This window comes from Chryseobacterium sp. Bi04 (assembly GCF_918698085.1).
Taxonomy (GTDB): Bacteria; Bacteroidota; Bacteroidia; order Flavobacteriales; family Weeksellaceae; genus Chryseobacterium.
Map to the genome: position 1 here is coordinate 173014 of NZ_CAKKLP010000007.1, position 52584 is coordinate 225597.

A 52584-nucleotide genomic window follows, 5' to 3' on the forward strand; every position below is an offset into this window, starting at 1 on the left:
GCTTCTGTTTCCTGGAGCCCTGTTGCAGGAGCTGCTTCTTATGCTGTAAGATATAGATTGGCATCTGCTACTCCATGGACTCAGCTTCCGGACAGTAATACGAACTCCGCAACATTATCAGGATTAACAGACTGTACGGCATATCAGGTTCAGGTAGCTGCTATCTGTGGAGGGGTAACGGGCCCTTATTCTGCAACAACTGCTTTCTCATCTGCATGTACAACGTATTGTCCATCAGCAAGCAGCAGTGGACAGTATAACTATATCTCCAATGTAACGCTGGGAACAGTAAACAATACAACCGGAGGAACAACATACTCTAATTTCACAAACAATACAGCATTACAGCCTGTTTTGTTAGTAAACAGCTCGAATACCATTAATGTTTCTCTTACTACAAATAATGCAGGTGCATTAGTGAATGGAATGGCTGCATGGATTGATTATAATAAAAATGGACTATTTGAAGACACTGAAAGGGTTCTTGATATGCCAATAACTTCTTTGATACTTGGAACTACTCCTAATACAGCAACATTTACAGTGCCATCTACTGCGGTAACTAATACCCCGGTAAGGATGAGAATTGTTACAGTGTTAATAAATCCGGATTATATTGGCGAGAGTCTTCCTGATGATTTTGCATGTGGAGATTTCCCTAATGGAGAAGTTGAAGACTATAATGTAATTATTGCAACCAATCTTGGAACTTCTGAGACCGGTATTAAAAACGATGGTATTCAAATCTATCCAAATCCTGTAAATGATGTTTTAAATGTAACTAAAGTTTCAGATAAAGCAGCTTACAAAATTTACAGTGCAGCGGGTCAACTGATAGACAGCGGAAATATCAACAGTGGAAAAATTAATGTTTCAGCATTAATTAAAGGTGGATATGTAATTACAATTGAAGATAAAGGTCAGGATCAGTTTAGATCTAAGTTTATCAAAAAGTAATATAAATCTTTATAACATTAAATCCCCAAGTTTCTTGGGGATTTTTTTATTCTAAACCATATTGGGGATTATTGTGAAATTTTTTCAAAAAAATATTTTAATAGATGTGTAATAGTGAAAAAATTATTAGATTTGTGTAATTATTTAAATATTAACATATGGAATGAAAATTACTTTTTTAATACAGTTTATCTGTAAAATGAGATGTTTCGAAAAATATGTTTGAACATCTTACCTAGGAAAACCTTATAATTCTTGACTATTCTTATCACTATTAAATTTAAAAAAATATGAGTGTACTTTTACTCTGTAAAATGAGCAGTCCCAGAAGGACTCTCATAACATTACTTTGTATGGTCTTCGGTCTATTCCTGCAAGCACAAACAATTACGATTGGTACAGGAACATCAACCCAAAGATATCCTTTGAGTTGTTATTATGGATTTGAAAGATCATCTTCACTTTATACAGCAGCGGAAATAAATACAGCTGCGGGGGGAACTGTCCTTTCCGTAGGCTGGAATGTTACAGCTGCTTCCACTGCCACAATGCCGGTAAAGATTTATTTAAAATCTGTACCCAGTACAACAACAACTCTTACTGCACAAAACTGGGTGAATGCAACCGCAGGAGCTACTTTAGTGTATGATGCGAGTTTAACTAATTTACCCACAGGATGGAATACCATTACATTACAAACCCCTTTTTACTATAATGGGACAGATAACCTGGTAGTTTTAGTTGAGACAAACTATGGTGGAAGCGGAACAGGGTCTTCATCAGGAAGTGCAGTTACTTACAGTACTGCTACCTCTAAGCATATGTATATTCAGGGAGATACCAATGCTCCTACAGGTACAGGAACCGTAACGTCCAGCAGACCAAATATTCAGATTACTTTTGGTCCGCCACCTGCATGTATCCCTCCTGGTGCTCTAAGCTTAGGAACAATCACAGCTACAAGTGCCGTGGTAAACTGGTCTGCATCTACACCCGCACCTGCTGGTGGATATGAAGTATATTACAGTACTACTAATACCGCACCAACAGCAGGAACTCCTCCTTCACAAACCGTGACAGGACCAACAGCCACGCTTTCTCCATTGGTGCCGGATACCAATTATTATGTTTGGGTACGGGCAAAATGTAGTGGAACCAATCAAAGCTGGTGGGTAGGGCCAATCGCTTTAACTACGCCGCCTACCTGTCCTCCGATGCCTTCTACGGGATCACTGTCTATGGGAATGATTACCCCTACTAGTGCAGTACTGAACTGGACAACTTTTGGGTATACACCTGCAGGTGGATATGATGTATATTACAGTACTACGAATAATGCACCAACAGCCGCAACGGTTCCTTCACAAAACGTGTCAGGATTAACTGCAACACTTTCTCCACTGGTAGCTAATACAACTTATTATGCCTGGGTAAGAGCAAGATGTAGTGCAACAGATCAAAGTTCATGGAGTGGACCTATTTCCTTTTATACAGGATACTGTGTACCAACGGGAGGTACGGGCTCAACTTCATATTACCTGAATAATATTACCAGTACAGGAGGTATTTCTAATTTAAATTATACTGCTGCTGCCTATCAGGCATATGTTAATAGTACAGCGACTACTTTTTCAGCAATACCTACAAATACGATTACATTGAACCTGGCTTCTGCCGGAAATAATACATATCATTATTATGTCTGGATTGACTGGAATAATGATATGAGCTTTACCGGTACAGGTGAGCTTATTTTTGCATCCACATCTTATAATGCTACTGAATCTGTAACCATTCCTATACCGGCGACTCAGGCTCCCGGAAACTATAGATTAAGAGTGGGTACAACATATTCCGGTACAATGGTTCCTTGTGGACCGGTATCCAGTGGTAACTATGTAGACTTCAATTTAAACGTGATTGCTTTACAGCCATGTGATACCTTGCCTCCAAGCAATATTGCCGTTTCAAATATCACAGCAAGTACCGCTCTTGTAAGTTGGGTTCCTGCTACAGGAGCAACATACAAATTGCAGTATAGAAGAACAGGAACTTTGCCTTGGACTGTAGTGGATTTGACAGCTGCATTATCAAATAGCTATACTATTCCTAACCTGATTGATGCCACTCAGTATGAATTTCAGATAGCTACTATATGTGGTGGAACTCAGGGAGCGTTCTCTCCTGTAGCAAATTTCACAACTTTAGCTCTTACGTATTGTGACCCGAGTCCTGTAAATACAACATCGGATGGTTATATTAATAAAGTAACTGTTACCCCTACGAATGCGCCACTTATGGTGAATGATTCAGGATATGATGTATACAAAGATTATACAACAGATGTTACCAAAACAATTATATTGGTAAGAGGATCAACCGGAAACAAAATTAGTGTTAATAAATATTGGCCGGGATCTACATCTTCTTACGGTGTAGTGGCATGGATTGATTATAATAGAAACGGATTATTTGAAACCTGGGAAAAAGTACTGGATACTTCAAGCAGTACAACTACTCCGGTAAACAATACTTTTTCATTAGCTGCTTTACCGGCTGGAGCTGTTTATAGTGGAGCTCAGCCTACACGTATGCGTGTTGCTATGAAGCAGTATGATGTTCCTATTCCATGTGGTGCATTTGATTCATTTGATTATGGAGAAGTAGAAGACTATCCGGTAAGATTTATTGATCAGCCTGTATGTTCAACTACACCTCCAACGAATGTTACAGTTTCAAACCTTACAGCTACCAGTGCAACTTTCTCATGGGTGGCTGCTACAGGAGCAACGTATAATTTGAGATACAGAAGAACAAACCCGATGGGTGCCTATACAACAGTAACCGGTATTACAGGAAATACCTATACCATTCCTGGTACGGCACCTCTAACTGAGCAGACGGACTATGAAGTTCAGGTGGCTACGGTATGTAACGGTAGTACAGGTTCTTACTCAACGGCTGTACCATTTAAAACACCACCTTTATCTTATTGTCAGATGGTAGGTAGTGGAAGTAATGACCATATTTCAAATGTAACGGTTACTTCTTCAAACCTTGGTGTACCGGCTATGAGTAATACTTCTGTACAGACTAACTATATCAGCTATACAACTGCACCAACATTGATTACTCTTGATATTGAATCTACAGGTAATAAAATATCAGTAGCAAAAGGTTGGACAGGTGCTACAAACAATGATGCTGTTGCAGTATGGATTGATTTCAACAGAGACGGACAGTTTACTGATGCAGAAAGAATCCTTAATTCTGCAGCCAGTACAACAACTCCTATTACTGCTACATTTAGTGTTCCTGCCGGATCTTATCCCGGACCACTGACTACTACAATGAGAGTGGTATTAAAACGTTCAAGTGCTCCGGTGATGTGCCAGAATGCGGTGAACGGAGAAGTGGAAGACTACAGAGTAATGTTGAGACCATGTAGCAGTGCTACTCCGGGAACTCCTACTATTGTACCTACCCATAATAGTGCTACAATTACCTGGACACCAACAACAGCCAATGTAAGTTATCTTGTACGATATAGAGTACAGGGAACTACAACATGGACTGAAGTATATGCTTCTGCAGCTTTAGGTAACATGCCGCTTGTTATCAATGGTTTAACTCCGGCTACAATTTATGAAGTTGATGTTGCTGCGGTTTGTGGAGGTACTATTGGTACTCCAACCCCTATAAAAACATTTACAACGAGATGTGATCCTACACCTCCGAATGTTACAATCAGCAGTATTACGGCTACCACAGCTTTAATTACATGGGCACCGCTTGCTGCAAGCTCTACTTATGTGATGAGATACAGAGTAGTAGGATCCGGTGCTACAGGATGGGTTGAAGTAAACTTACCAGCTGCTCCTGCAAATACATATGTACTAGGTAGCACCACTCCGCTGGTACCTTATACTACCTATGAAGTTCAAATTGCCAATAAGTGTGTAGGAGAAAATACCCTGAATCCTTATTCAAATCCTAAAGTATTTACTACAGAAAGAATTTGTGAGATTCCTCCTCCGGGATTAACTATTACGCAATTGTTGCCAACAATGGCTGAAGTTAAATGGGATCCTTTCCCAGGAGCAACATACGTGTTGAGATATAGAAAGGTAGGTATTCCTAGCTGGACAGAAGTTCCAACACCTGTTAATAACGTAGTACTGTCAGGACTGACGGAACTTACAAAATATGAAATGCAGGTAGTGAATATCTGTAACGGTACACCAGGTAATTATACCCCTCTGTACTACTTTACAACACCTACTGTAATTTATTGTAATATGGGCTCAGAGAATTCTACTGGTGAGCATATTGCTAAAGTTACTGTTACTCCAAACGGAAAACCTGTCATGGAAAATGCATCCGGTGCATCTTCTTATACAGATTATACAGGAGTTACTGCTAAGTTTATAGAGTTGATTCAAGGATCAACAGACAATGAAATTATCATTGAGAAAAAATGGACAGGAACTAATCATAACGAAGGAATTGCGGTATGGATCGATTTCAACAGAAATGGAGAATTTGATATCAATGAGAGAGTGTTTACTTCACCTCCGAATACCACAACTCCGGTATCAGGAAAATTCAGTGTACCAGCAGATGCATTTGTAAGTATGACGGACTACAAATATGTAGTGATGAGAGTAGCAATGCAAAGGGATGGTGTTCCTGTAAGCTGTGTTAACTTTGCTAACGGTGAAGTGGAAGACTATACAGTAAGAATTTCCAAGAAAGCAGTTTTAAATCCTATAGATCAAACTGAGATCATGATCTATCCGAACCCTGTAAGTTCAGTATTATATGTGAAGAATATTAGCAAAAGAGCTAAGTATAAAATTTATAACGCTGCGGGACAAGTGATCACTGATGGGATTCTGTTGAATAACCAGATCAACGTAAGCAAATTAATCAACGGTGTTTATGTAATAGATATCGAAGATAATGGCAATACCGTTCAAAAGAAATTTATCAAAGAATAATGAGTTGAAATTTCTATAGTATAAGCCTCCAGCAATGGAGGCTTATTTTTTTTATACAACATAAATTTTAGATTTTGAATATTATATATCTATTTTTGGTGATTTATTGATTTTTTTCTTTTAAAGATGTGTTTTTGTTTATTTTATTAATTAATATGAAGTTTTGTTGTTGTATTCGTAATTTATATGCATTATATTATTGTTAATTCACAAAAAAAGGCTTAGGTTTGTGAGATTAATATAAAGTTTTATAAATTATGAAGAAAACTTTTACTTCCTTCTTTTTCTTTTGTTTATTTGTAATGATTCAGGCCCAATGGTCTCCATCAGTTTATAACGGAAAAGAAACCGGCGAGGTCTCCAAAACCAATAGCTACTATTCTTTAGATCTTCCCCTGCTAAAATCTCAGCTTTCAAAAGCACAGGAAACAGGAAAAAATGCCAGCCCTGTAGTAATTTTTTTACCAACTTTACATGGAAAGATTGAACAGTTTGCTGTATATAGTTTCCCTGTTGTGGTAAAAGAATTGGCTGATCAGTATCAACTAGGTTCTTATGTAGGTGTAGGAATAGATGATCCTACAAAATATGTAAGATTCAGCCTGGCTCCTAATGATTTTCAATCAATGATTATTACCAGTGAAGGTTCCCAATTTATAGAACCGGCTAATGCTGCTAAAACAGTTTATAGTGTTCATCCGAAAACTCAGGGAGGTAAAAACGGTTTTATGTGCTCAACTAGGGAAGGAGAAGTTGATCACCAAGAAATAGAAAATCTTTATCAACAGGGAAAATCTTTTACTAATCAACCTACAGATTTTAGAAGGTCTTCTGACCGAAAATATAGGACGTTGAGATTGGCTCTTTCCGTATGTGGAGAATATACTCAGTTTCATGGAGGTACTGTTGCAGGAGCATTGGCTGCAATAAATGCAACCCTAACCCGTATAAATGGAGTTTACGAAAAGGATTTTGGATTACATTTGAATTTACAGAATTATCCTGGACTTATTTACACCAATGCAAATACTGACCCTTATTCTTCTACGGAAGGAGGAACAGTTAATGGTATATCAGGATGGAACGCGCAGGTACAGACAGTAATCACAGCTGGTGTAGGAAACGGTAATTATGATGTTGGGCATCTATTTTCTCCACCTGGTGCAGGGGGAAATGCCGGTTGTGTTGGATGTATTTGTAGAGATAATACTGTACCTGGAGCATTGGATAAAGGTTCCGGATGGACTTCTCCGGGAGGTGGTCCTCCGGTAGGAGATAATTTTGATATAGATTTTGTAGCCCATGAGATTGGGCATCAATTGGGTGGAGTTCATAGTTTCTCTTACTCACCTGGCCAATTGGGTTCCCCTACAAGTGTTGAACCTGCGTCAGGATCTTCTATTATGGGATATGCAGGGGTTGTAAATTCAGGGAACCCTATTAACAATGTTCAGCCTCACTCTGATCCATATTTTAACACCATAAATATCAAAGATATTCAGGCCAATCTGATAAGCAAAACATGTGATGTAGAAACAACAGTTAGTAATACACCACCCGTAATTGCTGCTCTGTCTACCTATAATATTCCAAAAGGAACAGCTTTTGTTTTAACAGCTTCCGCTACTGATGCTGAAAATGATCCGATGACCTATAATTGGGAAGAAATAGATATAGCAAATGAAGTGATTGATGCCAATAATTTAGGAAACACTTTATCTGGACCATCTTTTAGATCTGTAATGCATACAGCAAATCCTACCCGTTATTTTCCTAGACTGTCTTCTGTATTGGGTGGAGTTTTAAATAATTCTAATAATCTTTGGGAAGCTGTATCCACAGTTGCGAGAACAACAAAATTTACTGTTACAGTAAGGGATAATCATCCACTTGCCAACCAGCAACAGACTCAGTCTGCTGTTCAGACCATTATCGTAGGAAATAACGGGCCATTTAAGGTCAATGCAACAACTGTTTATAATAATGGACCAACAACTGTAACCTGGGATGTGGTGAATACCAACGCAGCTCCTTATAATGCAGCTAATGTTAAAATAGATTTTACAACAGATAACGGGCTAACCTGGAATGTAGTGGCTGCTTCCACGCCTAATGACGGAACTGAATCTCTTGATTTCAGTTCTTTCCCACTTACCGTAGGAGGAATAGCAAAGATCAGAATAAGTGCAATTAATAATGTATTTTATGCTGTCGGTAACGCTCCTATTGAAACCCTGCCTATTTGCAGTACAACCATTCCTCCGGGTGGAGTTTTGGTGCCGACCACTACACAAACATCTGCAACCATTACCTGGAATGCATCATTTAATGCTACTTATGTAGTGCGGTACAGGGTAGTAGGAGTGGCAACCTGGATAACATATACCCCAACCCCTATTACAAATACGGTAACCCTTACCGGCTTAACTGCAGGAACGCATTATGAGGTTCAGATAGCCAATATATGTTCAGGAGTAACAGGTCCTTTTTCGGCAGTTACTGTTTTTATGACACCATACTGTACTGCTACTTCCAGCAACACTGATAATGGATATATTTCAAATGTAACCGTTACAGGAACCAACTCTTATACCATGAGTAATGATTCCGGAGCCAATAATTATACGGATTACTCGACAATTGCCGCAAAATTAATAACACTGGTGAGGGGAACAGCTAACAATACTATTTCTGTTTCTAAATCATGGCCGGCTGCTATGAGTAATAAGGCGGTAAGTGTTTGGATAGATTTTGATAAAAATGGAACATTTGATACTGCTGAAAGAATTTTAAATAATTTTAATAACCAGACTACTCCGGTAACAGCAACATTTCAGGTACCTGCCACAGCTTATGCCGGAACACTTACTACCCGTATGCGCGTAGTGTTGAGAGATCAGAGCAGCCCTGCTGCCTGCGCTTCATTTGCGAACGGGGAAGTGGAGGATTATGCTGTAAAGATTATTGATATGCCAGGATGTACCACTGCTGCACCCTCTAATATCTCCATTACTAACCTTACGCCTACTTCTGCGAATGTATCATGGGTTGCAGCTACCGGAGCAACTTATGTGCTGAGATACAGAAAAGTGGGTACTTTTACGTGGACAACAGTAAATCCTGTGCCGGCTCCTGTAAATAATTATACCATCCAAGGTTTAACAGAGCAAACTCAATATGAGGTGCAGGTAGCAACCAAATGTAATAACAGCCAGGGGAATTATTCCGGCTCACAACAGTTTACGACTCCTGCAGTATCGTACTGCCCAATGACAGGGACAGGGACCAATAACCATATTTCTAATGTAACGGTTACCTCGATTAATCCCGGCCTACCGGTGATGAGTAATAATTCCGTACAAACAAACTATATTAGCTATACAACCCCAGCCACATCGATTACATTGGAGATAGGATCTACAAATAATAAAATTTCTGTGGCAAAAGGATGGACGGGATCCACAGGAAGTGCAGCGGTTACAGCATGGATTGACTTTAACAGAAACGGACAGTTTGAAAATACTGAAAGAATTCTAATTTCTTCAGCAAGTACCACTACACCGGTTTCTGCAACGTTTGATGTGCCTTCAGGTGCCTATTCGGGTCCACTGAAAACTACCATGAGAGTTGTTTTAAGTGGAAATACTCCTGTAATGTGTCAAAATGCAATAAACGGAGAGGTAGAGGACTACGCTGTACAGCTGAAACCATGCAGCACCAGTACGCCAACCGGACTTACATTCAATACCATAGCTCATAACTCTGCGATCATTAACTGGACTGCAGCGACCAATAACTTTACCTATCTTTTACAATATAGAGTACAGGGAACAACAGCCTGGACGGATGTATATGTTACAAGTATTCCACATACATTAAATAACCTTGTGCCTTCTACTACTTATGAGGTACAGGTTGCTGCCAATTGCGGTATTACAAATGGTACATTTACACCCATAGGTACATTCTCTACCCGATGCGATCCTACGCCTCCTAATATTACAATCAGCAATATCACTGCAAGTTCGGCGCTGATTACATGGAATCCTGTAGTAGCGGGAGTATCCTATATGATGAGATGGAGAAAAGTAGGAACCACAGGCTGGCCAAATCCGGATATTCCGTTGCCAGCAGCTCCCGCCAGTACCTATACCCTTGGTAATTTGGAGCCATATACCCATTATGAAGTAGAGATTGCCAACAGATGTGCAGGGGAAACCACATGGAATCCGTATTCAAATCCGGCTGTATTTACGACAGAAAGAATTTGTGAACTGCCACCTCCCGGGCTTACCATAACACAGTTATTCCCAACATCAGCATACATCAGATGGGATTCTTTTCCCGGAGCAACCTATGTGCTGAGATATAGAAAAGTAGGCATCCCAAGTTGGAGTACTGTTCAGGTACCAACGAATACCTACACACTAACAGGCCTTCTGGAGCTTACAAAATATGAAATGCAGGTCGCTAATGTTTGTAACGGAACTCCTGCTGCATTTACTCCATTGTATTATTTTACGACTCCTACGGTGATCTATTGTAAGATGGCTTCAGGAAGTTCAGCAGGCGAGCATATTGCTAAAGTTACTGTTAAACCTAATGGGAAGCCTGTCATGGAAAATGCTTCAGGAGCTTCAAGTTATACAGATTATTCCGGAGTTTCAGGCACATTTATAGAACTTATCCAGGGATCTGCAGACAATGAAATTACCATTGAAAAAAAATGGACCGGCCAAAACTATAATGAAGGAATTGCAGTGTGGATTGATTTCAACAGAAACGGTGAATTTGATACCAATGAACGCGTGTTTAGTTCACCGCCCAATACCACCACGCCAGTTTCCGGAACATTCAGTGTACCCGCAGATGCATTTGTAAGCATGACAGATTATAAATATGTATTGATGAGAGTGGCAATGCAAAGAGGCGGAGTTCCGGTGAATTGTATCAATTTTGATAACGGGGAAGTGGAGGATTATTCGGTAAGGATCTCCAGAAAAGTAATTCCCAACCCTTTAAACCAAACTGATATTTTGATTTATCCTAATCCTGTAAGCTCAGTATTATATGTGAAAAACGTGAGCAAGAGAGCTAAATATAAATTTTACAATGCTGTTGGGCAGGTAGTAGGAGAGGGTATTTTGCTAAACAATCAGGTCAATGTAAGTAAGCTGATCAATGGAGTGTATGTAATTGATATTGATGATAACGGAACAACCATACAGAAGAAGTTTATCAAAAAATAGATTTTAAATTTTTAAATAAAAAACTCGTTAGAAAATCCTAACGAGTTTTTAGTTTTATTCAATACTAAAGACGATTTTTTCCGTCTGTTCTTTTAAATCTTCAAGATTGGTATTGTTATAGATCACACAATCTGCTATCTTAATCTTATCTTTTTCAGGCATCTGTTTTTCCATGATAGTCTCTACCTCACGGTAGGTTTTCTGATCCCTGTCCATCACCCTTTTGGTTCTGATATTGTCTTCTGCAGTTACCAGAAGAGATTTATAGCATTGTCTGTTTAATTTCAATTCAAACAACAACGCTGTTTCTTTAAAAACTAAATATTTGGTTTGTTTTCGTACCCAATTTTCAAAATCAATACGTACAGCAGGATGAATAATTTCATTTAATTTTTGAAGCAGTTCTTTATTGTTGAAAACCTTGTCTGCTACAAATTTCCTGTCATATAAACCATTTTTATCGTATGACTGTTCCCCAAGAAGTTCTTTGATCCGGATCTGTAAATCCTTATCGTCATTGACAATTGTTTTAGCACGGTCATCAGAATAGTAAACAGGAAAGCCCAATTCTTCAATAAAACGGGCAACTGTTGTTTTTCCTGAGCCTATTCCTCCCGTTAATCCGATGATCTTGGGTGATGGTTCCGGTTCTGTCTGTTGTGTCTCTGAATGTAATTCTTCCATAATTAAAATTAATATCCAAAAACATCATTAAAGGTGAAAGTTTCATCAAGTCTTACTCCTTTCTCTGTCATTTTAAGACTTGCCAGTTCATTATGGGCATCGTGTTCAAAAAACAATAGATATTCATTATCTACACATTGTTTCAGGAATTTTCCTTTTTCTTCCATGGTTAAAAGAGGTCTTGTATCATATCCCATCACATACACCGGATTGATGTGTCCGGCGGTAGGAATAAGGTCAGCTGCAAAAACAATTGTTTTATCCTGATATTGAAGTACAGGAAGCATCTGCTTTTCTGTATGCCCATCTACGAAGATGACATCCATCTTCAGATCCGGAGCAAAACCGTAATTTCCTGTCGTAGGAAGAGGAAGGAAATTTAATTGTCCACTTTCCTGGATCGGAATAATATTTTCCTTCAGGAAGCTTGCTTTTTCTCTTGCATTAGGTTCAGTTGCCCATTGCCAATGATTTTCATTAGTCCAGAACTGAGCATTTTTAAAAGCAGGTCTGTATCCCGTTCTGTCATCGTTCCATTCTATGGCACCACCACAGTGGTCAAAATGAAGGTGAGTAAAGAATACATCTGTAATATCCTCTTTTATAAAACCGTATTTCTTTAAATTTTTATCCAGGTTATCATCCCCCCAAAGAGAATAATGTCCAAAGAATTTATCATCCTGCTTATTGCCCAGACCACAGTCTACGAGAATAAGTTTTTTTCCGTCTTCAATAAGAAGAGAACGGGTTCCTAGTTCAATTAGATTTTTTTCGTCTGCCGGGTTTGTTTTTTCCCACAGACTCTTTGGGACGACTCCGAACATGGCACCGCCATCCAGTTTAAATTTTCCACATTGTATTGGATATAACTTCATATATATTTTGATTATTTTTTTATTAATTTCATTTTCTCAGCAATTTTTCTGGCATTATCATCCGATGCTTCAAGCTGGGAGATAATATTGTTAAAATCATCTTCTTTCCTGTTTTGAGAAAGCTTTTGTTTAATGAAAATCTCTGTCGGCATGATCTTAATACCAAAAGCTCCTTTCATCTCTTTTTCCACAAAGTCCTTTCCCATATCTTTCACCATCATCGGGCACTGCTGAAATTTTTCGTATTTGGATGTTAACCGATCTAAATGGGCATACAGTTCATCATGATCCATCAGTTCTACTTTTCCGTGGATCTGCACCGCTTCATAGTTCCATGTGGAAACATTAACGTGATCATACCAGCTGCTTGATATATAAGCATGCGCACCCAAAAAATCACACAACACTTCATCCCCGTTTTTCAAGGTTTTTGTCTGTGGATTAGCTCGGGAAATATGAGTTTCAATATAAGGATTTTCCGGATTATCCTCATTAAACATCATCATAGAATGAGTAGCACGAAGTTTATCAACAGAAGAAATTAATAAAGCAAAAGAATTTTCACTGATAATTGCTTTCATTACATTAAGATCTTCACTTCTGTATAATTTAGGTATAAACATAAATCCGTAATACTTTACTTTATTTAAATTAAAAAAGCTCTCCCGGTCCTTTGGGTCTTGAAATATTCAAATGGAGATATGCCTTTTCTGTAACTTCCCTTCCTCTGGGTGTTCTGATAATAAAACCTTCCTGAATTAAAAACGGTTCGTATACTTCTTCCAACGTTTCCGGGTTTTCACCAATGGATGTTGCCAATGCAGAAATCCCAACAGGCTTGCCTCTGAAGTTTTCAATCATTACACGCATGATTTTATTATCCATTTCATCCAGGCCAAACTCGTCCACATTCAGAGAGTTGAGTGCATATTTCGTAATATTGATTTCAACTTCACCATTACCCTTGATCTCTGCAAAATCACGAACCCTTCTTAAGAGTGCATTTGCAATTCTGGGAGTTCCACGGCTTCTTCTTGCGACCTCTATAGCGGCATCTTCATAGATTTTTACCCCTAAAACTCTGGCACTTCTCTGAATAATCATAGATAAAAGCTCAATAGAATAATATTCCAGTCTGCTTTGAATTCCAAATCTTGCCAGCATCGGCTTGGTCAGCATTCCACTTCTGGTGGTTGCTCCCACTAACGTAAAAGGGTTCAGTCCAATTTGAACACTTCTGGCATTAGGCCCTGTCTCCAGCATGATGTCAATTTTGTAATCTTCCATGGCTGAGTACAGATACTCTTCCACAACAGGAGAAAGACGATGGATCTCATCAATGAAAAGAACATCATTTTCTTCCAGATTAGTCAGTAAACCTGCTAAACTGCCGGGTTTATCCAAAACAGGCCCAGAAGTAATCTTACAGTTTACCCCAAGTTCATTAGCAATAATATTGGCCAATGTTGTTTTTCCAAGACCCGGAGGACCATGTAAAAGGACATGATCAAGTGCTCCACCCCGCCTTTTGGCTGCGGAAACAAAAACTTCAAGATTTTCCAGCGTTTTCCTCTGTCCTGCAAAATCCTTAAAGCTCTGGGGACGCATCTGTTCTTCCTGCATCAGCTCCTCGCGTGAGTAGTTTTCCTTATCTGGATGTAAAAAATCTGGCATTAATTCATTTCATTTACTTCAAAGATAGGAATTTTAGACTAAGGTTGAAGATTAGATTAATAAAAGGTTGAATTGAGAATGAGTTTAGACTAAGATTAAGTGCAGGATGCAGAATGAGCAGAACCAAGGCCGGTAAATTGAGATTTTTTAAGTATTTTTGAGAGGAAAAAATATTGATAATTGATAGAATATTTTTCAGAAATTGATTGTTTAAAGATATAAAGTAGATTGACAAAGTACTGTATGAATTAGATAAAACACAAGTTCAATTTGAATACAGGAAATCGACCTTAGTTAAATCTTAGCCCTAATCTTAAAAAAATGAAATTAATAGGACCATTTAAGCAGGTAGTTACACTTGCTAACTTACCATTAAGAGGAAAACTTTCCGATGAGCAGCTGGAAATTATTGCTGATGGAGGAATTCTGGTAGATAACGATACGATTCAGAAAGTTGGAAATTTTGAAGATCTTAAGACCGGATATCCTGATGTAGAAATTGAGAAAGTAGAAGGAGAACAGGTTGTTCTTCCTGCATTGGTAGATTCGCATACTCATATTTGTTTCGGAGGAAACCGTGCCAATGATTTTGCCATGCGTAACGCCGGAAAAACATACCTTGAAATTGCTGAAAGCGGTGGTGGGATCTGGAGCTCTGTACAGCATACAAGAAATGCCTCGGAAGAAGAATTGCTCACAACATTACTGGAAAGAATTAATTTTCTGATTGACCTTGGAATTACCACCATTGAGGTCAAAAGCGGCTATGGATTAGATGTAGAAAATGAGCTGAAAATGCTTCGTATAATAGAAATGGCACAGGAAGTTACTCAGGCTACCCTAGTACCTACCTGTCTTTCTGCCCATTTGAAACCAAGAGATTTTGAAGGCAGTAATTCTGAATATCTGGAATATATCCTTACTGAAATCTTACCTAAAGTAAAAGAGGAAGGTTTGGCGAACCGTGTTGATATCTTTATTGAGAAATCAGCATTCCAACCGGAGGAAAGTAAAGAGTTTTTACTTAAAACTAAAGCTTTAGGTTTTGAAATTACGGTTCATGCAGATCAGTTTACCCCTGGAAGTTCGAGAATTGCTGTAGAAGTAGGTGCAAAATCTGCAGACCATTTAGAAGCCACTGTTGATGAAGATATAGACTTTTTAGCACAATCTAATACCGTAGCGACAGCGCTGCCGGGAGCTAGCTTAGGCTTGGGGGAGAAGTTTACTCCGGCCAGAAAGTTATTAGATGCAGGCGCTATAGTTGCCATTGCGAGCGACTGGAATCCGGGTTCAGCCCCAATGGGAAATTTAATTACTCAGGCTTCCATATTGGCTACATTTCAAAAACTGACAACAGCTGAGGTATGGGCAGGAATGACTTTCCGCGCCGCATTTGCACTTAATCTTGAAGACAGAGGAATCCTGGAATCCAGTAAAAAAGCCGATTTTATCACTTTTAAAACCAATAATTTCCAGAATGTGCTTTATAACCAGGGAAGTTTGAAAGCTGAACATGTATATATCAATGGAAATCTGAATACATAAAAGCTATTCAGGATATGGAGGAAAAGAAATATAAAGAAAAGTTGGAGTACAAAGATTTTTGGGACTGGTTTTTAACGATGGAAAAGACTTTCTTTAAAGTGGTGAAAGAAGGTGGGCAGGAAGCTATTGAAAAAGACTTTTTTGATATTATTTCTCCTAAGCTTAATCAAATAAATAAAGGTTACTATTTCCTTACAGGAATGTCTGATGATAGCACAGCAGAATTGATCATTACCGTAGATGGGGAAATAAAGAATATTGTTTTTGCCGAAGAACTTATTGAGGCAGCTCCCAAGCTGAAACACTGGAAGATTACAGCTTTAAAGGCAGCAATGGATATACAAAATGTACATGTAGATATAGGGGATTATAAATTCTCAAAGAATACTATTTTTTTCTATTCTAATGAGCATGAAGAATATCCGGATGAGATTGATCTCGTTTTTGTTTATCAGGGTACAGCTGAAAATAAAGAGGTAATCACAACAGGAGTTTGTATTTTTTTAGATAATTTTTTAGGAGAATTAAACTTTGCAACACAAATCGATACCTTTACTGTCATAGGCATAGAGCAGGCCAGAAAAGAACTTGTTCCTGTTGAAAAGCTAAAGGACTTTCTGGAGTGGAGAGAAAGAGAATTTATAGAAAAGTATAAAAGTACAGAATGGGATGATAAAGAAGATGAGTTTTCTATTCTCAGAGCAGATCTGGAAAACAGCAGACCTCTTATTGCCTGTATAAACCTGTCGTTATTAAAATATGGATCAAGAGCTTCTTACCCATGGGTTTCGGTGCTTAAAATCCACTATAATGGAGATGATAATGATGGGCTTCCTGAAAAAGATGATTTTGAAAAATTAAACGATATTGAAAATAAAGCTATTGAAGAACTGAAAAAAAATGGCTATTTATATGTAGGGAGGGAAAGTGCAGACAATATAAAAGAGAGCTTTTTTGTAGGGAAAGATTTTAGACAGATTGCTAAAGTTTTAAAAAAAATAGTACAGGATAATCCCGATTATAAAATGTCATTTGGAATCTTCAAAGATAAATACTGGCAATATTTTAAAGATTATGATAAAGCCGATTAAAAACAGATGATACAATAAAAAAGTAGTTTTGTATATAAACAATATTGGTTAGCTTTACTGAATATAACTATGTAAATACAATTGAATTTTTAAAGAATTATGGTTCAAAATATTTGGCAGGGTAGATGGGATGGAGAAGAGCTTCTTTTCCACAGAATATTTCAAAGAGTAAAAGGAGAACAGGATTATGATACCATTTCACCTAATGATTTCGTGCTGCATGGTTTTGCAGTAGACGAAGGAGTAAAGAGAAATAAAGGCAGGCAGGGTGCTAAAGATGCTCCGGATGTAATCAGAAAAAATATGTCTAATTTTCCGGTGGTACTTCCTGACTTTTCCATGCTGGATTTCGGGAATATTACCTGTGAAGACGGCCATTTGGAAAATGCGCAGAACAGTCTTGCCAAGAATGTTTCAAAAGTCCTTTTAAAAGGTGGAAAGTCTTTAGTGTTAAGTGGAGGCCATGAAGTGACCTATGCTCATTATTTGGGGCTAAAAACAGCTTTTCCGGAACAGAAAATAGGAATCATCAATATAGATACCCATTTTGATAACAGACAACCTGAAAAAGGAGTGGGTCCCAGCTCCGGAACAGGATTCTGGCAGATTGCACAGGAAGGACCAATCAATTCCCTTCATATTGGAATCCAGAGAAATTCAAATACTTTAAAACTTTTTGATACCGCCCATCAGTATGGGATGAAATATATTCTTGCTGACGAGCTTTTTTTTGAGAACCTTCCTTCTGTTTATCAGCGTATTGATGAGCTGTTAGACAATGTAGATTTCGCTTATCTTACCATTTGTATGGATGTTTTTAATGCTTCTATAGCTCCCGGAGTTTCAGCTTCAGCTTATAATGGTATCTTTGCAGATGCAACCTTTATGCATTTTTACAGGCATATTTTAAAAAATAACAAACTAGTTGCGCTGGACGTGGCTGAGGTGAACCCTTCTTTCGATATTCAGGACCGAACGGCGAGACTGGCAGCATGCCTGGTAAATGAATGGCTGATGATGTAAAGATAAAGTTATATTCTTCCGATAGAGAAAATCACTATTTTATTTATCCTTAAGGAACGAAATTTGCTGATCTTTTCCGTGCTTTTAGATAAAAGCGCGAATAAATTCATTAGCTGAATTTAATACAGAAATTATATTATGGAACAATTAATTGAAAGTAAGCTTATTAAAGCAGATAAAGCTTTTTCAGTGTGGAGAAAAATGCCGTTTGAGGAAAGGCAGAAGTTAATTGCAAAAGCAGCAGAAATTTTAAAGAATAATTCAGAAAAATTTGGAAGGATCATTACTACTGAAATGAATAAACCCATTTCGGAATCCATTGCTGAGGTAGAAAAGTGTGCCTTAATGATGAATTATTACGCCGATGCTGTGGATATTTTGAAACCCGAGAAAGTGGAGTCTGAATTTACTTATTCTGAAGTTCATTATGTTCCGAAAGGAGTCATTTTGGGCGTTATGCCCTGGAACTTTCCTTTTTGGCAGGTATTGAGATTTGCTGTTCCTGCAATTTTAGCAGGAAATACAGTGGTTTTGAAACATGCTTCAATTTGTTTCGGAAGTGGTAATGCAATCGAAGAAGTTCTTTTGGAAGCTGGTTTCCCGGAAGGTATTTTCCAGAATTTAGAAGTAGGGCATAAAGCTGTAAAAGAAATTCTTGAGCACGATGTTGTAAAAGGAGTGAGTCTTACAGGTAGTGGAAAAGCGGGAGGAGAAGTGGCTTCAATAGCAGGTTTAAATATCAAAAAATCATTACTTGAATTAGGGGGAAGCGATGCTTTTATCATTTTTGAAGATGCAAACCTGGAAGAAGCAGCAAAAGCTGGAGTGAAATCAAGGCTTCAAAATTGTGGACAAACCTGTACTGCGGCGAAAAGATTTATCATTGATGAAAAAGTTGAAGATCAATTTTTACCCATATTCATCGAAGAATATAAAAAATATGAAATTGGTGACCCTTTAGATAAAGAAACTAAATTAGCCGGAATGGCAAGACCTGACCTGGCTGATGAGTTGGAAGCTCAGTTCAACAGAGCACTGGAAAATGGGGCTGAAATTATTATTCCTTTGGAAAGAATTTCAGAGAATCAATTTAAACCTGGTTTAATCAGGGTTCAGGAAGGAAATCCAATTTTAAAAGAAGAACTTTTCGGACCTCTGGGTATGGTGATGATTGCAAAAAGTGATGAAGAAGCATTACAGATTGCCAATGATATTCCTTTCGGACTCTCCAATTCTGTCTGGACTCAAGATAAAGCCCGTCAGCTGTTTTTTATTGAAAACCTTGAATCGGGAACTGTAAATATCAACAGAATGACAAGTTCTGATCCACGTTTCCCATTTGGTGGAAGCAAGGCTTCAGGATATGGAACAGAGCTATCACTGCTGGCTTTAAAAGAGTTTGTGACGGCAAAGACGATTGTGGGAAATTAATTATTTGTACAATGTATGATGTACAAAGTATAAAGTATAAAGTATTGCTGTACTGATAAAATAAAACCTCCCGAAATCATTTTCGGGAGGTTTTTATATTGTTAAAAGAATTTTTTCTCTTTATTATACCGTTGTCAGTCTCAATGTATTGGTTTTTCCGCCTTCATAAGATGGAGTTGCATTGATATTGATGACAAAGTCTCCGGTTTCAATATAACCGTAGTTGTGTGTCAGCATATTCACCTGAATGATTGTTTCATCAGTAGATTTTTTCATGTCATAGTAATAGGCGTGTACTCCCCAAAGAAGGTTCAGCATCGTAATTACTCTTTTATTTCCACTGTATACAATAATCTGAGAATTAGGTCTGTGAGCAGCAAGCTGGAATGCCGTATACCCCGAATGAGTAAGCGTAACAATAGCAGAAACGTTTGTTGTTTTTGCGATTCTTACTGCAGCAAGACATACCCTGTTGGTAATGAATCTTTCATCAATACAGTTGTAGTCTTTTTCAATCGGTTCATTTTTATGTTGATAGAAATGAGTAGTTTCAATATTCTTTACGATTTTCGCCATATTTTCCACCACCTGTACCGGATATCTTCCTACAGAAGTTTCTCCTGAAAGCATTACGGCATCAGCACCATCCAATACGGAGTTGGCAACGTCATTTACTTCAGCTCTCGTTGGTGTTAAGCTATTGATCATGGTCTCCATCATCTGGGTAGCAATAATAACCGGTTTGGAATAGAATCTTGCTTTTTCTACCAGGTTTTTCTGGATAGCAGGAACCTCTTCCATTGGAACTTCTACACCCAGGTCACCACGGGCAACCATAAGACCATCACATTCCAATAAAATTTCTTCAATATTTTTAACGCCTTCCGGCTTCTCGATCTTTGCAATGATCGGTGTTTTGAATTTACCGTTAGGATGCTTAGCGATCAGTTCTTTTAAATCAATAATATCCTGTGCATGACGTACGAAAGAAAGTGCAATCCAGTCAACTTCCATGTCCAGCATGAAGTTGGCATCCTGGATATCCTTCTCAGTCAGGGCAGGAAGAGATACTTTTGTATTAGGCAGGTTAACTCCTTTTTTGGAACTTAGAGGGCCCCCCTGTATTGTTTTAGCTTTTACGGTATCTTTTTCGTTGGTTTCAGTAACTTCCAGTACCAGTTTTCCGTCATCAATAAGGATTCTTTCCCCTACTTTTACGTCTTGTGGAAACTGTTGGTACGTCATAAATACTTTCGTAGAATCACCTTCCATCTTTTCATTGGTGAAAGTAAGAATGTCTCCGGGATTCAGGTAAGAACCTTCCTTTACAACACCCACTCTCAGTTTGGGTCCCTGAAGGTCACCCAAAATACCCACTGAATATCCGTACTCACTGTTTAGTTCTCTAATTATATCAATATTGTTTCGAACTAAGTCGTAATCTGCATGTGAAAAATTTATTCTGAAAATATCAACACCCGCTTTCATTAAATCTAACATCACCTCCTTCGATGAAGAAGCAGGTCCTAGTGTTGCGATAATTTTTGTCTTCTTTAAATACTTATTCATAATACTGGATAATTTGATAAAGTTCTTCGTCAGAACTCAATGTGTAATCTTGAATTGGAAACACAAGATTTTCAGGGAGCAAAATTACGGAAAAATCAGGAAACTGTTCCGAACTATGTAGAATATATTCCACATCTGCCTGATTATTTAATAAAAATTTAATGTTTTCTTCTCCTGTAAAGAGCTCGGTCTGAACTTTTTTTTGTTTACTCTCCGAAGATTTGTTTGAAATAAAAGTAAAACAGGTCTTCGTAGACTTGTGATAGGCCTCGAATCTCGGAAATAAGTAGTCGAAATAATCCCCATGAAAGACCAGGTCTTTTTTTCTGGAAAAATTAAGATCGTTTGTTTGATTTATTGTATAGAAAAACTCATGATCAGGTATATCTTTTGCTAATCTTACCAATCCTATGGCAATATCTTCAAATTCTATATCATCAAGATCATAAAGTTTTTGAATTTCCAAGTATGTTTTCTTTTTTATTTAAAATATAAAATGCCCGCTGTGCTGCTTTTTCTTCTGATTTTTTCTTGGATGTTTCTGTTGCATTAGCAATTTTTTCATCTCCCAACCAGACATGACATCTGAATACAATAGCCTTATTGGCCTGTATTTCTTCGCAGGTTTCGTACTTTATATTGACCTTCTTTTTCTGGCTCCATTCAAGCAGGAGGCCTTTATAGCTTACAATTTTATTTTCAAGTTTGTTAATCTCGGAAGGGGTAAGAAGTTTATCCAAAATAATCTTTCTGCAAATATCATAATGGAAGTCCAAATAAACAGCCCCAATTAAAGCTTCAAATAAATTTCCGGAGATATTCTCTCCCAAAGCTGAAGAAGTATTCTGTTTTTGCAGAAGGCTTGTAAGCTTTAGGTTTTCTCCTAATTTATTAAGATTTTTCCGGTTAACAATCTTAGATTTCATCTGTGTCAGATATCCTTCATTAGCATGAGGGTAGGTCTGGAACAAATGACAGGAAATAATTGTACCCAAAACAGAATCTCCCAAAAATTCAAGCCTTTCATAATTGCTGTCTTGATTTTTAGAAGAATTTTTCAAAGAGAAAGCCTCACGGTAAAAAGCAATATTTTGTATCTCTGTACCCAATACTTTTTTAAGCTCGGTACTGAGAAAATACTCTCTTTCCGTTAACTGTCTTTTTCTTTTTTTAAGAAGGAATTTAGAAAAGTATTTCTGTAACTCCATTCATTGAATTTAGATTTTCTTAAATAGAACGCAAGCGTTATGCCCACCAAAACCAAAAGTATTGCTCATGGCTACTTTTACATCTTTCTTCACAGCTGTATTAAACGTAAAGTTTAGTCGGCTGTCAATATTTTCATCATCAGTAAAATGGTTAATGGTAGGAGGAACAATACCATGAATAATAGTTCCTAATGCAGCGATAGCTTCAATAACACCTGCAGCACCCAGAAGGTGGCCTGTCATTGATTTTGTAGAATTAATCTGAATGTCATAAGCATGCTCGCCTAATAGTTTTGAAATTGCGTTGGATTCAGCAATATCTCCTAATGGAGTAGAGGTACCATGCATATTGATGTGGTCTACTTCATCAGCAGTTAAGCCTGCGTCTTCCAAACAACTTTTCATTACCAGATAAGCACCAAGGCCTTCAGGATGTGGAGCGGTCATATGATGTGCATCAGCACTTAAACCTCCCCCTTGTAATTCTGCATAAATTGTAGCACCACGTTTTACCGCGTGCTCATATTCTTCAAGAATAATACATCCTGCTCCTTCTCCTAAAACAAATCCATCTCTGTCTTTGTCAAAAGGTCTTGAAGCGGTAGTAGGATCATCATTTCTTGTAGAAAGGGCCATCATAGCATTAAATCCACCGACACCACTTGCTGTAACGGCTGCTTCAGAGCCTCCACATACAATAACGTCTGCTTTTCCTAACTGGATCAGCATTTTGGAATCAATCAGAGCATTGGCTGAAGAAGCACATGCAGATACAGTGGTATAATTAGGTCCGTGGAAGCCGTATTCTATTGAGATATGCCCCGGCGTAATATCCGCGATCATTTTAGGAATAAAGAATGGGTTGAATCTCGGAATTTCCGTATTTGCCCATCCTAAAACCTCTGTCTCAAAAGTTTCCAAACCTCCGATTCCGGAGCCCCAAATTACACCGACTCTGTTTTTATCTACATTGTCTTCCATAATTTTGGAGTGTGCTACAGCCTCTCTGGCTGCAACAAGTCCCAATTGGGTATTTCGGTCCATTTTTTTAGCCTCTTTCTTATCGAAATGCTGTAATGGATCGAAATTTTTCACTTCGCAAGCGAACTTTGTCTTAAAGTTTGTGGCATCAAAAAGAGTAATCGGAGCGGCACCGCTCTCACCTTTAACAAGGTTTTCCCAGTATTCTTTTGCATTATTTCCAATCGGTGTTATTGCTCCAAAACCGGTTACAACTACTCTTTTTAATTCCATAAACTTTGTTTAATTTCTTTTTTGTTGAAGAATATTATTTATTTACTACTTCTTCGATGTAAGCAATAGCGTGCCCTACAGTAGTAATTTTTTCAGCCTGGTCATCAGGGATTTGAATATTAAATTCTTTTTCAAATTCCATGATTAACTCAACTGTATCTAGTGAATCAGCTCCTAAATCGTTAGTGAAGCTAGCTTCAGGAGTTACTTCTGTTTCTTCAACGTCAAGCTTATCAGCGATGATAGCTTTTACTCTTGATGCAATGTCTGACATAGTAAATTATTTTTTTAATTGTTAGATGGTGCAAATATATAAAATTCTTTACGATAAAACATTTTTTTAGTCTTTTTTGTGGACCAGTAGCCTTCATTTTGGAACTTTAGACTTTAGTGTTTTCGTTTTCAGTAGGTTATATTTTATGTTTCTATATGGGTGGGAAATCAATTCTAAAAGAGATTAAGGGTAAAGTAAGGGCATGTATCTTTTAAATCTCTGTTTTTCTGACTCCTGTTTTTATAAATAAAGCATTAGAACTAAGGCGTCTGGGGCTTTATAAAACTCCAAAAATTATAGTGTTTACATCCTTTATATTGATGGCTGAGCTGTATGGAAAATAGAATGACCTTTGATCAGATCCAAGATGAAATTTTCATGTAAGACAGCTGTTGTAATTTAAATAAGGTTCATTTTTAATTCTTTTTACACGGATCAGAATTGTTCTTTGAGGTTTTTAATTCAATATATCATTCATTTTCGTTAAAATCACAGGTTCACCGTCGGTAATCAGAATGGTGTGTTCATGTTGAGCCATATACCCGCCTTTATTACCTACCATGGTCCATCCGTCATTAAGCTCTACTGCAATAGTAGAAGAGGTGGAAATAAAAGTTTCTATGGCTACTACAGAATTTTTTTTGAACCGTCGGGAATCAAAACGATTTCTATAATTTAATAATTCATCGGGTTCTTCGTGAAGGCTTCTGCCTACGCCATGACCTCCAAGGTTTTTAATGACTTTAAAACCTCTTTTTTTAGCTTCGGTTTCCATAAGCTGTCCGATGTCAGCTATTTTTACGCCTCCTTTTATGTGGCTGATGGCTTTTTCTAAAATATATTTGGAAGCATCCACTAAATCTTGATGTTGGTTGATGTCTTTTCCAACAATAAAAGAACCTCCGTTGTCTGCCCAGAAGCCGTTAAGCTCTGCGGAAACATCAATATTGATTAAGTCGCCTTCTTTTAAGATCCGTTGTTCTGTAGGGATGCCATGGCAAAATTCATTATTTACACTTATGCATGTCCAGCCCGGAAATCCGTATGTAAGGTAGGGGGCAGAGTTAGCGCCGAATCCGGAAAGTATCTTTGCTCCATATTCATCAAGATCTTTTGTCGTCATGCCCGGCTGTGCATACTGAATCATCTCCTTCAACGTATGGGCAACCGCTTTACTTACTTTTTGCATTCCGGTTAATTCATATTCATTTGTGATAGACATTCTTTCTTTTTTTTGCTTAAATATAGGTATTATATCTTTATTTTACTGATATATATAGGTATACATTCGTTAAAATGCAATTTTATTTATCTTTGATAAAGAAAAAACAGGTAAATTTATATTAGCTAAAACCATTACAATTTAATTCCATGAATTCAATTATTTTAAACCAACGAATATCAATACTGATGAGCTTCCTGCTTGTTATATTGACTAGTTGTACCTCTATTAAACTTATCAGTGATTATGATGAACTGACTGATAAAAAGATTGTAGCGCTGCAGGAAAAGGTGACCGGATTTGTCGTTAAGATCCGGGATGAAATAGGTACAGATAAAGCGAAGTATGTCAACTATAAACCTTTTTATCAGGAGGTTAAAGTGGATATGGAAACCCTTAAAATCCGTACTAATGCCATTGATAATAATAAAATAGTACAGGATCAGGTGGCTACATTAGCGAAATATATAGACAATTTAGAGAGGGTTCATAAGCTTGGTTTTACTGATGTTTCTGAGATAGATCTTATCAATAGCCAATGTAATACTATTTTTACAGCGCTTACCAAATTACAGCTTGGCCTGAAAAGAGGTGAAAAAAAATAACCATAAAAACGAATAAAAATGGCAGATATAGACTATAGTCAATTATTGAAAGATATGTTGGCGGCAATGAAAAAATCATTCACCAATGACTGGAATGATGCCCAGCCTTATGCAAAAGCAGAATTAAACTCTTTCGTGAGCAATATCAAATTAATTACTCAGCTAAAATCTGATGGTAAAATCACTGAAGAGAAAGCAAAATTATATCTTGAAATGCAAAAGGGCTCCATGAGAATTGTCCTTTTAACTATTGATGGATTGACGATATTAGCAGTTGAAAATGCAATTAATGCAGCACTGGATGTCGTAAGAAATACCGTAAATACAGCAATAGGCTGGACTATTTTATAAAGGATGTTTGTTATAACTTAATTAAGCGCAGGTGAAGAATTCATTTGCTCTTTTTATATGTTTATTTAAAGGGTTATTTTGCAATATTATAGCAGAATATATACAGAAATACTAAGGAAAAATGATATTCTCATTAGTATGACCAAGAACTTGGATTCTTATGAAAATGCTATAGCGGAAGAGTGAATAGTATTCTGAAATATGAATTTGGATTGATTGATACCCTTGAAGATTGTAAAAATCTCTCACAACAGCCCTGACCAGTCAATTTATTATTACAATAATTTGAGACCACATTTTCCTTGAATTACAAGATTTCAAGCCAAGTACGTATTAAAAATAATGTGAAATGAAAAACTATAAAAACAAAATCAGAATAGGAAAATTCCTACTCTGATTTAAGTATATTTGAGTTGTTAAAATAGTCAACTTATTTTAGGAACAGTATTTATGGAATCTTTAATTCATTAAAATAAAATTTTAAATCTGCGGAGTCTAATTTTAAAGGTAGCTCCCTATAAGACCAGCCATTGTTTGGAGGTTTTAAACTGTCATATATTTTTTGTTTATATAGCATAATAAAATATTTAGGTCTTAATGAATCATACAGTAAAAGATATTTTCCACCTTTTTTTAAAACACTTGTACTTGTACACGTTCTCTCATATTTCTCTCCTCTAACAAAATAGATAAAATCTGTTCCAACTCCATTATTGTTTTTCTGATGCCAATCACTCGTTATATAGGCGACAGTATATTTTGCATTCTGTTTTGCATTTTGTTGTTGCTTTCTTCCACGAAAGTTTGCAACAACAAATATTAAGATTAAAAAAAATCCTGCAATTACAAAGAAATATTTATTTCTAAAGTTGGTGACTTTTTTTATATCTTTCATTTGCGTCATTTAATACATTGCGAGGTTTTTTTATTATCTGCTCAAAGTTACAGATTTTGCGTAGCGGGTTGTAATATCTACGACTCTATAAATTTTGAGCGAATAGTTTTATAAAAAAAGATCAATAATAAAATTATACTGATTATAATATTATAAATTCCTAAAGTTTTATTCGAAGGAGCGTACAAATATGTATAAAAATAATACTCTACTATAAAAAATAATATTATAGAAAGTAAAAAGAATATATTTTTCTTTATTTTCAATATGAAGTATATGAATACTTTCCCTTTTTCAAACTGAAATATTTGTAAAATTAAAAATAAAGTGTTTCAATATTCCTATCTCAGAATGATTAGATTCAAAGTATGACTCCTTCAATAATTTATGTGATTTAGGATTCAAAATTTCAGAATCTCTTTTGTCTTTTATGATTAATGAATTAATACCGTTTATGGTGTTGACTGTTTTGCCTTCAAGTAAATATCCGACTAAACTTCCGTTTTCGTATTTTTTTGAAACAAAATTGTCAATTCCTGTACTTATATATCTGCGCTTTAAGGCAGAATCATTTTGTCTTAGATTTTTAGCTTCAAAAAAATATTCATACTCTTCATTTTTAGAAAAAGTAGTTAACCGAAAATCTATTCTTGGAAATTTATCTGCAAAACCCTTTACTTTCTGAATATCTTTTGGTATATCGGCTTCAACATTTGTTGAAACTTTCCATTTTTTTCTTAAAGGATTTTTTTTTATACTCTTATGTATTTCAGAAGAAATGTCATTTTCGTTCCAATCTAAATGAATGATTTTTTCAGTCAAACAAATATGATATGCATCAATAAGCAATTGAAAGCACTTTTGTTCAAATGCGGCTTTAGCTTTTAATATGATTTCAGGATTTAGCGCCATCTTAATTCTCATTTAAAATTTCAAGAATTAACTCATTTGCATCTTCTATTGCCATTGATTGTGACCAAAATCTACATTGATTAGGTCTAATTATATAAATATCATTACCTGTTTTATAATTTAATTTCTTTCTAAAATAAATACTGCTTGCTTTTTTTTTCCATAAATATTGGTCTAAGGTCTTCAGTTCTTCGTCAATAAATTCTTTTGATATATTAATTTCTTTTTGTTTTTTATCAAAAGTTATTTTAACCATCATTATAGGTGAAAACCGACTAATGTTATACACTGTTAAATTTGCGTATAGTTCTTGACCATCAAAAAAATCATTGATTTCAAGACTTATTACTTTGCTATATTCTTGTACTTGTACTTCTTTTACAGGATACAAAGATATAGACTTTTCCTGTTTGTGAAATAGCTCAATATTATTTAAAAGGTGCTTAACTATAAACTGTTCATTTTCAGTTAAACGGCTTATAATTATTTTGTTAATTTCATCTTCTACTAGCTTATTTACAGTGTAGAATTCCTTGCTATACAGTTTTTCATCAAATAACTGTACAATATAATCCTTCTGGCTCTTGCTTAATTGTTCTAATAAATAGGGTGCTTCAAAAAGTTCCTTGTGCTTAACAACATCTCTTTCAATTCCCCAACTTGATGTTGTTAAAAAAGCGTAGTATCTAATAAAGTCTGAATTTAAATAAGCCGTCAATAATTTTAATAGAAATTCATTGTCAGTTTTTGAATAAATACCTACGATCCCCTTTGAATATGCGCTTTTATAATCTACAAAGGAAGCTAATAATGAAAGGTGATTTTCTTCATTGACTTTTATGCCCTCATTAAGCAAAATATGAGAAACTTCATAAGCTTCTGTTTTACCCAATCTCCTAAATTTAACGTTTTCAATTCTATCAGTTGGTTTAGGTGTATAATATTTTAAAATATTATTTGGAGTATGAATTGGTAATTCCTTGATTTCATTATTGGGTTTATTAGCAGGACTACTAAGTTCAAAACCAACACCATAATCGATGTCTTGATTTTCAAAGAAAGATTTAATGGTTGTGAAGCTATGGTTGAGATTTTGGATTAGCTCCCAATCATTCATCCCGCCCCACATTCCAATTTTCCAAATTTTAGTATCAGGTTTTTGGCATTCTTCTCTTGGTAGATACTTTAAATCCGTAAAGTCAATGCTTAATCCCTCAATTAAATTTGATTTTATAAATGTTTTTGGAGCGTAATATGCTATTTTGTTATTTGGATTTTTTGGTTGTTTTTTCTGATAGAATACAATGCTTATTGGTCCTGTTGCGTCACCGAATAATTGTCCTCCAAAATTCTTTTTAGCATTACGAAGAATAGAAAAATTAAAAACTTTATCTACATAACAATCATTGAATAGCCATTTTCTAAAGTTTAGATAGGTGCTACCTGTATTGGTTAATACTTTAGTATTGAATATTAAGGCTATTTCGCCATTGGGTGCGAATTCTGTTGCTTTATGTAAAAATGGTAAAACCATTTCTTTTGCAAAATTATGTTTATTGCAATAGGCTCTAATGTTTGTATGTTTATTATCAATATCCTTTTCGTCTGATATTAATCCACCAAACGGAGGATTGCCAACTATCAAATCAAATTCAATAGCTTCTATTTCTTTGTTTTGTGCAATAGTGTCTCTGCAAAATAAATTTCCTCCTTGTATTTTTAACGATGTATCATTAGGGTTATTAATCAAATTTGGCAAACGGTGTTTTTTCTTTTGCCATAAAGTTTTTGGGTCTAAGCTATCAACCAATGCCAGATACAAACTAAACGCAGCCACTTTTATAGCTTGCGGATGTAGTTCGATACCAAAGATATTATCTGTTAATAATTTCTTTAATTTATTAAAGTCGTTTAGCTTTTCTTGGTGTTGGTTTTCATAGCGTTTTACTAATCGTTTGAAACTCTCAACTAAGAAAATTCCTGAACCACAACTCGGGTCTAATACCTTGATATTGTAATTCTTTTCGCCGTTATTAGTAGGAATTTTTTCATTTAAAATAAATTCTACCAAAGATGGAGGAGTGTAATAAGTGCCTGTTTGTTTTTTTAATTCAGGGTCTGTATTAAAAAGGAAATTCTCGTAAATTTCACTCAATAATTCAATCTGGATGATACTAAAGTTGAATAATCTCCAATCTTCAAAAAGCTTTATTTGTGGAGTGTTGTCATTTCCACTAATAAAACATTTTTTAATAATTTGAAGTTGGTTTGGAGATATTTTTTCAATTATTTCATCATGGCCGTTTCTTTCTAATGTGAAAACATTACCATTAAAATCTTCTTCTAATCGTTCATAAAGTCTATATGTGGCTTCAGCATCATCCAATACATCAAAATACGAATCTGCATCTTTCTTGTAAAGTGAATAAAGCTTTTTGTCAGTTGCCCCCCTATCTTCAAGATATAATAAGAATAATGAACGGAGTATAATTTTATGAATAAAATTAATTTCTAAACCTTCATTTTCAAGCTGTCTTGAAGTGTTGATTAAACTTTCTACTAAGTATTTATCAACTCTTTTTTGTAGATTGATTTTATCTCGAACAAACTGTGCGTCTTCTAAAGTCCAAATAATTCCTGTATCAATGGCAATTCTCGAAAATAATTTATTAAGTTCCTGTAATTGCTGTTTTTCAGAAAATTGATAAGATTTAATTTCAATTTCTTTTAATTTTGTTTTGTAATCAAAATCATCTTTGGTTACAATAAGAGGCTTCTCTGAACAATTATAGATGCGGATTTCTGTTTCGGAATAAACATAAAGAAACAATACTTTTTTGTAATTCCAAATTTTACGTTGTGTTTCCGCAATATCTTTTAACGTTTCTACATCATTAAAATTAGGAACTTCTTTCAGAAAAACAGAAGGAAAACTATTTTGGGTTTCTTCATCTGTATTAAAGTAAACTAAATCAATTCCAAAGTCTTTTTCTTTTACTTCATTTAGGATAACAGCTTCACTATCCAATAGATTTTTACTATTGGACTGAAGAATTGGTTTCGCTCTGTCTAAACCAAGGAATTCAAGTATATTAAGTTTTGCCATATTGTTTTATTCAGTACAAAGCTTATACTAAAAATACAAATTTTTCAATCTACAAAGTTAATCAATTTTGGCTAAAACAGAGTGTAATTTTATGCTTAGTATGACTATTGAGTTACTTGCAGTTCTAATCTATTAATGTTTTTTTGGTATTTTCAAATTGCTGTTCAAAGTTATATTAGTAATGCGACAAAAGTCGTCGCATTAAAATTTATTTTTTATATATCTTGATATAGTACCCATATTAGTCTTAGGGAGGGGTTAAGACGATTTAAAAAGAATGGCAATATGTTTAAAAGCTCAACATTTCTTTTCCTGCTTAGATTTAAGATTAGATAAGGATTACAGTGATTACTTTTATTATTCTATATGTATGTTTAAAATGGTGTCAAATTAATTTACTTGTTCTCTTTTCAAAATAATAAATTTTTGCAATTTTTAATAATGTGTTGAACAGTAAGAATAACGACCAATTTTACGAAAATTAAAACCTTTTGTTAAAAATCTATATGAATATTTTTGTACAAATGATTGATTATTCAATGATGTATAGATTGAAAAATGAATCAATATAGACAAGGTATAAAAAGAGTTAAAATTCCATTGTTGAAAATCCAAATTTTTATTATTTTCCGTGTATAATATGTTAGTATTTTAATGATAATAATTTTTATAGTTTGTATCTTTACATCTCATAAAGCTTATAATTGAGGTTTTATTCAAATGAATAAATGAGGTTTAATTAGAAGTAATAATTAACAATTTTAATTTTCGGATACAATTTCGGATACAAAATAAAAAAGAGAAAATGTAATTATTTAGAAATAAATAAGTTACAAATTCTCTTTTTGTTCTTTAGTGGAGTTGGAGGGATTCGAACCCTCGTCCAAACAAGCAATACATAAGATTTCTACATGCTTATTCTACCATTGATTTTTGACTGGAGGCAGAGGGCAGACACCCAACTTCCAGCTTATCTTCTAAAGTTTTCGAGTTTCAGCCAAAGCATCTGAAACCTTATTCCTGCATTCCTATATCTCAGGATCAAACGCCGCAGAACAGAGCATTTGTGAGATATCTTGCTTCCTTACTATCTTCAGGAAAACGCTTGATCTACTATACTTCGATATTAAGCTGCAAGAGCGAACTCTTCGTTGCCAGTTAAAGTTGTGTAGCAAGGGATTAAAGAGATCGCGCTACGGTTCTCTGCATGCTTACTTACCCATTGATCTTGCTGTCGAAACCAGTCAACCCCATAAGTAAAGTGAATACAAAGATAATGATTTTTGTTAACATAGCATTATTATAGAATTTTTTTGTGACAATATAGGGGGATGTAGCTATGTTTTGGCCGGTTGGGATAAGAAAAGGGTAGAGCGAATCAAATGAAACAAGATGTTTATCCGGGAATGTTAATTAATTGTGGATAAAATAATTACTGTAGGTATCACCCTTGAACACAAGGTCTTTGGTGAGATAATGAGCTTAAATATGATAGTTTTTGGGTATATATTTTGTAATTTAAGAAAAAATGTCTAGTTTTGCAATCCAAAATGAGATGTAAAATATGTTAATAATACCAGTAAAAGATGGTGAATCCATCGACAGAGCTCTAAAGAAATACAAGAGAAAATTTGATAAAACAGGTACAGTTCGTCAATTAAGATCTAGACAACAGTTTATTAAGCCTTCTGTGACTTTAAGACAATCTAGACTGAAAGCTGCTTACAAACAAAGAGCACTTAGTAAAGAAGAACAGGCTTAAGATTTTTTCTTAGACCATATACTAATTCACTCCTTAAATTCTTATATTTGAGGAGTGAATTTTTCGTTTTCACACCTGAAGTAATGCTGAATAAGTTTTTAGAATATTTAGAGCTCGAAAAGAGGTATTCTCCTCATACTATTACAAGCTACAAAAAAGACCTTGATGACTTTTCTTGTTTCTATCTTAAAACAGAGTCATCAGAAGATATCTTTAAAGCAGATAAAAAAATCATCCGGAACTTTATTGTAGAATTAAGTGAGCATGGTATTTCAAAAAGAAGTATCAATAGAAAATTATCCTCACTCCGCAGTTTTTTCCTTTTCCTTTTAAAAATAGGCGAAATTAAGGTTTCTCCTGTAGAAGGAGTTTCCTCTCTGAAATTTTACCCCGAGAAGCAAATACCCATGTCTAAGGAGGAAATGGGAGATCTTGGCGAGCGGATTCTGGAACATACCCATGATATACTGGATAAATGTATCATAGAAGTGCTTTATCAAACCGGCATACGGAAAGCCGAGCTTTGTGGCCTGATATTTGAGAATGTTGATATAGAAGGGAATGAATTAAAAGTAATTGGAAAAGGGAATAAGGCGAGGCTGGTTCCTATTTCCGAAGACCTGTCCGGACTCCTTAAAAGTTATCTGGAAATAAGAAATCCACAGGCGGAATTCAAATCCTGTTTTTTCGTGAATAAGAAAGGGAAAAAACTCAATGAAAAATTTGTTTATGTGGTAGTTAATAAGTACCTTAGTCTTGTTACAACGAAAGAAAAAAGAAGTCCTCATATCCTTCGGCATAGCTTTGCTACTCATGTATTGGATAATGGGGCGGAGATCTCCAAAGTAAAAAAAATATTAGGGCATTCCAGTCTTGCAAGTACTCAAGTCTATACGAATGCTAATATTGAACAATTGAAAAAAGTGTTTAATCAAGCTCATCCTCGAGCGTCTAAAAAAGAAGAATTATGAAGATTTCAGTTCAATCAATTGGTTTAACTCCACACGAACCACTAGAATCACACATTGAAAAAAAAGTAAGCAAATTAGGAACCTTCTATGATAAAATTCAGGAGTGCAAGGTTTTCTTAAAAGTGGAAAATAACTCTGACAGATCTAATAAAACTGCTGAGATTATTTTGGCTGTTCCGGGAGACGATATCGTGGTTAAGAAGACAAGCGCAACTTTTGAGGAAAGTTTGGATCTATGCGTTGATACTGCTAAAAAGCTACTAATCAAGAAAAAAGAAATGGCTTAGGAAAAAAAGTTTAAAAAAGTTCATAAAAAATTTGAGAATTCAAAAAATCCGTTCTATATTTGCACTCGCAAAAAAGGAACAGCGATCTTTTGAATTCTTTTTAATTTGCCTCCATAGCTCAGCTGGCCAGAGCACGTGATTTGTAATCTCGGGGTCGTGGGTTCGAATCCCTCTGGAGGCTCATTTTAATATAAAACTTTGGGGAGATTCCAGAGTGGCTAAATGGGACTGACTGTAACTCAGTTGCTTCGGCTTCGCAGGTTCGAATCCTGCTCTCCCCACATTTATATTATGAAAAAAAACTTGCAGGATTGAAGAATTATTCTTAGTTTTGCACAGCGTTTACCAATGGTTTTGGAAACAAAATTGCGGAAGTAGCTCAGTTGGTAGAGCGTCAGCCTTCCAAGCTGAATGTCGCGGGTTCGACCCCCGTCTTCCGCTCAAAATAATCACCTTATAAAAGTGATATTTTTAACAGCTGAAATGTATAGAGTAGAGTTTCTCCATCAGTTTCAGTTCAATTATTAAAATGCCTCCATAGCTCAGCTGGCCAGAGCACGTGATTTGTAATCTCGGGGTCGTGGGTTCGAATCCCTCTGGAGGCTCTATTTTAATATAAAAACTTTGGGGAGATTCCAGAGTGGCTAAATGGGACTGACTGTAACTCAGTTGCTTCGGCTTCGCAGGTTCGAATCCTGCTCTCCCCACTTTTATATTAAAAAAACTTGCAGAATAAAAGAATTATTCTTAGTTTTGCAAAGCGTTTACCAATAATTTTGGAAGCAAAATTGCGGAAGTAGCTCAGTTGGTAGAGCGTCAGCCTTCCAAGCTGAATGTCGCGGGTTCGACCCCCGTCTTCCGCTCAAAAAATCATGCTAATTCAGTGTGATTTTTTTATTTGATGCCGACTTAGCTCAGCGGTAGAGTGCTTCCTTGGTAAGGAAGAGGTCACGGGTTCAAGTCCCGTAGTTGGCTCTCAATTTTCCCGGATTTTATTCGGGAATTTTTTTTATCCAAACTTTAACGATCAAGAATAAGAATATAGATAAAAGTTATTTATTTGATGATTTTACAAACTATCCACGTAGTATTTAAAAACTTTTTTATATCATCTTTAGAATGGCAATCATAAATTTTTTGTTAAATTCGTGTAAAATATATTTTGATGAATATTCTTTTATTAGAAGATGATCTTATTCTTTCCGCAGAACTTTGCAGATTTTTAGAATCTAATAATTTTAGCTGTGACAAAATCTATGATGGAGAAACTTTTCTTCGTCAGATCAAGAACAATACCTACGATCTGTATCTGCTGGACATTAATGTACCTAAAATAAATGGATTGGATGTTTGCCAGACCATTCGTTCTTTTGATAAAAATACCCCTATCATTATTATTTCGGCATATGGAGACCTCTCTGATAAGAAGGATGCCTTTACGAGATTGGCAGATGATTACCTTGTAAAGCCTTTTCAATTTGAAGAACTGCTTTTAAGAATCAACTCTTTGCTTAGAAGGAAAGCTCCATCTGATGCTTCCGATCAGGATATCATCAGAGTTGATGACCTTATTATCAATAAAACGGAACAGAAGGTATACCGTGGAGGCAATGAGATCACCCTTACTTTAAAAGAGTTTCAGCTTTTGGTTTATCTTGCCGAAGCGCAGGGAAGAACTGTTTCTAAGCAACAGATCACAGAACATGTTTGGGAGCACAATTTTAATACGAATACCAATACCGTAGAGGTTTATATCAATTTTTTAAGAAAAAAAATCGATAAGGATTTTAAAATAAAACTGATCCACACACGTTCGGGGTTTGGATATTACTTAAGTCCATTATAAATGTCTTTAAAAAGAAAGATTGCTTTAACGATCAGTATTGCCTTTTCACTGCTTTTTGGAATGGTGATGGCTGTGATTTATTTATCTTTCAATGATTTCAGACGGGATGAGTTTAAGGAAAGGTTCAGGCAGAGACTGGAGTTTACCACCCATTTTATTTCTAGATCTAAAGATTTTGAAGAAGAGGCGCCTATTTTTTTTAATGAGAATTCAGATAATATTCTTTTAAATGAAAAGATTTTAATTTTCAATGATAAAAAAGAACTGATTTACAGTACGATCAAAGATCAGAATGTTACATGGGATACCAACATGCTTAAGGAACTGGACAAAAAAAAGATCATCTATACTGAAAAGACCATCCCGGAGATTTATGCAGCCTTGCGAACTATTAATGGTGAGAATTATTACATACTTACCAGTGCCTTTGACACCAATGGAAAATCAAAACTGACTTACCTTAAGTATCTTTTGATTTTAGCATATGTGATGAGTACCCTTCTGATTGGTTTTTTCAGCTATTACTTCGTGGAAAAATTCCTGCGGCCCCTGGAAGATCTGAATCAGGAAATTTCAGAAGTTACCGCTCATCAACTAACAAAACAAATCCCTGTTCAGCAGTCGAATGATGAAGTAAGCGTTCTGGCAAAGTCTTTTAACACGATGATTGTACGGCTGAATGATGTATTTCAATCCCAGAAAGATTTTACAGCGAGTGCCTCACATGAAATAAGGACTCCGATTACAAGGATGGCTTTCCAGCTTGAAAACCTGATTACATTTGAGAAACACTCTCCTAAAACCCTGTCTGCGCTACAGCAGATTCAAAGAGATGTATATCAGCTGTCAGATCTTACCAATTCATTATTACTTCTCACCAAATTTGATAAAGAAAATATTCAGAGTATTTATGAGGAGGTAAGAATTGATGAAGTCATATTTGAAGCTTTTGAGGGGGTAGAGAAAAGTTATCCCGATCTTAAGCTTGATTTTCTCATTACCGAAGATACTTCTGAAAATGCTCTGCTTACGATAGATGGGATACCGTCTTTGTTAGTTATCGTTTTTATTAATCTGTTTAAAAATGCTGCAGTATATTCTGATAATACAGAAGTGAAAGTTTTAATAACTGAAACCAACGACCGCCTTTACGTAGAGGTAATCTCTCATGGGGATATTATTCCTGAAGAAGAGCAATCTAAATTATTTGAAGCCTTTACCAGAGGAAATAATGCTCAGAATATATCCGGATCAGGATTAGGGCTGAGGATTGTTAAACGTATTCTTGAGTACCATGACTCTGAAATTGTATATTCTTCACCTGAGGAATACCTGAATAAATTCACTGTAATTTTTAAAAAATAATTCCCGTACCATTTCTTTATTTTTAAAATATCTATTTTAATTAACAGGAATTGGTTTTCATATAAAAATTCAACATATAGAGAAAAAAATAAATTTTCTTCTGTTTAAATACTTTGTGAAATAGCCTGTTTACAAAGATTTTAATTTTATTTTAAGCCTCATTTAAGTTTCTTTTAATCATATGAAAGCAATTTTGTAGTTTAAAAAGAATAATAATGAACAGAATAGCAATGCTGTTTCTAGCCATTTCCTCATTCATGGCAGGACAGCAGCAAATGTCTCTTTTGGATTGTGAAGAAGCTTTCCAAAAGAACAACCTCCAGCTGCTTGCCGAACAGTACAATATTAACATGGCAGATGCTGATATTCTACAGGCTAAAATCTTGGAGCTGCCACAGCTCAGCGGACAGTTCAATGCTTATAACCCCGGGGATAAAAAGCTCTTTGATGCTGGCCATTCAAAAGGAGGAAGCATTACACAGCTCATTTATATGGGAGGAAAAAAGAAAAATGAAATAGCCTTTGCAAAATCCAATAAAGAACTGGCTCAGCTCCAGTTTTCCCAATTACTGGTAGATCTGAGAGCGCAACTTCGTACTGCTTATTTCAACCTCTATTATGAAAAATTAAAACTGGAGAATACCGATAAGCAATTAGGATATATGAATGATCTTCTAAGCGCTTACCGTGTACAGTCAGAGAAAGGAAACGTATCTCTTAAAGATGCTGTAAGATTACAGAGCCTTGTTATTCAGCTGAATCACGATAAACTTGAAATCAATAAGAATATTCTTGATTTTGAACAGAATCTAAAAATTTTAACGGGAATTCCGGAAGATATAGAGCCACAAATGTCAGAACCGGAAGCTAAGGAGGCTCTGGCTGCCCAGCCTTTTGGTGATGCCGAAGAACTGAGAAAAAAGGCCCTTAAAAATAATGCGGATTATCGGTATCATTTAAAATTAATTGATAATAGCAAATTATACGCTCAATGGCAAAAATCCTTGAATATTCCGGACCTGAATGTTGGAGCTGCATGGGATCAGGCAGGAGGCACTTTTAATAATGAAGTGAATCTTACCCTGGGAATTCCCCTGCCACTATGGAAGGCCAATCAGGGAAATGTTGAAAAAGCCAATTATGCCATTCAGCAAAACCAGAAAAATGCAGACTTTCAAAAATTAACGCTTGAGACTAAAATACAGTCTGCTTACAAAACATGGAAAGCACAGTATGATCAGCTGCAGGATATCAAAACAACAGATCTGAAAAATATGGATGTGGTCTATAACGGAATGGTCACCAATTTTAGAAAGGGAAATGTAAATCTTATCGAATTTACAGATTTTATGGACAGCTATAGAGAAGCAGCGCTCCAAATCTATGATATGAAGAATGAAATCATGCAGTCGGCGGAACAACTTAATCAATTAATACAAACGAAAATCTTCTATTAACTATGAAAACATATATTATCCCTGTATTGATGGTCTTATCATTACTGGCCTGTTCAAAAAAAGAGGAAGAAAAAACAAATCAGCCTAAGAAAGGCTTCGAGCTTAGCAATACGATGCTGGGTTCTATTTCTTTAGCTAAAGCGGAGAAAAAGAATATAGAAGATGTGTATAGCTTTTACGGAAAGATTTCTGCAGATAAAAACAGTTATATAGATGTATATCCGCTTGTAGGCGGAAATGTAATGAGTGTAAATGTAGAGTTGGGGGATTACGTTAAAAAAGGACAGGTGCTGGCCACCATCAGGAGTACGGAACTCGCGGAAGTTCAAAAAGATGTAAGCGATTCAAAAACTGATTTGGTAGTGGCTACGAATAATCTTCGGGTTGCTAAGGAGCTGTACGAAGGAAAACTTAATACAGAAAGAGATGTACTGGAAGCTAAAAGCCAGTTGCAGAAAGCTCAGGATCAATTACAGAGAGCCTCTGCTATAAGTACGGTATATAATGTAAAGTCGGGTAATATTTACAGTGTGGTAGCTCCAATCAGCGGATATATCGTTCAGAAAAGTATCAATAAGGATATGCAGCTGAGAAGCGATAGAAGTGAAAATATTTTTGATGTAGCCAACACCACGAATGTATGGGCTATCATGAACGTTAATGAATCAGATATTGATAAAATAAACCTGGGAATGAAAGCGCAGGTTTCTACACTTTCTTACCCGGATAAAGTTTTTGATGGTAAAATTGATAAAATATTCAAAATTATTGATCCGCAAACCAATGCAATGCAGGCCAGAGTTGTTCTGGATAATGCTAACGGGTTGCTGATTCCGGATAGTAAGGCTACGATAAAAGTATCCAGTTTGGAAAATAATACGATGCTGACGGTTCCTTCCAAGGCCGTGATCTTTGATGATAACAAAAGTTTTGTGGTGGTTTTTAAATCCAGGACAGATGTGAAGGTGAAAGAAGTTAAGGTTCAGAAACAGGTAGGTGATGTCACTTATATTGCAGATGGGCTGACCGAAGGAGAGGAGGTGATTACCAACAATCAGCTGTTGATTTACCGCTCTTTGAATAATTAAATTTTGTTTGAGTTTTAATTTGAAACATTAAGAATATTATTATGCAGAATTAAGAAGGTAAGTTTAATTAGAAAAACATCCAAGATGTTTTTTAAGCATCGCAACTTAGTCAATTCGCCTGCGGGTTACTTAACAATCTCAACTCCTTAAATAAAAAACTTAATGGTTCAAGAACCTTCAGCAATTCAACATTTAGTTATTAGTCTAATATCTAAAGTCTAACATCTAATTTCTACTATGAATAAATTCATTAAAAATATAATCGCTTTTTCATTAAAAAATAAAGCATTTACCTTTATCTGGGTAGCTATTTTAGCGATTGCCGGCTTTATAAGTTTCAAGAACATGCCGATTGAAGCTTTTCCCGATGTTACCAATACCCAGATTGTAATCATTACCCAGTGGAATGGGCGTAGTGCAGAAGAAGTGGAACGTTTTGTTACTACCCCTATCGAATTAGCTATGAGCCCGGTTCAGAAGAAAACCAGCGTGAGAAGTACCACTATGTTTGGACTTTCCATTGTTAAAATTCTGTTTGACGATGGGGTGGACGATACTTTTGCCAGAAATCAGGTCAATAACCAATTAAGAACCATTAGCCTTCCTGATGAGGTAGATCCTGAAGTACAGCCACCCTACGGGCCCACCGGCGAGATTTTCAGATATACGCTGGAAAGTAAAACAAAAGATTCCCGTAAACTGCTTACCCTTCAGAATTGGGTTATTGACCGTGCTTTGAGAGGAGTGCCGGGAGTGGCGGATATTAATGTTTTCGGGGGCCAGGATAAAGTTTTTGAACTGAGTATTGATCCCAGGGCTTTGGATAAATACAATTTAACTCCGCTGCAGGTATACGATGCTGTGACTAAAAGTAACCTGAATGTTGGGGGAGATGTCATTGAAAAAAATGGACAGGCCTATGTCGTAAGAGGAATAGGTTTGGTGAAATCGGTAGCTGATATAGGAAATATCACCATTCAGAATGACAGTGGGAACCCTGTTTTGGTGAAAAATGTAGCCGAAGTACATGAAAGTTCTATGCCCAGGGTAGGGCAGGCGGGTTTGAATACCCATGAAGATACTGTAGAAGGGATTGTGGTGATGAGAAAAGGAGAGAATCCGAGAGAGGTTTTAATAGGTGTAAAAGCCAAGATTAAAGAACTCAACGAAAAGATTCTTCCTAAAGATGTAAAAATGGTAACCTTTTATGACAGGGACAATCTGATGGATTTTACGACACGTACCGTGATGCACAACCTTATTGAAGGAATTATTCTGGTAACAGTAATCGTTCTTATCTTTATGGCAGACTGGAGAACTACACTGATTGTTTCCATTATTATTCCCTTATCTCTGCTGTTTGCATTTTTATGCTTAAAATTGGCAGGAATGAGCGCCAACCTACTTTCATTGGGAGCTGTTGACTTTGGAATTATCATTGACGGTGCCGTCGTCATGGTGGAAGGACTCTTTGTAATGCTCGATCGTAAAGCCCATAAATATGGAACAGAAAAATTTAATAAACTGGCAAAAGGTGGCTGGATCAAACAAACCGGTACCGGGTTGGGAAAAGCCATTTTTTTCTCAAAGCTGATTATCATCACTTCCCTGATTCCTATTTTCTCATTCCAGAAAGTAGAAGGGAAAATGTTTTCGCCTCTGGCCTTTACTTTAGGATTTGCATTGATAGGAGCATTGATATTTACATTAACCCTTGTTCCTGTTCTTTCTCATATCCTTTTAAATAAAAATGTAAAAGAAAAGAACAATCCTTTTGTCAATTTTTGGGACAGAATTGTTTTAAAAGGCTTTAATATGACCTTCAGGCATAAAAAGACCAGCATGATCGTTGCCATCTCATTCCTCGCATTAACGTTATTCTCAGGTAGGTTTCTCGGAACAGAATTCTTACCCCAGTTGAATGAAGGTTCTTTGTGGATTACCGCGGAAATGCCAATGAGCTCATCATTAAAAGAGTCCCTTAAAACAGCAGACCTTTTAAAGAAAGATATTATGAGCTTTTCTGAAGTAACGGATGTTCTGGCCCAGACGGGTAGAAGCAATGACGGTACAGATCCCAATGGATTTGGATTTGTACAGTTTGCCGTAAATCTTAAACCAAGGGAAGAATGGAAACGTAAGATCACTTATGAAGAACTAATTAATGAAATTGATAAAAAACTTCGGAGCTATCAGGGCATTACGTTCAACTACTCTCAGCCGATTTCAGATAACGTGGCCGAAGCAGTAGCAGGTTTTAAAGCCGAAAACGGGATTAAAATCTATGGAGATAACTTAGAAACTCTGGATAAGCTGGCAGAAGAAATCTTAGTAAAAATTAAAGATGTAAAAGGGGTAAAAGATCCGGGAATCATTAAAAATATCGGTCAGCCGGAAGTAAGTGTTGTTTTAGACCGGGATAAAATGGCAGCATACGGTGTAATGCCCGCAGATGCACAGGCAGTGCTGGAAATGGCCTTTGGTGGCAAAACAGCTTCCGAAATGTTTGACGGCGAAAGGAAATTTCCTATTCGTCTCCGTTATTCCCAGGAATACAGAAAAGATGAAAATGATATTGCCTCTTTGATGGTACCTACCCAGGACGGAGCAAAAATCCCGTTGAAGGAAATAAGTACTATTGTAAAAGACAACGGAGCTGCATTTATTTACAGAGATAATATTAAAAGATATATTGGGGTCAAGTTTTCAATCAGAGACAGGGATCTGGGGAGTACGATTGCCGATGCTCAGAAAAAAGTGGAAAAAATTGAGCTTCCTGATGGATATTCTATAGGATGGACAGGCCAGTTTGAAAACCAGCAGCGGGCTTCACACAGATTGGCTCAGGTGGTGCCCGTAAGTATTTTGATGATCTTCTTTTTGTTATTTATCCTGTTTGGAAATATTAAAGATTCACTTCTTGTATTGGCCAATGTACCTTTTGCTCTGATAGGAGGAATTATTGCCCTGCATGTGACCGGAATAAACTTTGGTATTTCTGCAGGAGTAGGGATGATAGCCCTTTTGGGAATCTGTATCCAGAATGGGGTAATCCTTATTACAGAGTTTCATCAGAATGTAAAAGAAGGAATGGATATAGATACAGCCATATTAAGTGGTGTTAAATCCAGAACCAGACCGGTGATTATGACGGCACTTATGGCATCTATCGGATTAATGCCGGCTGCTTTATCTACAGGAATTGGATCAGAATCTCAAAAACCCCTGGCAATTGTCATCATTGGAGGCCTTATTACAGCAACCGTCCTTACCTTACTTATTTTCCCGATAATTTTCTGGATTTTCAACAGAACCCAAAAATTACGGCCCATTTAATCTTGTTTTTATATAACTTCTTCGCCCCGGTCTTTTCGGGGCGAAGTCTTTTTTAGCTTTCTCTTGTATGATTTCAAATAAAATAATTAAATTGGCGAATTAATTATAAACAAATGATAACCACAAAAACAATGAGCTCCCAACCTTTACGACATTTGTAGAAAGTTCCTCCTTATTTTCAAACACAGGCTTACAATAGCTCTTATAATATGTCTTACTTTGCAAATGTTAAAACACAATATGAAACACTACAAGAAATCGGTTCTCTTCCTATTTGGATTTTTAATCATCCTGCTCCCACTGCAGCTGATTTTTAAGATGAATATTGAAGAAACCTACCCATCCTTTAATTTTCCTGGATTTTCCTCATATCCTATAAAAGACGGAAAGTATATTAAATTTACAAAAACAACTTCCCATGTCTTTTTTAAAGATGGAGCGGACAGTATTTTAGTCAATAATGATTATCTGGGAGATAAAATACCCAGAACGATACAGATCACCCTAATCCAAAATTTACTTTTTCCTAAGGAATATCCGGTTTTAGACAGCCGGATAAACAGTCTGCCTCTCTATAAAAAGGAACTTTATCTTTTAAAAAAGTCTATCCTTAACCGGAATATTAAAAAAGTTGACCTAAACGAAAGCAAAAAATTCATTGTAGAAAAATTGAGAGAAAGATTTCCGGACAAAGAAGTAACAGGCATGGAGGTGATCAATGAAACTAAAGATTTCGATATCACCACAAGAAAAATGAATGATACAGCCGTCCGGGATACTGTATTGAGTTTCCGATTTTAAATTAACAATGATGAATAAACTAAAAGAACTTCCTTTCACCAGTTACCGTCCAAGCTATGAGTTTCTGGCTTTTTACCGGATATTTTTCTCTCTGTTCCTATTATGGATGGGAGTGTCAGATAACAGCTGGATTCATTCTATTCCTAACAGTGCCATGCATCCGCCTATCAGTGTACTGTCTTTTATAGATTTCATTCCCTCAGAAATTTTCTTTGTGCTATGCAGATACATAATGTACCTTGGGTTGCTGTTGATTCTGATAGGCTATAAACCAAGGATATTTGCAATACTTTATATGGCCGTGTATGTACTGACCAGTAATTATGCCTATTCTTTTGGAAAAGTGAACCATGATTTTGTTTATACTCTGCCGATCTTAATAATGGCATTTTCACCATGGAACAGAACCTACAGTTTCTTTCCGGAGCCCGAAAAAGAAACGGATGGTCCAGCGAAGTCGTGGCCTCTGTTCATGATAAGCCTGATCTTCAGTTTCGGAATGTTTACCGCCGGACTTTCTAAAATTCTAGGAGGATGGCTAAGTATGGATACCCAGTATACACAGATCTTTTTTAGTCAGTACAGGTATATTATAGGATGGAATGACTTTCTTTCGGATTTTTATGACGGAATACATTCTAAAGTGTTCTGGGAGTTTCTGGATTATATGACTGTCTTTTTTGAAACCATTTTTATAGTAGCTTTTCTTTATCCGAAGTTTTTCAGGTTGATGCTTCTGCTAACCGTTTTTTTTCATCTTAATGTACTTCTGATGCTGAATATCTCATTTATGTATTCAATAGGGCTCTATAGTCTGTTTATTCCTGCTTATTTGCTTCCTGCAAGTTTCAGAAATAAAGTAAAAAAAATACTTGCCCGTTTATTTAATCCAAATTATAGAGGAATTGCATTCATACTGATCGTTCTGTATTTGTTAATTCTTGGCTTCTTTAATATCAATACCATTGGCTTTATTTGCAATGAATTTTTCTCTTTTGTTGCCTTTGGCCAGAATTCTACATCGCTGATCATGATAGGGGGAGCCTTCTTTTTGGCTTTGTACTTATTTATAAGGTCATTCAGAATGCCAACGGATAAATAAAAAAGATGAAATGAGGATTACAGAGCAATACTAAAGTAAAGATGAAATAACAAATTTTATTCTTTTATATATTGGGTTTCAGGGTTTTTCGGAAAAGGTTTCTTAAAGTTTTTTTCAATTCAGAAAATTGTGTAAATTTGCAGTCTCAATACATTGAAATATAAGGTTTGTACTTCATTGGATTTGAATATTGAAACTTTTTTCAATAAAAAGGTTTTGGTATTTAAAAATTCATTATATTTGCACACCGAAAATTTGAAAAACAATAAATAAATAATTTTACAATCATGGCAAAGGAAACGTTTAATCGTAACAAACCACACTTGAACATTGGTACTATTGGTCACGTTGACCATGGTAAAACTACTCTTACAGCTGCTATTTCTGCTGTATTAGCTAGCAAAGGTCTTGCTGAGAAAAAAGACTTCTCTGCAATTGACTCTGCTCCAGAAGAAAAAGAAAGAGGTATTACTATCAATACTGCTCACATCGAATACGAAACTGAAAAAAGACACTATGCTCACGTTGACTGTCCAGGTCACGCCGACTATGTTAAGAACATGGTAACTGGTGCTGCTCAAATGGATGGAGCTATCGTAGTATGTGCTGCAACTGACGGTCCAATGCCTCAGACTAGAGAACATATCCTACTTTGCCGTCAGGTAAACGTACCAAGAATCGTTGTTTTCATGAACAAAGTTGACATGGTAGATGATCCTGAGTTATTAGAGCTTGTTGAAATGGAACTTAGAGACTTATTGTCTACTTATGATTTCGACGGAGACAACTCTCCAGTAATTCAAGGTTCTGCATTAGGAGCTCTTACTGCAGCTACTGCTTCTCCTGCTAACACAGAAGATAAGTGGTTCAAGAGCGTTGAAGAATTAATGGATGCTGTTGATACTTGGATCGAACAACCACCAAGAGATACTGAAAAGCCATTCTTGATGCCAATCGAAGACGTATTCTCTATTACAGGTAGAGGTACTGTAGCAACTGGTAGAATCGAGGCTGGTGTTATCAACACTGGAGATCCAGTTGATATCGTAGGTATGGGTGATGAGAAATTAACTTCTACTATTACAGGAGTTGAGATGTTCAGAAAGATCCTAGATAGAGGTGAAGCTGGAGATAACGTAGGTCTATTGTTGAGAGGTATTGAAAAAACTGACATCAAGAGAGGTATGGTTATCGCTAAGAAAGATTCAGTTAAGCCACACAAAAAATTCAAGGCTTCTGTTTATATCCTTTCTAAAGAAGAAGGTGGACGTCACACTCCATTCCACAACAAATACCGTCCTCAGTTCTACGTAAGAACTACTGACGTTACAGGTGAAATCTTCTTACCAGAAGGTGTAGAAATGGTAATGCCAGGAGATAACTTAGAGATCACTGTAGAATTGTTACAGCCAATTGCTCTTAACGTAGGTCTTAGATTTGCGATCAGAGAAGGAGGTAGAACAGTTGGTTCAGGTCAGGTTACTGAAATCTTAGACTAATCATCTTAAAATAAATAAAGCTTCCGAAAGGAAACTCTCGGAAGCTTTTTTAATTACGGGCATCGTCCAATGGTAGGATACCGGTCTCCAAAACCGTTGATCAGGGTTCGAATCCTTGTGCCCGTGCAAATATAAATTATGAGTTCATTTGTTGATTTTTTAAAAGGTTCTTATAACGAATTCAGACATAAAGTTGAATGGCCAAAATGGGCTGACCTACAGTCTTCTACTATTGTAGTGACTATTGCGACAGTTATTCTGGCATTGTTTACCTTTGGAGTTGATGAATTGTTTTCAAAAGCAATCAGCAACATCATAGGAATACTAATCAACTTGTTCAATTAATTAAAAGTATTTTCCATAATGAGCGAACTGAAATGGTATGTGCTGAAAGCAATCAGCGGACAGGAAAATAAAGTGAAAAACTATATTGAGACAGAAATCAAACGCTTAGGGTTTGAGCAGTACGTTACTCAAGTGGTTATCCCTATGGAAAAGGTTATTCAAATTAGAAACGGTAAAAAAGTTCCTAAAGAAAAGCCTTACTATCCTGGTTACTTGATGATTGAAGCTGAGTTGATGGGAGAGATTCCTCACGCTATTAAAAACATTCCCGGAGTAATATCTTTCTTAAGTTTAACAAAAGGAGGAGATCCAGTTCCAATGAGAAAGTCTGAAGTAAACAGAATGCTTGGAAGAATGGACGAACTATCAGAATTTGCCAGCGATGTGGAAATTCCATATATCGTAGGAGAAAATGTGAAAGTAATCGATGGACCTTTCAATGGATTCAATGGTACTGTTGAAAAAATTCTTGAAGATAAGAAGAAAATTGAAGTTTCTGTATTGATCTTCGGTAGAAAAACTCCAATGGAGCTTAGCTATATGCAAGTAGAAAAAGTATAATAATTACTTATAAATATAAAAAGACTGCTGTAAAGCGGTCTTTTTTGTTTTGTTCTCTGTCACTAATAAGTTTATATTTATTTTCTTTACCTGGTTCTTTTTCTGTTTATTTATGTGCATTTAAGTTTTGCAATGCTGTTTATTAAATCCACAGTTTACAATTCCTTTTTAATGCTTCTATACGGACTTTGCTATTGTTGAAATTATCGCCATATGGTGATAAGTTTGATTTTTTACTGATGTTTAAGGTATTTATGTACATTATTTTCCTTTATATGGCATACTTATTGTAACCAATCAAGCAACTAATCCATAAAACTTTATATTTTTCTTATTTGATACACTGTACAGCAGAAGTATTGAACTTTTATGCCTATATCGGAAATCAAAATTGAAAATTTCAACATGAAGAGGCGATTTCTACAATAAACACACATAATCCAATGATTAAATTTACTTCGATGATCCTTTTAACGGGGGCCGTTGCATTTGTAAACGCGCAGGTTGGTATCAATACTGCAACACCGGAAAAGGAACTTACCGTTAACGGGACTATGAAAACATCAGGAATGGTTTTCAAAAAACCTATGGAAAAACTTGGGGCTGATGAAAACTACACTTTTGTGATCAAATCTCCAGCTCCAGAAAACAAAATTACGGCCTATAATGATTCTTTTGTGCCCAATTCTCCGGCGCCTATTAATATTATCCAGTTTAAAATCACATGTGATCCTTCAGATAAAGACTGGGTTAACCAGTTCGATACCAAGATCAATTCTAAGAAATTCCTTGTTGTCATTTCTTCTTTTGGGTTTACCCAGCCTACCAGAACTTATTCTGCAGATTGGCTGACTCCGGTACCTCAGATTTTCGCCTATTCTTCAGGAGATACCTGGAAACTGAAAGCAGATTATCAGGGGTTCTCGCCATCTTCCACATTGCCTACGGGAGAATGGACTCTCAATTTATTGGTATATGACAGATCATACGCTAAAGAATTTAATACCACCCAGGATCTTAAAACTTCTACTACCGGTGCAGCTGCAGCTCCATTAATTCAATAAAAAACATACATAATGAAAAAAATTATCGCAATAGTCTTTGTAGCTTTTGCAGCTTTGGGCATGAACGCCCAGGTTGGAATTAATACAGTAAATCCTAAAGGAACTTTGGATGTAGAAGGTGAAACATTGGTTGAATCCTATTTGGTAGATACTGAAAATGCAACGGCAAGAGGAAACTATCTTCTTCTTACCCGTTCAAAAGACACTTCGCCTGTGGGTAAAGTAAAACTGCTGGACATTACACTTCGTAACGTAGCACCTGTTAATATTTATAATGTCGTTCTGAAAAATGTAAAACAGGATGAAGTGGTAAATCTGAATACAGGATTAGATGCCGATAAATATGTTGTGGCTGTTACAGGTGCTGTTTTTACAGATGCCGTATCAGCAGCTAACACTTCTACTAATCCCAAATCTTACGGTTCTTATTCTACAGAAGTAAGCCAGATCGTAAAAGCAGGAAAGAAATATCATGCTGTGAATTTAAGTTTTAAAGGTGCCGGTACTGCTTCTTCGGTCAACGGAACATGGTCTCTTACCCTTAATGTTTTTGAAAAGTCATTGGTTAAAGACTGGGGAACTTTTAACGGTTCGGTTTCAGCTTCTTCATCGCCGATTTATTCGGGAGTTTCAACTAATACGCCTTTAGGCCTTCAATAAAAAAGATATGATAAGAAAAATTTATATTACAATAATAATGGGCCTGGGACTATTTTTGAATGCTCAGACCGGTAAAGTAGGAATCAAGACAGATAAACCCACAGAGACTCTTGATGTCAATGGGAAAACATATACCAACTCTTTATATCTTAGAAATCCCGGGGAGCCTACCATGACGGGAGGTAGCTTTTTGGCGACATCCGAAAACGCCCTTCAGCTGTATGATCCAAACCTGGAAAGCAGCGGATTATTCAATTATCTTAAACTTACCCTTACAGGTGTATCCGGTAACGGAATTGCAGATTATGATACCAAAATAGATGCTAATAACTTCCTTGTTGTTCTTCATAACTATTCATTTAAATTAAATGATGGCAGTACCAATGTGATGCTTGACTATGGTGATAATGGAATTAACGATAATAAACAGGGGTCACCTGATGTTACCGCTTTCAAAAGCAACGGAACATGGCATATAAAAGCAAAATTTTCAGACAGTAGAATAATTGCAACCAATACTTCCACTCCATCACGAACCTACAATAACTTTACGGTAGACCTTTACCTGATGGCTTATAGAAGATTGATCACAAAGCATAATATCAATGAGGTAAACGCTAATCTGGGAGGAACAGATGGTTCTGCACAAACAATTAACAAGCCGTCCGGTTTTTAATTGACATTACTATATATAAAAAGACTGCAGACAGCGGTCTTTTTATGTATGCAAAATACTTAATTGATATGTTGAGACCTAAGCCTTATATTATGGTAATAGCTGATAGGGGGGATGGAATAAAGGGAAAAGATATTGAAAGAGAAATATAAATTATAAAGATAAAATAGAGAGATAGGGATAAGATTGATCAGAAAGTAAAAGTTCTTAACAGCAACAAATGAGAAAAATAAGGATCTTGTTTTTATTTTAAAATGTGATGAATTGTTTTGAGTTTCTCCAATATAAAATATATCCTGAAGATAGTCAGTGAAAAAGCGGAATGAACTGATACTCTGAACTTCTATATATCAATTAATTTCTTAAAACTTTTTAAAAATCAGCAATTTCGGTTTGTAGTTTCAAAAATATTTTATACTTTTGCAATCCGAAAAGTAGGTTTATTGTTATGTGAGTGCATAACCTACTGAATAATAAATGCTTCCAAACTCATTAATTATTCAAACTAAAAAAAATTAAAATGGCTAAGAAAGTCTTTAAAATGGTAAAGCTTCAGGTGAAAGGTGGCGCAGCTAACCCTTCTCCACCAGTAGGTCCAGCTTTGGGTTCTGCAGGTGTGAACATCATGGAGTTTTGTAAGCAATTTAACGGAAGAACCCAAGACAAGCCAGGGCAAGTTTTACCTGTAGTAATTACAGTATACGAAGACAAATCTTTTGAATTCGTAATTAAAACTCCACCTGCAGCAATTCAATTAATGGATGCAGCTAAGATCAAAGGAGGTTCCGGTGAACCAAACAGAAACAAAGTAGGTTCTGTATCTTGGGATCAGGTAAAGAAAATCGCTGAAGATAAAATGGCAGATCTTAACTGCTTTACAATTGACTCTGCACTTTCTATGGTAGCTGGTACTGCTAGATCTATGGGATTAAAAGTAACAGGAACTAAACCAACTAACGCTTAAAACTTATTGAAATGGCAAAATTAACAAAAAAGCAAAAAGAAGCTTTAAGCAAAGTAGAGAAAGGTAGAATCTATAACCTTGAAGAAGGTTCGGCTCTTGTAAAGGAAGTAAACACTACAAAGTTTGATGCTTCTGTAGATATCGCTGTAAGATTGGGTGTAGATCCAAGAAAAGCAAACCAAATGGTAAGAGGTGTAGTATCTCTTCCTCACGGAACTGGTAAAGATGTTAAAGTATTAGCTCTTGTAACACCAGATAAAGAAGCTGAAGCTAAAGAAGCTGGAGCTGATTATGTAGGTCTTGACGAATATTTACAAAAAATAAAAGATGGTTGGACAGATGTTGACGTTATCGTTACTATGCCAGCTGTTATGGGTAAATTAGGTCCATTAGGTAGAGTATTAGGTCCAAGAGGTTTAATGCCTAACCCTAAATCAGGAACTGTAACTATGGAAATTGGTAAAGCAGTAACTGAAGTGAAAGCTGGTAAAATTGATTTCAAAGTAGATAAGTATGGTATTATCCATGCTGGTATTGGTAAAGTGTCTTTTGATGCTGCTAAGATCAAAGAAAATGCTCAGGAATTAATCCAGACTTTGGTGAAAATGAAGCCTACAGCTGCTAAAGGAACTTATGTGAAAAGCATCTACTTGTCTTCTACCATGAGCCCGGGTATTGCAATTGATACAAAATCTGTTAACTAATATTAAATCCTTAAGACGATGACAAAAGACCAAAAAGTTGTAGCAATACAAGAGATCAAAGACTTGCTTCAGGATGCAAAAGTAGTATACGTAGCAGATCTAGAAGGATTGAACGCTGCTAAGTCTTCAGATTTCAGAAGACAGGCTTTCAAACAAAATATCAAAGTAAAAGTAGTAAAAAATACACTTTTACAAAAAGCAATGGAGCAAATTGATGGGGTAGATTTCTCTGAAATGTTCCCAACATTCAAAGGTAACTCTGCAATCATGATTGCTGATACTGCGAATGCTCCTGCAAAATTAATCCAAGGGTTCAGAAAAAAAGAAGATAAGCCTGCTTTAAAGTCTGCTTACCTTCAGGAAACTTTCTATGTTGGAGACGAAAACTTAACTTCACTTGCTAACATCAAGTCTAGAGAAGAAATGATCGGAGAAATCATCGGATTACTTCAATCTCCAATTCAAAGAGTTGTTTCTGCTCTTCAAAACAAACCTGAAACAGTAGAAGCTAAAGCTGAAGAAGCTGCTCCGGCTGTAGAAGAAACTCCTGCTGAAGCTCCAGAAGCTGCTGCAGAAAGCACTGAAGAAACAAGTGCTGAATAATTATACTCAAAAAATTAAATAAATAATCAACAAAAACATTACAACAATGTCAGATTTAAAAAATTTAGCTGAAACGCTAGTAAACTTAACAGTAAAAGACGTAAATGAATTAGCTACTATCCTTAAGGATGAGTACGGAATTGAGCCAGCTGCTGCTGCTGTAGTAGTTGCTGCAGGTGGTGGAGAAGCTGCTGAAGAAAAAACTGAATTCGACGTAATTCTTAAGTCTGCAGGTGCTTCTAAATTAGCTATCGTTAAATTGGTAAAAGATTTAACTGGTGCTGGTCTTAAAGAAGCTAAAGATATCGTAGATGGTGCTCCAGCTGCAATTAAGCAAGGAGTTTCTAAAGACGAAGCTGAAGCTCTTAAGAAGCAATTAGAAGAAGCTGGTGCTGAAGTAGAATTGAAATAATTTTCAATTGTATTATAAATATAGAAGCCCGGGCATTTGCCCGGGCTTTTTTGTTGCCTGATAATCACCTGTTTAACCATTTAGTTTATAAATGTATTGAGATTTTATTATCTTAAATTCTATAATATTTAATTATTATTATCAATTTAATAA

The 52584-nt window shown here is 36.0% G+C and carries 42 protein-coding genes, 8 tRNA genes, 1 other RNA gene and 1 pseudogene (1 of these 52 only partly in view); 38 read left to right on the forward strand and 14 right to left on the reverse strand.

Annotated features, from left to right (window positions below):
- The 3 genes from LQV47_RS13115 to LQV47_RS13125 form a co-directional block, all read left to right on the forward strand.
- A protein-coding gene (locus tag LQV47_RS13115) for a reprolysin-like metallopeptidase (protein ID WP_230037560.1) crosses the window boundary here: on the forward strand, positions 1 to 957 show its final stretch. Its footprint begins 2025 nt before the window's first position; only the last 957 of its 2982 coding nucleotides appear in the window; the start codon falls outside the window, past its left edge; its stop codon occupies positions 955 to 957.
- A gap of 290 nt (positions 958 to 1247) precedes the next feature.
- A complete protein-coding gene (locus tag LQV47_RS13120) occupies positions 1248 to 5957 on the forward strand; it encodes a GEVED domain-containing protein (protein ID WP_230037562.1) in 4710 nt (1569 codons plus the stop codon).
- A 257-nt stretch (positions 5958 to 6214) separates the two neighbouring features.
- On the forward strand, positions 6215 to 11206 hold the full coding sequence (locus tag LQV47_RS13125) for a GEVED domain-containing protein (protein WP_230037564.1): 4992 nt from the start codon (positions 6215 to 6217) through the stop codon (positions 11204 to 11206).
- A gap of 54 nt (positions 11207 to 11260) precedes the next feature.
- Here the strand turns inward: LQV47_RS13125 and coaE are convergent, their stop codons facing one another.
- Genes coaE through ruvB form a run of 4 tightly spaced genes read right to left on the reverse strand, consistent with a single transcriptional unit; the run spans position 11261 to position 14439 of the window.
- Positions 11261 to 11890 carry a dephospho-CoA kinase gene (gene coaE, locus LQV47_RS13130; RefSeq protein WP_230037566.1) on the reverse strand — a complete coding sequence of 210 codons (630 nt, stop codon included), beginning with the start codon at positions 11888 to 11890 and terminating at the stop codon, positions 11261 to 11263.
- A gap of 8 nt (positions 11891 to 11898) precedes the next feature.
- Positions 11899 to 12765, reverse strand: a complete 867-nt coding sequence (locus LQV47_RS13135) for an MBL fold metallo-hydrolase (protein ID WP_230037569.1) — start codon at positions 12763 to 12765, stop codon at positions 11899 to 11901.
- An 11-nt stretch (positions 12766 to 12776) separates the two neighbouring features.
- Positions 12777 to 13388: an FMN-binding negative transcriptional regulator gene (locus LQV47_RS13140; protein ID WP_230037571.1), complete on the reverse strand. Its 612-nt coding sequence runs from the start codon at positions 13386 to 13388 to the stop codon at positions 12777 to 12779.
- Between the two features lie 28 nt (positions 13389 to 13416).
- Positions 13417 to 14439 carry a Holliday junction branch migration DNA helicase RuvB gene (ruvB, locus tag LQV47_RS13145; RefSeq protein ID WP_230037573.1) on the reverse strand — a complete coding sequence of 341 codons (1023 nt, stop codon included), beginning with the start codon at positions 14437 to 14439 and terminating at the stop codon, positions 13417 to 13419.
- A 321-nt stretch (positions 14440 to 14760) separates the two neighbouring features.
- On the opposite strand from ruvB, the gene hutI reads away from it, so the two are divergent.
- From hutI to LQV47_RS13165, 4 genes are all read left to right on the forward strand, one after another.
- The gene (gene hutI, locus LQV47_RS13150) at positions 14761 to 15987 is read left to right on the forward strand and encodes an imidazolonepropionase (protein ID WP_230037576.1); all 1227 of its coding nucleotides are present in this window, start codon (positions 14761 to 14763) and stop codon (positions 15985 to 15987) included.
- 14 nt (positions 15988 to 16001) lie between these two features.
- The gene (locus tag LQV47_RS13155; RefSeq protein WP_230037578.1) at positions 16002 to 17078 is read left to right on the forward strand and encodes a DUF695 domain-containing protein; all 1077 of its coding nucleotides are present in this window, start codon (positions 16002 to 16004) and stop codon (positions 17076 to 17078) included.
- 99 nt (positions 17079 to 17177) lie between these two features.
- Positions 17178 to 18101 (forward strand): formimidoylglutamase, encoded by a 924-nt coding sequence (gene hutG / locus LQV47_RS13160; RefSeq protein ID WP_230037580.1) that lies wholly within the window; start codon positions 17178 to 17180, stop codon positions 18099 to 18101.
- A 138-nt stretch (positions 18102 to 18239) separates the two neighbouring features.
- Positions 18240 to 19532 (forward strand): aldehyde dehydrogenase family protein, encoded by a 1293-nt coding sequence (locus LQV47_RS13165; protein WP_230037582.1) that lies wholly within the window; start codon positions 18240 to 18242, stop codon positions 19530 to 19532.
- A gap of 123 nt (positions 19533 to 19655) precedes the next feature.
- Here LQV47_RS13165 and pyk read toward each other — a convergent pair whose 3' ends face one another.
- The 6 genes from pyk to map form a co-directional block, all read right to left on the reverse strand.
- On the reverse strand, positions 19656 to 21101 hold the full coding sequence (gene pyk / locus LQV47_RS13170) for a pyruvate kinase (RefSeq protein WP_230037584.1): 1446 nt from the start codon (positions 21099 to 21101) through the stop codon (positions 19656 to 19658).
- Entirely contained in the window at positions 21094 to 21567 is a 474-nt protein-coding gene (locus LQV47_RS13175; RefSeq protein ID WP_230037586.1) for an IPExxxVDY family protein, read from the reverse strand. Before LQV47_RS13175 ends, pyk begins: the two co-directional genes overlap by 8 nt.
- Positions 21545 to 22309: a ribonuclease III gene (gene rnc / locus LQV47_RS13180; protein WP_230037588.1), complete on the reverse strand. Its 765-nt coding sequence runs from the start codon at positions 22307 to 22309 to the stop codon at positions 21545 to 21547. Before rnc ends, LQV47_RS13175 begins: the two co-directional genes overlap by 23 nt.
- A 9-nt stretch (positions 22310 to 22318) precedes the next feature.
- Positions 22319 to 23563 (reverse strand): beta-ketoacyl-ACP synthase II, encoded by a 1245-nt coding sequence (gene fabF / locus LQV47_RS13185; RefSeq protein ID WP_047493506.1) that lies wholly within the window; start codon positions 23561 to 23563, stop codon positions 22319 to 22321.
- 34 nt (positions 23564 to 23597) lie between these two features.
- Positions 23598 to 23837, reverse strand: a complete 240-nt coding sequence (locus LQV47_RS13190) for an acyl carrier protein (RefSeq protein WP_002976354.1) — start codon at positions 23835 to 23837, stop codon at positions 23598 to 23600.
- 457 nt (positions 23838 to 24294) lie between these two features.
- Positions 24295 to 25059, reverse strand: coding sequence for a type I methionyl aminopeptidase (gene map, locus LQV47_RS13195; RefSeq protein ID WP_230037590.1), 765 nt, complete (start codon positions 25057 to 25059; stop codon positions 24295 to 24297).
- A 149-nt stretch (positions 25060 to 25208) separates the two neighbouring features.
- Here map and LQV47_RS13200 point away from each other — a divergent pair, with 149 nt between their 5' ends.
- The 3 genes and pseudogenes from LQV47_RS13200 to LQV47_RS13210 all read left to right on the forward strand — a co-directional run.
- Positions 25209 to 25664: a hypothetical protein gene (locus LQV47_RS13200; RefSeq protein WP_230037591.1), complete on the forward strand. Its 456-nt coding sequence runs from the start codon at positions 25209 to 25211 to the stop codon at positions 25662 to 25664.
- Between the two features lie 18 nt (positions 25665 to 25682).
- Positions 25683 to 26015 carry a hypothetical protein gene (locus LQV47_RS13205; RefSeq protein WP_230037593.1) on the forward strand — a complete coding sequence of 111 codons (333 nt, stop codon included), beginning with the start codon at positions 25683 to 25685 and terminating at the stop codon, positions 26013 to 26015.
- A gap of 78 nt (positions 26016 to 26093) precedes the next feature.
- Positions 26094 to 26368: pseudogene (locus tag LQV47_RS13210) on the forward strand (integrase core domain-containing protein); the annotation flags it as partial.
- Between the two features lie 95 nt (positions 26369 to 26463).
- Here LQV47_RS13210 and LQV47_RS13215 read toward each other — a convergent pair.
- The 4 genes from LQV47_RS13215 to ssrA form a co-directional block, all read right to left on the reverse strand.
- Positions 26464 to 26910: a hypothetical protein gene (locus LQV47_RS13215; protein WP_230037595.1), complete on the reverse strand. Its 447-nt coding sequence runs from the start codon at positions 26908 to 26910 to the stop codon at positions 26464 to 26466.
- Positions 26911 to 27204: 294 nt separating this feature from the next.
- Positions 27205 to 27822 carry a hypothetical protein gene (locus LQV47_RS13220; RefSeq protein ID WP_230037597.1) on the reverse strand — a complete coding sequence of 206 codons (618 nt, stop codon included), beginning with the start codon at positions 27820 to 27822 and terminating at the stop codon, positions 27205 to 27207.
- A gap of 1 nt (position 27823) precedes the next feature.
- A complete protein-coding gene (locus LQV47_RS13225) occupies positions 27824 to 30928 on the reverse strand; it encodes an N-6 DNA methylase (RefSeq protein ID WP_230037599.1) in 3105 nt (1034 codons plus the stop codon).
- Positions 30929 to 31781: 853 nt separating this feature from the next.
- Positions 31782 to 32180, reverse strand: a transfer-messenger RNA (tmRNA) gene (gene ssrA, locus LQV47_RS13230).
- Between the two features lie 312 nt (positions 32181 to 32492).
- Here ssrA and rpsU point away from each other — a divergent pair.
- The 28 genes from rpsU (at position 32493) to rplL (ending at position 52431) form a co-directional block, all read left to right on the forward strand.
- Positions 32493 to 32690, forward strand: coding sequence for a 30S ribosomal protein S21 (rpsU, locus tag LQV47_RS13235; protein WP_047493530.1), 198 nt, complete (start codon positions 32493 to 32495; stop codon positions 32688 to 32690).
- An 83-nt stretch (positions 32691 to 32773) separates the two neighbouring features.
- The gene (locus LQV47_RS13240) at positions 32774 to 33661 is read left to right on the forward strand and encodes a tyrosine-type recombinase/integrase (protein ID WP_230037631.1); all 888 of its coding nucleotides are present in this window, start codon (positions 32774 to 32776) and stop codon (positions 33659 to 33661) included.
- A complete protein-coding gene (locus LQV47_RS13245) occupies positions 33658 to 33948 on the forward strand; it encodes an HPF/RaiA family ribosome-associated protein (protein WP_230037601.1) in 291 nt (96 codons plus the stop codon). Before LQV47_RS13240 ends, LQV47_RS13245 begins: the two co-directional genes overlap by 4 nt.
- Positions 33949 to 34055: 107 nt before the next feature.
- Positions 34056 to 34129 (forward strand) — tRNA-Thr (locus tag LQV47_RS13250).
- A 19-nt stretch (positions 34130 to 34148) separates the two neighbouring features.
- Positions 34149 to 34229 (forward strand) — tRNA-Tyr (locus LQV47_RS13255).
- Positions 34230 to 34316: 87 nt separating this feature from the next.
- Positions 34317 to 34389: transfer RNA gene (locus LQV47_RS13260), tRNA-Gly, on the forward strand.
- Positions 34390 to 34479: 90 nt separating this feature from the next.
- A tRNA-Thr gene (locus LQV47_RS13265) sits at positions 34480 to 34553 on the forward strand.
- 21 nt (positions 34554 to 34574) lie between these two features.
- Positions 34575 to 34655, forward strand: a tRNA-Tyr gene (locus LQV47_RS13270).
- An 83-nt stretch (positions 34656 to 34738) separates the two neighbouring features.
- Positions 34739 to 34811, forward strand: a tRNA-Gly gene (locus LQV47_RS13275).
- Between the two features lie 40 nt (positions 34812 to 34851).
- A tRNA-Thr gene (locus LQV47_RS13280) sits at positions 34852 to 34923 on the forward strand.
- Positions 34924 to 35113: 190 nt separating this feature from the next.
- Positions 35114 to 35794, forward strand: coding sequence for a response regulator transcription factor (locus tag LQV47_RS13285; RefSeq protein ID WP_230037603.1), 681 nt, complete (start codon positions 35114 to 35116; stop codon positions 35792 to 35794).
- Entirely contained in the window at positions 35795 to 37159 is a 1365-nt protein-coding gene (locus LQV47_RS13290; protein ID WP_230037605.1) for an ATP-binding protein, read from the forward strand.
- Positions 37160 to 37374: 215 nt separating this feature from the next.
- Positions 37375 to 38616 (forward strand): TolC family protein, encoded by a 1242-nt coding sequence (locus tag LQV47_RS13295; RefSeq protein ID WP_230037607.1) that lies wholly within the window; start codon positions 37375 to 37377, stop codon positions 38614 to 38616.
- 2 nt (positions 38617 to 38618) lie between these two features.
- On the forward strand, positions 38619 to 39704 hold the full coding sequence (locus tag LQV47_RS13300) for an efflux RND transporter periplasmic adaptor subunit (RefSeq protein ID WP_230037609.1): 1086 nt from the start codon (positions 38619 to 38621) through the stop codon (positions 39702 to 39704).
- A gap of 237 nt (positions 39705 to 39941) precedes the next feature.
- Positions 39942 to 43040, forward strand: a complete 3099-nt coding sequence (locus tag LQV47_RS13305) for a CusA/CzcA family heavy metal efflux RND transporter (RefSeq protein ID WP_230037611.1) — start codon at positions 39942 to 39944, stop codon at positions 43038 to 43040.
- 240 nt (positions 43041 to 43280) lie between these two features.
- Positions 43281 to 43841 carry a hypothetical protein gene (locus LQV47_RS13310; RefSeq protein WP_230037613.1) on the forward strand — a complete coding sequence of 187 codons (561 nt, stop codon included), beginning with the start codon at positions 43281 to 43283 and terminating at the stop codon, positions 43839 to 43841.
- Positions 43842 to 43848: 7 nt separating this feature from the next.
- Complete coding sequence (locus LQV47_RS13315; RefSeq protein WP_230037615.1) at positions 43849 to 44943, forward strand: hypothetical protein; 1095 nt, start codon at positions 43849 to 43851, stop codon at positions 44941 to 44943.
- Positions 44944 to 45230: 287 nt separating this feature from the next.
- The gene (gene tuf / locus LQV47_RS13320) at positions 45231 to 46442 is read left to right on the forward strand and encodes an elongation factor Tu (RefSeq protein WP_103291895.1); all 1212 of its coding nucleotides are present in this window, start codon (positions 45231 to 45233) and stop codon (positions 46440 to 46442) included.
- A gap of 55 nt (positions 46443 to 46497) precedes the next feature.
- Positions 46498 to 46568: transfer RNA gene (locus LQV47_RS13325), tRNA-Trp, on the forward strand.
- 12 nt (positions 46569 to 46580) lie between these two features.
- Complete coding sequence (gene secE / locus LQV47_RS13330) at positions 46581 to 46787, forward strand: preprotein translocase subunit SecE (RefSeq protein WP_047493559.1); 207 nt, start codon at positions 46581 to 46583, stop codon at positions 46785 to 46787.
- 18 nt (positions 46788 to 46805) lie between these two features.
- Positions 46806 to 47348: a transcription termination/antitermination protein NusG gene (nusG, locus tag LQV47_RS13335; RefSeq protein ID WP_230037617.1), complete on the forward strand. Its 543-nt coding sequence runs from the start codon at positions 46806 to 46808 to the stop codon at positions 47346 to 47348.
- 443 nt (positions 47349 to 47791) lie between these two features.
- Positions 47792 to 48412 (forward strand): hypothetical protein, encoded by a 621-nt coding sequence (locus tag LQV47_RS13340; RefSeq protein ID WP_230037619.1) that lies wholly within the window; start codon positions 47792 to 47794, stop codon positions 48410 to 48412.
- A 12-nt stretch (positions 48413 to 48424) separates the two neighbouring features.
- Positions 48425 to 49072, forward strand: a complete 648-nt coding sequence (locus LQV47_RS13345; RefSeq protein WP_230037621.1) for a hypothetical protein — start codon at positions 48425 to 48427, stop codon at positions 49070 to 49072.
- 7 nt (positions 49073 to 49079) lie between these two features.
- Entirely contained in the window at positions 49080 to 49748 is a 669-nt protein-coding gene (locus LQV47_RS13350) for a hypothetical protein (protein ID WP_230037623.1), read from the forward strand.
- Between the two features lie 520 nt (positions 49749 to 50268).
- The gene (gene rplK, locus LQV47_RS13355) at positions 50269 to 50712 is read left to right on the forward strand and encodes a 50S ribosomal protein L11 (RefSeq protein WP_230037624.1); all 444 of its coding nucleotides are present in this window, start codon (positions 50269 to 50271) and stop codon (positions 50710 to 50712) included.
- Positions 50713 to 50723: 11 nt separating this feature from the next.
- Positions 50724 to 51416, forward strand: a complete 693-nt coding sequence (rplA, locus tag LQV47_RS13360) for a 50S ribosomal protein L1 (protein WP_047493574.1) — start codon at positions 50724 to 50726, stop codon at positions 51414 to 51416.
- Between the two features lie 18 nt (positions 51417 to 51434).
- Positions 51435 to 52019, forward strand: a complete 585-nt coding sequence (gene rplJ / locus LQV47_RS13365; RefSeq protein ID WP_230037626.1) for a 50S ribosomal protein L10 — start codon at positions 51435 to 51437, stop codon at positions 52017 to 52019.
- 46 nt (positions 52020 to 52065) lie between these two features.
- Positions 52066 to 52431: a 50S ribosomal protein L7/L12 gene (rplL, locus tag LQV47_RS13370; protein ID WP_047493581.1), complete on the forward strand. Its 366-nt coding sequence runs from the start codon at positions 52066 to 52068 to the stop codon at positions 52429 to 52431.
- Positions 52432 to 52584: the final 153 nt, after the last annotated feature.

Bases quoted from the DNA above. Each gene is read 5' to 3' on its own strand.
- rplK (WP_230037624.1), top strand. From the start codon at position 50,269: ATGGCTAAGAAAGTCTTTAAAATGGTAAAGCTTCAGGTGAAAGGTGGC.
- LQV47_RS13140 (WP_230037571.1), bottom strand. From the start codon at position 13,388: ATGTTTATACCTAAATTATACAGAAGTGAAGATCTTAATGTAATGAAA.
- LQV47_RS13305 (WP_230037611.1), top strand. From the start codon at position 39,942: ATGAATAAATTCATTAAAAATATAATCGCTTTTTCATTAAAAAATAAA.
- LQV47_RS13120 (WP_230037562.1), top strand. From the start codon at position 1,248: ATGAGTGTACTTTTACTCTGTAAAATGAGCAGTCCCAGAAGGACTCTC.
- pyk (WP_230037584.1), bottom strand. From the start codon at position 21,101: ATGAATAAGTATTTAAAGAAGACAAAAATTATCGCAACACTAGGACCT.
- LQV47_RS13290 (WP_230037605.1), top strand. From the start codon at position 35,795: ATGTCTTTAAAAAGAAAGATTGCTTTAACGATCAGTATTGCCTTTTCA.
- LQV47_RS13135 (WP_230037569.1), bottom strand. From the start codon at position 12,765: ATGAAGTTATATCCAATACAATGTGGAAAATTTAAACTGGATGGCGGT.
- rpsU (WP_047493530.1), top strand. From the start codon at position 32,493: ATGTTAATAATACCAGTAAAAGATGGTGAATCCATCGACAGAGCTCTA.
- rnc (WP_230037588.1), bottom strand. From the start codon at position 22,309: ATGGAGTTACAGAAATACTTTTCTAAATTCCTTCTTAAAAAAAGAAAA.
- LQV47_RS13165 (WP_230037582.1), top strand. From the start codon at position 18,240: ATGGAACAATTAATTGAAAGTAAGCTTATTAAAGCAGATAAAGCTTTT.
- LQV47_RS13295 (WP_230037607.1), top strand. From the start codon at position 37,375: ATGAACAGAATAGCAATGCTGTTTCTAGCCATTTCCTCATTCATGGCA.
- rplA (WP_047493574.1), top strand. From the start codon at position 50,724: ATGGCAAAATTAACAAAAAAGCAAAAAGAAGCTTTAAGCAAAGTAGAG.
- LQV47_RS13315 (WP_230037615.1), top strand. From the start codon at position 43,849: ATGATGAATAAACTAAAAGAACTTCCTTTCACCAGTTACCGTCCAAGC.
- LQV47_RS13340 (WP_230037619.1), top strand. From the start codon at position 47,792: ATGATTAAATTTACTTCGATGATCCTTTTAACGGGGGCCGTTGCATTT.
- nusG (WP_230037617.1), top strand. From the start codon at position 46,806: ATGAGCGAACTGAAATGGTATGTGCTGAAAGCAATCAGCGGACAGGAA.
- LQV47_RS13300 (WP_230037609.1), top strand. From the start codon at position 38,619: ATGAAAACATATATTATCCCTGTATTGATGGTCTTATCATTACTGGCC.
- secE (WP_047493559.1), top strand. From the start codon at position 46,581: ATGAGTTCATTTGTTGATTTTTTAAAAGGTTCTTATAACGAATTCAGA.
- rplL (WP_047493581.1), top strand. From the start codon at position 52,066: ATGTCAGATTTAAAAAATTTAGCTGAAACGCTAGTAAACTTAACAGTA.
- LQV47_RS13190 (WP_002976354.1), bottom strand. From the start codon at position 23,837: ATGTCAGACATTGCATCAAGAGTAAAAGCTATCATCGCTGATAAGCTT.
- LQV47_RS13205 (WP_230037593.1), top strand. From the start codon at position 25,683: ATGGCAGATATAGACTATAGTCAATTATTGAAAGATATGTTGGCGGCA.
- LQV47_RS13345 (WP_230037621.1), top strand. From the start codon at position 48,425: ATGAAAAAAATTATCGCAATAGTCTTTGTAGCTTTTGCAGCTTTGGGC.
- LQV47_RS13220 (WP_230037597.1), bottom strand. From the start codon at position 27,822: ATGGCGCTAAATCCTGAAATCATATTAAAAGCTAAAGCCGCATTTGAA.
- LQV47_RS13200 (WP_230037591.1), top strand. From the start codon at position 25,209: ATGAATTCAATTATTTTAAACCAACGAATATCAATACTGATGAGCTTC.
- LQV47_RS13350 (WP_230037623.1), top strand. From the start codon at position 49,080: ATGATAAGAAAAATTTATATTACAATAATAATGGGCCTGGGACTATTT.
- ruvB (WP_230037573.1), bottom strand. From the start codon at position 14,439: ATGCCAGATTTTTTACATCCAGATAAGGAAAACTACTCACGCGAGGAG.
- fabF (WP_047493506.1), bottom strand. From the start codon at position 23,563: ATGGAATTAAAAAGAGTAGTTGTAACCGGTTTTGGAGCAATAACACCG.
- LQV47_RS13155 (WP_230037578.1), top strand. From the start codon at position 16,002: ATGGAGGAAAAGAAATATAAAGAAAAGTTGGAGTACAAAGATTTTTGG.
- hutI (WP_230037576.1), top strand. From the start codon at position 14,761: ATGAAATTAATAGGACCATTTAAGCAGGTAGTTACACTTGCTAACTTA.
- rplJ (WP_230037626.1), top strand. From the start codon at position 51,435: ATGACAAAAGACCAAAAAGTTGTAGCAATACAAGAGATCAAAGACTTG.
- map (WP_230037590.1), bottom strand. From the start codon at position 25,059: ATGTCTATCACAAATGAATATGAATTAACCGGAATGCAAAAAGTAAGT.
- LQV47_RS13245 (WP_230037601.1), top strand. From the start codon at position 33,658: ATGAAGATTTCAGTTCAATCAATTGGTTTAACTCCACACGAACCACTA.
- LQV47_RS13125 (WP_230037564.1), top strand. From the start codon at position 6,215: ATGAAGAAAACTTTTACTTCCTTCTTTTTCTTTTGTTTATTTGTAATG.
- hutG (WP_230037580.1), top strand. From the start codon at position 17,178: ATGGTTCAAAATATTTGGCAGGGTAGATGGGATGGAGAAGAGCTTCTT.
- tuf (WP_103291895.1), top strand. From the start codon at position 45,231: ATGGCAAAGGAAACGTTTAATCGTAACAAACCACACTTGAACATTGGT.
- coaE (WP_230037566.1), bottom strand. From the start codon at position 11,890: ATGGAAGAATTACATTCAGAGACACAACAGACAGAACCGGAACCATCA.
- LQV47_RS13215 (WP_230037595.1), bottom strand. From the start codon at position 26,910: ATGAAAGATATAAAAAAAGTCACCAACTTTAGAAATAAATATTTCTTT.
- LQV47_RS13225 (WP_230037599.1), bottom strand. From the start codon at position 30,928: ATGGCAAAACTTAATATACTTGAATTCCTTGGTTTAGACAGAGCGAAA.
- LQV47_RS13240 (WP_230037631.1), top strand. From the start codon at position 32,774: ATGCTGAATAAGTTTTTAGAATATTTAGAGCTCGAAAAGAGGTATTCT.
- LQV47_RS13285 (WP_230037603.1), top strand. From the start codon at position 35,114: ATGAATATTCTTTTATTAGAAGATGATCTTATTCTTTCCGCAGAACTT.
- LQV47_RS13310 (WP_230037613.1), top strand. From the start codon at position 43,281: ATGAAACACTACAAGAAATCGGTTCTCTTCCTATTTGGATTTTTAATC.